This window comes from Pseudescherichia vulneris NBRC 102420, from assembly GCF_000759795.1.
Taxonomy (GTDB): Bacteria; Pseudomonadota; Gammaproteobacteria; order Enterobacterales; family Enterobacteriaceae; genus Pseudescherichia; species Pseudescherichia vulneris.
Genome location: NZ_BBMZ01000030.1, coordinates 1 through 55,687 on the forward strand (window position 1 = coordinate 1; position 55,687 = coordinate 55,687).

The following is a 55,687-nucleotide window of genomic DNA, read 5'->3' on the forward strand; positions in this document are numbered from 1 at the left end:
ATTTTACAGAGGAGGTAATAATATGCATCTGCAACGTCTTATTTTCCCGGAAACTCCGGTACATATCCCTGTTTACGGGGACACAATATCCGCCGGGTTCCCCAGCCCTGCGGCCGATTATATAGAATCGGGCATAGACCTGATTTGCCAACTAATCCCGCACCCCTCCTCGACATACACGCTCCGCGTGTCGGGCGATTCAATGATAAATGCCGGGATCACCGATGGCTCTTATCTCCTCGTTGATTTCAGCATTCACCCTCAGCATGGCGATATTGTTGTCGCGAACATCGCCGGGGAGTTCACCGTTAAGCGACTGGTGACTCACCCGGTGGCCCAGCTGGTGGCTGAAAATCCCGCTTACCCACCCATAAAAATTTATGACGCCGACGGTTTAGAAATTGTCGGCGTTGTCATTTCTGTCATCACTACGCTGCGCCGAAACCATGTTTGCCCTCGTTGATATGAACAGCTTCTATGCGAGCTGCGAGACCGCGTTCCGGCCGGATCTGGTTGGGCGGCCGATTGTCGTGCTCTCGAATAATGACGGCTGCGTTATAGCCCGCAGCGCCGAGGCCAAACACCTGGGCATTAAAATGGGCGTGCCGTGGTTTCAGCTTAAGGCTGCACGGTTTCCGGAACCGGTGATCGCGTTCTCCAGCAACTATGAGCTGTACGGCGACATGTCGCACCGCGTCATGACCACGCTTGAGGAAATGTGTCCGCGTGTGGAGGTGTACTCCATAGATGAGGCGTTTTGCGATCTGACAGGCGTGCGTAACTGCCGGGACCTGGCCGATTTTGGACGGGAGATCCGCAACAACATCCGGCGCTATACGCGTATCTGGTGCGGCGTCGGCATTGCGCAGACCAAAACGCTGGCAAAACTGGCGAACCGGGCGGCGAAGCAGTGGCCACAAACAGGCGGTGTGGTCGACCTGTCGAACGTCGAGCGGCAGCGCAGGTTAATGGCCCTGATGCCCGTCGACGAGGTCTGGGGCGTTGGCGGGCGCATCGCCAAAAAGCTCCAGGCGATGGGGATCGAAAATTCTCTACAGCTGGCGGATACCGACATCCGGTTTATCCGGAAACACTTCAGCGTCGTGCTGGAGCGAACCGTGCGCGAGCTGCGCGGCGAGTCCTGCCTTGAATTGGAGGAATTCGCGCCGGTGAAGCAGGAGATCGTCTGCAGCCGCAGTTTTGGCGAACGCATCACGGACTACGAAGAAATGCGCCAGGCGATCTGCAGCTATGCCGCCAGGGCGGCGGAAAAATTACGCGGGGAGCACCAGTTCTGCCGTTACATCTCCACGTTCGTAAAAACGTCGCCTCACTCCGGCGAACCGTATTACGGGAACAGCGCCGCCACGCGACTGATGACGCCTACCCAGGACACGCGCGACATTATCGCGGCGGCCACGCGTTGCCTCGATACAGTATGGCGGGACGGCCACCGTTATCAGAAGGCGGGTATTATGCTCGGGGATTTTTACAGCCTGGGCGTGGCGCAGCTCAACCTCTTTGACGATAACGCGCCCCGGGCAGACAGCGATGCGCTGATGGCTTTAATGGACCAGCTAAACCGACAGGGTAGGGGTACGTTATATTTTGCCGGGCAGGGGATCCAGCAGGCCTGGCAGATGAAGCGCGAGATGCTCTCGCCACGCTATACCACGCGGTGGTCAGATCTGCCGATCGTAAAAGCAAACTAAAGGAGTCCAAGATCCCGACAGTACAACATTCTTCGTCATCAAAGCAGCGGCGATAGTGATGACTATTTTGATCAAAATTCGAGCTGCTTTGGGTGTCATCGGGGTATTCTTGAGCAAAATTCTTCTCCAAAACGATTGCCAACTTATTGAATATTATATGGTTCTATTAAGGGTGTACAAAGGGCAAATCAGCGCTCCGATTCTCATTCAACCTATTGTTTAGTATAAATAAATTTGTCATTTGGGAAGTATGTTTTGCGCATATTTTCGGTGGCGGTTACGCTGCGGGCTACTATGCCTACATCTGGACGCAAATGCTGGCCGATGATGGCTACCAGTGGTTTGTGGAGCAGGGCGGACTGACCCGCGAGAACGGTCAGCGGTTCCGGGAGGCGATTTTGTCACGCGGCAATAGTGCTAATTTAGCTGAACTTTATCGGATATGGCGCGGGCACGATCCGAAGATTGAGCCGATGCTGGTGAATCGGGGGTTAAGCGCGTAGGGCGTATTCAGGTTTGAAACAGAACCGGGCGCGATGCCCGGTTTTTTGTTCGTTTTTTTGCTTCCCCAAAACCTCTCCAATTAATCAACGTTCAGTTTAGCAATGCTGTTAATAAAATCATGTTTTTAAAAACAGTGTTGACTCTGATTTCTAAATGAGTAAATTAGAACTTACCAGCACAGTGAGGGTGTTTAGAAGTATCAGGGTAAGCCATTTGCTATAAAGGCCACGAAGTTTGTAGTTTGGGATGTAGTGTAATTTCAAGCCGCGTAGTTATTGTGCTGGTTGGCAAAATGGCAGTGTTAGCGCGACGATGTAAGGCCTTGTTTTTATAGTTTAGCTGGCGGTTTTTTATGACCGTGTCGGCAAAAGGCAACGCATTAAAGAGTCTATGTCGCGATGGGGATGTGCTTGTTTAAGTTGCCACGTTTATGTTTTGAGAGCGTTGGCTGGTATGTAACAGAATAAATAGCGGGAGGTTTTTTAGTCTTAATGCCCAATATTATCTGTAGTAAACGGGTGCATTTAAAAGCAGTACAAATTGCAGTAACAATTCCGTAAGTGGATTAATGTTAACTCTTCACTCCGTAGTACCTTAAAAGCTCTGGCTGCAATGGTCAGGGCTTTTAAGATTACTCAAGCGGCCTCTGAATTGTAAATTTCCCACGCCAGTCCTTGACAAAACTAATCTTGCTTATCAAATCATAAGAGTCCACTATGCGTCATCGGTTTGGCATACAGACCTTATGAAAGCAGTTTTAGTAAAGCAGTCCTCATTTCAAGCGTTATCTATAGATACTCTTCTGCATGAGCCTCCTCCTAAGTGCCCAATAAGTCCTCATCTGCAAGCAGGCCATGTTCGCCACAATATGTGGCTCAAGAAAATTAAAGGAAGTATCTATGTCTAATAAAATGACTGGTTTAGTAAAATGGTTTAACTCTGAAAAAGGCTTCGGCTTCATTACGCCAACAGACGGCAGCAAAGATGTCTTTGTACATTTTTCCGCTATCCAGAGCAATGATTACAAAACGCTGGACGAAGGGCAGAAGGTTGAGTTCTCGATGGAGAATGGCGCCAAAGGCCCGGCTGCCGGAAACGTTGTCGCGCTTTAAGCGCCGATAATGACACGAACGCTTACGACAGCGATGACGGTCTGAGCCTGAGCAGATAAGTGAACGTGATAAGAAACCCGCCATGAGCGGGTTTTTGCGTTTCAGGCCTTCCGTGGGAGTCAATTAAGCGATTGTGACATGTTTATTGCCCGGCGGCGCTACGCTTGCACGGGCCTACGGTCTGGCATGATGTGTAGGTTGGGCAAGCGTAGCGCCGCCCGGTTATTTCTTCCCCAAATGGTTTATTTCCATTCAAATCTTGTAGTTTGAGGATTGAAAATGATTGCTGCATATTTCCATTTTTTACCAGTGAGAATCTGTTCTATGCAGTTGGTTGCATACAGATCGTCTGGCGGGGAAAAACGTGCGTACTCAGATTCTGCAGTAAGCTTGAATTCGTGAGAGACACTTACTGTCTGGTGACCTTCATCATTCACACTGCATTCACACGTAACCCTTGCTTCATAAAACGCATCCGGAAGTCCCTCTAGCATGCAGCCAGTGGCCCATTGCAAAAGCTGTTCATTTGAATATTTCGGCTGAGTGGTCGGTGCTTCTTGCTGATTTTTTATCAGCCGCTGAAGCGTGTTGAGAAAGGAAAACATGTCACCTCCTTGTTTGTTCCAAGGATAGCATAGTCCGGTAAATGAACCGATGCCGAAAACCGTGACGTGGAAGGTGCAGAACAGCGAAAGGTGACCCTGTAACTTCTAATGCCCTTGAGAGTCGTTCAGGGCCCACGCCTTGCCGCTTCGCTGGTGGTATTGATAAAGCTTACCTATACTCCAGGAGCAGCAAAAGCTGCCATCTTACCTGGAGTTACCCATGAAAAGCGTTAATCTGAACGTTTCAAAAGATCAGCAAAAAAATTCTGACAAGAAGTCTGGGTCTGACACCAAAAAGCCAAAACAGGATAAAAAATAGCGCTTCGCTAACATCCTTTTACTGCCGTTTATCGTGCTGGAGGTCCTATGTCCGAACGCCCCGATATTCTTGACCCGCTACCTTCTGACAGACCGGACCGGGACGATCCCGACCGTTATCCGCCAGATGATATCGACCCTATTGACCCTGACGATCCCGATTTTGACGATCCTGATATTGATGACCCAGATATCGACGATCCCGATCGTACAAGGCCTCTCTAAGAATAGCCGCCTACGGGCGGCTTTTTGTTAACACAGCGTTCATTCTTTTGTCACAAAGACGCTCTATTAGTAGACCTGATGGAATCAGATAGGGACTAAACCGCTAATAAAGGTAGTTACATTTTCCTTTTTTAGGAATAATACTAGTCGTGGTGGTTTCTGTTAGAAAATTAGGTCGTCAAAATGAAAAGAAAAATGCTGTTATCGTTACCGCTCCTCATCGTAGCAGGGGCGGTGTGTACCGGTTTTATGTACAACAATAAACCCGCTTACATTACGAAGGCTGAATCTCGCGTCGACTCCTATCTCTCAAACAGCTACGGTCCGGGAAAATGCGGCATCTCGCCAGCAGAACAGGGACATTGGGATATGGAGTGTCAGCGTCATAGCGGCAAACTGGTGTTGAAGTACGCGGTTTATCCAGCGGATAAAGCCCCTTACGCAGTCGCGACGGATTACTATCTGGTCGCAGTGAACGACGAAGCGAAAAAGAGCGCGACCATGGGTCTGATGCGCTATCTGAAGATCGATACCGGCGTACAAAAAGGTTAACTACGTCGTTTAACCTTCGTTAAGAAATGCTGTGCGATGATAGTGCCGATCCGCTATTCCGAATAATGAACCCCGGAATAACGTACAGAACAAAATAGATCTATCCATGCAAGCATTTGCCGCCAGTATCACTGGCGGTTTTTTTATGCCTGATTTTTACGGTAGTCTCGTGGTGAGAGGGCGAAACGCTGGCGAAAGTGATGGCGCAGCGAGGCGGCGGTGGCAAATCCTGCCTGGGCTGCGACCTCCTCCATACTGAGATCGGCGTTAGCCAGCAGCGTCCGGGCACGCGCCAGACGCTCCTGCAAGATCCAACGTGCCGGGGTGGTTCCGGTTGCCTCATCAAAACGACGTAAAAAGGTTCGGGGGCTCATGCCAGCCAGCTTCGCAAGGGAGGCTACCGAATGCGTGGCGGCAAGCTGACGATGAAGGTAGTCGAACACCTGTCCGAGCCGCTGGCTCTCTCGCGATCTGGCGACCGGTCGAGCAATCTGCTGGCTTTGCGAGCCGTCACGATGGGGCTGAACGACCAGTCGCCGGGCCACGTTATTGGCAACGTCAGTGCCGTAGTCGAGGCGCACCAGATGCAAACAGAGATCGATCCCCGCCGCGCTGCCTGCCGAGGTCAGCACGCTCCCCTCATGATAATAGAGCGCATCATCAAGCACCTCGATGGCGGGATAGCGCTCCCGCAGCAGCGGCGTATAGCGCCAGTGGGTCGTGGCACGCTTGCCGTTAAGTAGCCCGGCGGCGGCCAGCGCAAAAACCCCGGAACAGATAGACATAATTCGACAGCCCCGCGCATTGGCTTCGCGCAGCGCCTGACATAATGCCTCCGGGACCGGGCACTCCGCGCCGCGCCAGCCAGGGATAATAATGGTATCGGCCTGTGCCAGCAGCCCCAGGCCGCCATCGGCCACCAGCCGAATACCTCCGGTGGCACGCAGTTCACCTTCCTCTACCGACGCCACGGCAAAACGGTACCAGTTCTCCCCTAGCTCTGGGCGCGGCAGGCCAAATACCTCCACGGCGATGCCAAATTCAAACGTGCAGAGGCCGTCATAGGCAACGGCCACGACTAGCGGTTGGGGGGAAGGTAAGGTTGTCATTATCCTGGCGTTTTCTGGCATAGCGGTAGGCGGTGGGTCGATCAAGTTTACGTTAGCTTAGTGTTAACACAACCAAGGAGAAACTACCATGAGCTACGTAAGCGAATTTCCCGCCGCCTCCGCACAGCAGGCCGCTGGGCATTTTCTACAGCGCCTCAGCGTTGAAACCGACTGCGCCGATGTCCACCATGCGTTAACCCACCATGAGCAGGATTTCGCCTTGCTGCACGTGGTTGGCAGCGCTGAGGCCTTTGCTAAACGCCACCTGCCCGGTGCGGTGCACCTCCCGCATAGCCAGATGACCGAGGAGAAGATGCGTGAGTGGCCCACCGGGACGCTGTTTGTTGTCTACTGCGCCGGGCCACACTGCAACGGTGCCGATCGCGCTGCGCTGAAACTGGCGCAGCTGGGCCTGCCGGTAAAGATCATGATCGGCGGTATCACCGGCTGGGAAGATGAGGGCTATGCCTTCGCCAGTGGTGATTAGCGTTAGCACATGAGTATTTTTCATGTCCCGTGAATTATTCTCGGTTGCATCGCGGCGAGGAGTGTGACATATTTTTAGACATATAGCCGTCCAGAAGGCTAAATCGTTTAAATCATGAACTATCACGTCGGGTTATCATTGCCCGACGGCAAGGAGATCACCATGCAGCGTCACCACTCCCCGTTCCGCGCCGATGTTGTCGGCAGTTTCCTGCGCCCGGATGCTATCAAGCAGGCGCGAATCCAGTTTGCCGCGGGTGAAATCGATGCGGGCCAGCTGCGCGCGGTGGAAGACAGTGCGATCCGCGAGGTGGTTGAGCAGCAGTGTGCCTGCGGTCTGCACGTGGTCACCGACGGCGAATTCCGTCGCGCCTGGTGGCACTTTGACTTCTTTGACGGCCTGCAGGGCGTAGAGCGTTACGATTCTGACGCGGGTATTCAATTCAACGGTGTCCAGACGAAAGCCCACGGCGTGCGCGTGACCGGCAAGCTGGGCTTCGGCGATCATCCGATGCTGGAAGACTTCCGCTTCCTACAGAGCATTAGCGGCAGCGCCCAGCCGAAGATGACGATCCCCAGCCCGAGCGTACTGCACTTCCGCGGTGGCCGGAAAGATATCGACAGCACGGTCTACCCGGAGCTGGACGCCTACTTTGACGATCTGGCAATCACCTGGCGCGACGCCATTCACGCATTCTATGAAGCAGGCTGCCGTTACCTGCAGCTTGACGATACGGTCTGGGCTTATCTCTGCTCAGACGATCAGCGCCGTCAGGTCCGCGAGCGCGGCGAGGATCCTGATGAGCTGGCACGCATCTACGCTCGGGTACTGAACAAGGCGCTGGAGGGCAAGCCGGAGGATTTGACCATCGGTCTGCATGTTTGCCGCGGCAATTTCCGCTCAACCTGGATCTCCGAAGGCGGCTACGAGCCGGTGGCTGAAGTGCTCTTCGGCCAGGTCAACGTCGATGCCTTCTTCCTGGAGTATGACAACGATCGCTCCGGCGACTTCGCCCCGCTGCGCTTTATCCGTCCGGGTAAGCAGCAGGTGGTGCTGGGTCTGATTACCACGAAAAACGGCGAGCTGGAAAACCCTGAAGGGATCGAGGCGCGTATCAAGGAAGCGGCGCAGTATGTCGATATCAATCAGATCTGCCTTAGCCCGCAGTGCGGCTTCGCCTCGACGGAAGAGGGCAACAGCCTGACCGAAGCCCAGCAGTGGGACAAGGTCCGCTTGGTGACGCGCATTGCCGAACAGGTCTGGTAAGTATTAAGAGGGGCAGATTTTCTGCCCCTTTTTTTATGCTTTTGCCGCACTGAGTCCGCTGTCCCACGGCCTGATCTGCATTCCGCGCAGCATCATCAGCCAGGCTAAAACAATCGTCGCCGCCAGGATGGCAAACAGCGTCCAGCCCGGCAGGGTGGTTAGAATAATGCCGGTGGCCAGCGGGTTCATTGCCGCACCAAGCCAGCCGAGGGCCTGGGCTGAGAAATAGCTCGCCTTCATGCCCGGCGGGGCAATATGGTCGATCAGCATATATTCGCCCGGAGCATAAATGATCTCCCCAACAGTGAACACGGCGGCTGACAGCCCCCACAGCCAGAGCTGGCTGCCAGAGATCATAAAGCCCAGCAGACCAAGGACAAAGCAGAGCGTGCCGACGGCCATCATCGGGCGGATATTGTCGGCCCGCAGCGTGCGGCCAATCACGTACTGGAACATAACCACGATAACCGCATTCACCGGCAGGACCAGCGCCACCACTTTCTGCGCAAAGGCATTATCGGCTACGGCCATGACGTACTGCGAAATACAGGAGGCAAAGGAGCCGCTGGCGAATGAGGCCAGCATGCCGGAGAGGGTAAACCACAGCAGGGCTTTATCATGCAGCAAAAGCGACGGTGACCAGGGCTGGAGGGTCTCCTCCTCGTGCTTAACCATGACGCGCTGGACCCAGATCTGGATAAACACCAGCGGGAAGGCAGCGCAGGCCGCAGCCAGCCAGAAGGGCAGCTGGCTGCTCTGCATCACCAGCAGGGTGCCCAGCGGCGGGCCAATCGTCCAGCCGATGTTGAGAAACGAGTAGTTAAGCGAGAACACTTTTGACTTCGCCGCCGGAGCCAGCGTATCGGAGAAGTAGGCTTTAACCACGGTGGCGAAGACCGAGTAGGCGCAGTTGATAATGGAGAATAAGATCACCACCAGAACTGCGTTATGGCTAAGGGGAATGCCGATAAAGCTAACCACGAAAATGGTGATGGCAATCAGCATGTAGCGCTTCTTATCAAACTTATCGGCAAGAATGCCAAAGCCGAGGCTGAAGACGACGCCGACGGTCATGGCCACGGTCATGGCAAATCCGACCTGGTCAACCGCCATACCGTACTGGCTGTTGAGGTAGATGGTCATAAACGGCAGCGTCGCGCCGCGTCCGATGGTTAACAGCAGTGATGAGGCGAGCAGTGCGATGATGGAGCGTTGCTGAGATGTGATCATGTTATATCCGACAGTGCAGTGTTTTTTATTTTTTGCGTTCACTATCAGCAATACCATGCCAAACGCGCACTGTATAGCGACCACATTTATCTCATCGCACAGCGTGACCTACTGAAAATTGTGATCTGTCTCTCGGCGGATTTTTACGATAATGTAACATTTTTACAAAAACTGAAACTTCAGGGGCAGGTATGACGCGGAAAGACGGACTACTGGCATTGCTGGTGGTGGTAGTTTGGGGACTTAATTTTGTTGTAATTAAGGTCGGGCTGCACAATATGCCCCCCCTAATGTTGGCAGGTCTGCGTTTTGTACTGGTGGCCTTTCCGGCGCTGCTATTTGTTGCCCGGCCGAAGGTGCCGCTGCGTCTGCTGCTGGGTTACGGCCTGACCATCAGCTTTGGCCAGTTTGCCTTTCTGTTTAGCGCGATTAAGTTTGGCATGCCCGCCGGGCTGGCCTCGCTGGTTTTGCAGGCGCAGGCATTCTTCACCATCGTCCTTGGGGCGGTAACCTTCGGCGAGCGGCTTCAGCTTAAGCAGGTGCTGGGGATTACCCTGGCGATCTTTGGCGTGCTGGTGCTAGCGGAATCCAGCCTCAACGGTCAGGACGTGACCGTGCTGGGCTTTATGCTGACTCTGGCGGCCGCCTTCAGCTGGGCCTGCGGCAATATCTTCAACAAAAAGATCATGCAGCATTCGTCACGCCCGGCGGTGATGTCGCTGGTGGTCTGGAGCGCGCTGATCCCGGTGGTACCCTTTATGGTCGCCTCGCTGATTTTCGATGGCCCGGCGCAGATGTTGCAAAGCCTGGTGCAAATTGATATCACCACCGTGCTGTCGCTGATCTATCTGGCGTTTGTCGCCACCATCATTGGCTACGGGATCTGGGGAACGCTGCTTGGGCGTTACGAAACCTGGCGCGTTGCGCCGCTCTCGCTGCTGGTGCCGGTGGTCGGCATGGCCAGCGCCGCGCTGTTATTGGGTGAGACGCTGAATGGTCTGCAACTGCTCGGCGCTGCGCTGATCATGGCTGGCCTGTACATCAATATCTTTGGCTTCCGTCTGTGGCCGTCAGTTGCCGCACGCTAAAAAAAGCCCCGCACAGGGCGGGGCAAGAACGTATTAGCCGTGCTTAGTTGTAATAGGGCACGCCTAACTCGTCGGATTTATCACTTTCGGAACCCATGTGATTTAAGTCAAACGGTGACTGGTCATGGGCCGAAGGCATAATCATCGCGTCGCGCTGGTTTTGTTCACTAGGGCGCGGCTGCTCCGCAAAGCTATTGCCAGAAAACAGCGCCAGCAGGGTAAGGGCGGCGGAGACGGTAAACTTCATGATTTCCTCGATACGTCTAAATACAGGCGGTTAACAGTTGTAATGGTTTAGCGGCAGCAGATAACGGGCCTCACCGTGCATACTGGTCATGCGATACTTATGCGGCGGCACGTCGAAATAGTTTTTAAACGTTCGGGTCAACGTCTGCTGTGACTCAAAGCCGTAGCGCTCTGCCAGGTAGAGAATCGGCTCGTTGCTCTGCTTAAGCTTCTGTGCGATTTCAGTAAGCTTGCGGCTGCGGATATAGTGACCTAATGAGTGCCCGGTCTCTTTCTTAAACATCCGTTGCAGGTGCCATTTTGAATAACCCGAACGCTCGGAGACTTTCTCCAGCGACAGCGGTGACTCCAGGTTATCCTCGATCCAGTCCAATATGCTATGAATAGTAATGGCGTCATTATTGCGTCTGGACATCATTATACCTCTTCTGTTTACGGCAGTATTTTCTTGAGCAAGTACTCAAGGGTTGCCACTTCATCTGCCGTTAAGTTTTTTGTTAGTTCCTGATGCAGGTCTTGCCCCACTAATTTATGGCCTTGCTCACAAAGCGCTGCGCCGTCAGCGGTAAGCTGGATCAGCACGCCGCGCTTGTCATGCGGATTAGGCTGACGCTCAATCCAGCCTTTGCATACCAGTCGATCCAGCATGCGGGTGAGTGCCCCGAGATCGACAGACAGCACTTTTTTTAGCTCTACCGGCGTGATGCAGGTCGCGCAGCGGATAGAGCAGAGCACCTTAAACTGCGTCGCTGTGATATCCAGCGGCGAAAGGTAATCGTTTAATAGGCGATCTTTTTTCTGGTTGACCATGTGGATCAAGCGGCCCAGTGGGATGATTTCGTTGAACAAGTCACTGGTGCTTTTCACGATGGTTGCCCCGGCAAGTAGATTAGTCACGGCAGATACTATTGCCGGGGCAACTATAAGTCAACTGAATGCATTAACTTATGCCACAATTTGCTAAAACGTTTCATGCACCAATTTTTTAGCAATAACTAATAAATTAATAACTGTAATTTATACATTGGCTTAGCGGATTGTCCGCTGCACATGCAGGGGCTTTGCGCATATAATAGGCATCAACGTATCCGCTTCATGGAGTGCACCTTATGCAGGATCTGTTCAGGGCAATTGGATTAGGGCTGGTGGTATTGCTGCCCCTGGCGAACCCGTTGACTACCGTCGCGCTGTTTCTTGGCCTGGCGGGCAATATGAATGCCGCCGAACGTAACCGTCAGTCGCTGATGGCGTCGGTTTATGTATTTGCCATTATGATGGTTGCCTGGTATGCCGGGCAGGTGGTGATGAATACCTTTGGTATCTCGATTCCGGGGCTGCGCATCGCCGGGGGACTGATCGTCGCCTTTATCGGTTTCCGCATGCTCTTTCCCCAGCAGAAAGCACATGAGTCCCCGGAGGCCAGGAGCAAAACGGCCGAACTGGTAGACGAGCCGGACGCCAATATCGCCTTTGTCCCGCTGGCGATGCCCAGCACCGCCGGGCCGGGAACCATCGCGATGATCATCAGCTCGGCTTCCACCCTACGTCACAGCTCTACCTTTCCGGATTGGGTGATCCTGGTTGCGCCGCCGCTGATTTTCCTGCTTGTGTCGGTGATCCTTTGGGGCTGTCTGCGTAGTTCGGGTGCGGTGATGCGGCTGGTGGGAAAAAGCGGTATTGAGGCCATCTCCCGGCTGATGGGCTTTCTGCTGGTCTGCATGGGGGTGCAGTTTATCATTAACGGCGTGCTGGAGATTATCTCCAGCTATCCACTCTCATAATAACGAAAACGTAGGCCGGGTAAGCGCAGCGCCACCCGGCGTAAACGTTATTGAGTCTGCTCTTGAAGCTCAGCGTGTTCTTCCAGTACCGTGGGCCAGCGGCGGAATATCACCACAGACCACACTAGCGCCGCCAGCGCAGGGACTGCGCCCACGTAACCCACGTTAGCCATTGACCAGTGCAGGCTCACCTGGTTACCCACCAGCGCGCCCGCGCCGATGCCGAGGTTAAAGATCCCTGAGAAGAGCGCCATCGCCACATCGGTGGCGTCCGGGGCCAGCGACAGTACCTTCACCTGCATACCGAGGCCGATGATCATAATCGCAACGCCCCAGAATACGCCGAGCACGGCAAGGTACGTTGTGCTGTGCGAGGCGGGCAGCATCAGCACCAGCGACATTGTCAGAACGGCAATTGCGCCGCTGACCAGCGTGGAGGCGTGCAGGTTGCCCAGCTTGCCAAACAGAATGCTGCCGATGATCCCTGCGCCGCCCAGGATCAGCAGCAGCACGGTAGCGAAGCTGGCGCTCAGTCCTGCCACGTGCTGCACAAACGGCTCAATGTAGCTATAGGCGGTGTAGTGCGCAGTGACCACCACGACCGTCAGCAGATAGATACTCATCAGCGCCGGGCGACGAACCAGCAGCGGCAGGCTTTTCAGCGAGCCGGAGTGTTCGCTCGGCAGCCTCGGCAGCAGCTTCGCCAGGCAGAGCAGGGTGATCAGCGCCCCAATGCCAATAATAAAGAAGGTGGTGCGCCAGCCGAAGTATTGCCCGACGATCCGGCCTATCGGCAGCCCCAGCACCATCGCCAGTGCCGTACCGGTAGCCAGCAGGCTCAGCGCCTGGGCACGCTTGCCCGGCGGTGCCACGCGAATAGCGAGCGAGGCGGTGATCGACCAGAAGATAGCATGCGCGAAGGCAATGCCAATCCGGCTCACCACCAGCACGGTGAAGTTCCACGCCAGGAAGGAGAGCACGTGGCTGGCAATAAACAGCACAAACAGCACGATCAGCAGCTTGCGCCGCTCTACCTGGCTGGTGAGCAGCATAAACGGCAGCGACAGCAGCGCCACCACCCAGGCATAGATGGTGAGCATAATGCCCACTTCCGGGGTTTGCATCCCGAAGCTATCAGCGATGTCAGAGAGCAGCCCGACAGGCACAAATTCCGTGGTATTGAAGATGAAAGCCGCAATGGCCAACGTCACGACGCGCAGCCACGCAACTTTGCGTGAAACAGTGTTCGTTGTCATAAGGTTATAGTAGTGTTGATGAGGGGAAAAGATGGGGCGATCTTAAAACTTTCACTGGCGAAAAGACAACCATTTTGTGATTTAGATCTCATTTTAAACCCGTAATAAAAACGCTCTTTTCCCTAACGTTGATGGAAGCCATGAAAAAACGGGAATTTATCACTCAGGATCTGCTCAGCAAGATCTTTCAGACGGCCAGCGAGCCGTTACATAAATTACCCGCCGAGCGCGAACTCGCCGAAGAGTATGGCGTGTCGCGCTACACCGTGCGGGAAGCCTTAAAAAAGCTGGTCAGCATCGGCATTATTCGTATCGTGCAGGGCTCGGGGATTTACGTCAGCGAAAACGCGCGCAGCAATCCGCTGGTCTACAACTCCATCACCGAAAAACGCTTTGATCAAATGCGCTATCGGCTGCTCAGCCTGCATAAACGGCTGCCCAGCAAGGAGCAGCAGCAGGTATTTGGCATCGGGGAAAATGAGTGGCTGTGGCACTTCTGTCGCCTGCGCTACGTGGACGAGCGCTGTACGCAGATTGAAACCTCCAGCCTGCCGCTGGCGCGCTTTCCCGATCTCAATCAGCAGGCGATCGAAAGCTCACTGCAACGCTATGCCATCGGCAAAGGCCTGACGCTGTCCCACTTTCTTACCCACTATCAGGCGGTAGCGGTGGATAAAGCCCAGGCCGCGCTGCTCGGCTGCAAACGCGGCACGCCCGCCATGAAAATCACCAATCGCGGCATACTTTCCGGCAGCGAGGTGTGGATCTTAAGCGAAGTGATCGACATTCACTACGAATGTACCTACGTTACGCCGTTCAACGCCGACAACCTGCGCTTTCGCAGCGGCAGTTAAGGCGTGTGCATCGCCCCGTTCGGCAGGCGGCTTTGCGTCCATTCATGTGGACGATAGACCACCGGGAAACGCGCCAGCGCCTCTTCATCCACCTGCATGCCAATCCCCGGACGATCGAGCGGATACATATACCCGCCCTCCGCCTGCGGCGCGTTGGGGAACACTGCCAGGGTATTCGCCTGCGGCGGGATAAACTCCTGAATCGCCGCGTTGTGCAGGTGAATATTAAGATGGGTATTTACCGCCACGCCGACGGGGGTCATATCCGGCGGCCCGTGCCACGCCAGCCGCACGCCAAACGCCTGGCACAGTACCGCCAGCTTGAGCGCCGGGGTAATGCCGCCGATCTGCGATACATGGCAGCGGATAAAATCGATCTGCCGGTTGACGATCAAATCGTGCCACTCGGCCGGGTTGTTAAACAGCTCGCCCATTGCCAGCGGCACGCTGCTGTGTGCCCGAATCTGCGTTAACCAACCGCTCTGCTGTGGCGACACGATATCTTCCAAAAACCAGGGCTGATAAGGCTCCAGCGCCTTCGCCAGCTGAATTGCCTGCTGCGGAAACAGCCGCTCATGCACGTCGTGCAGAATATGAAAACGGTGGCCGTACTTCTCGCGCAGGGCTTTAAACATAGCGATAGTATTCGCCATGTATTCGTCCTGATCGTAGTAGGCACCCGCCGTCGGTTCGCGAGTGGCATGGAGATCCTGCGGCGTACCGCCGTAAAAACCGAGCTGGCAGCGAATGTAGCGATAACCTTGTGAGAGCAGGTCATCTACCTGGGTATAGAGTTCATCCATGCTTTCACCGGCAGCATGACTGTAAACCGCAATCGCGTCTTTCGATTTACCGCCGAACAGTTGATAGAGCGGCATTCCCGCCAGCTGGCCTTTGATATCCCACAGTGCCATATCCACGCCTGCGATGGCGTTATTCATCACCGGACCATTTCGCCAGTAGGCGTTCACCTGCATCATCTGCCACAGATCTTCGATGTGGTTGCCATCGCGCCCCATCAAAAGTGGTTTCAGGTATTCATCCACCATGGTTTTTACCGCCAGCGGCCGCTGCTGAAACGTGGCGCAGCCATAGCCGACAAGATTTTTATCGGTGGTGACTTTGACCAGCACCAGGTTGTGGCGATCCGGGCGGGTGATGAAACATTCAACGTTGGTGATTAAAGTGGGTGTCATGGTCGCTCCTGACGGCTGACTGAAAGCAGGTTACGGAGACTATTATTCCTGCTCTTATTTATCGATTTCCAGCACTTTATTTTGGTCCGTGCAGGGAGGGTAAATGATAAAAAAAGCAGACCAATTTGACCTTATTGTTATTTGTATCGCCTTTCTGTACGGGTTATGTGAGCGTTATCACTTTTTATTGGTCTGTTTATCGCTGCCGCCTTCCCGTAGACTTCTTCAGCATTGAACATGCCGTCATCGTGGCAGATAAGGAGCCAGCAAATGAGTAATCCAGCCATCATCAACGCGCTAATTCAAGGCGTTGGCGGTCGAGAAAATATCAATAAAGTCTGGCACTGCATGACGCGTCTGCGCTTCGATCTGGTGGATGAGGCGAAGATCAACCAGCAGGCCGTGACCCAGCTACCTGGCGTACTGGGCGCACAGCTGCAAAGCGAGCAGTATCAGGTCATTATCGGCCCGCAGGTGAATCAATGGTATCAACAGATCGGCGGTGACGTGACCGCTGAGCCAACCGGTGAGGCACCTGCCAAAGCCAAGAAAGGCCTAATTTCGCTGTTTATGGATACGGTGTCCGGCGTGTTTGGCCCCATCGTACCGGCTATCGCGGGGGCGGGGATGATCAAAGGCTTGCTGGCCGGTTTTATTGCCATGAATCTGCTGTCAGCGAAAAGTGACACTGTAATGGTAATCGATATGATCGCCAGCGGCGTGTTCTGGTTCCTGCCGTTTTTCCTGGCGGTATCCGCCGCCAAGATGTTTAAAACCAACGAATATTTAGCGGCGGCCGTGGTTGCCTGCTTGATGTATCCTTCCCTGATTGAGGCGGCCAAGCAGCTGTCGAGCGGTGCGCCGGGGGCGGTGCAGGCCTACTGGTTTGCCGGTGTGCTACCGGTGTCGATATTTAACTACGCCTCCAGCGTCATTCCGGTCATCTTCTCGGTGCTGGCGCTGAGCTATATCCATCGCGCAGTGGATCGGGTCATGCCGGAGGTGCTGAGAACCGTGTTTACGCCGACCCTGACGCTGTTTATCACTGCGCTGGTGGCGTTGGTGGTGATTGGTCCGGTGGGTATCTGGCTGGGCAAAGGGCTGGCGTGGTGCATTCAGGGGCTGTTTGATACTTCATCGGTGCTGGCGGGGTTGATCGTGGGCGCGATCCGTCCGGTGGCGATCCTCACCGGCATGCATCATGCGATGACGCCCATTGCCCTGCAAAACTTCAGCGAACACGGCTACGACATGCTGATGCCGATGATGTGCATGGCCAACATGGCCATTGCAGGCGCCACCTTCGCTATCTGGTTCCAGAATCGTCATCGCGACGATCGCACCGTGACGCTCTCTGCGGCCATCTCTGCGCTGCTGGGCATCACCGAACCGGCGCTGTTTGGCGTACTGACCAAAGAGAAACGCGCGTTTATTGCCGCGACCATTGCCAGCAGCGTGGCGTCGGCGTTTATCGCTTTCTTTGGCGTACGGCTGTTTGGCTACATTCTGTCCAGCATCTTCAGCCTGCCAGCCTATATCGGGCCGTGGTTCCCGTATGCCATCTCCGGCGTGCTGATCTCGCTGGTGATGTCGTTTAGCCTGACGCTGCTGTTAGTGCGTCGCGGTGCGGCAAGCTAACGACAATCGACAACTATCAGGGCAGGCGGGCGATGTTAGCGGCAATGACGCTTGCCGAGTGTTGGAACTTCGCCTGCTCATCCTCGGCCAGCTGCAGTTCGATGATCTGCTGAACGCCGTTCTGGGCCAGCACCGCCGGTACGCCGATGGCGATATCTTTCGCGCCATACTCTCCATCGAGCACGCAGGAGATGGCTAACGCCCGATGGCTACCGGTGAAGATATTGCGGCAGATCTCGACGATAGTCCCGGCAATGCCGTACTCAGTGCAGCCTTTACGGGCGTAGATATCAAAACCCTGACGGCGAACCTGTTCCGCCAGACGCTCACGATCCAACTCTTGACCGGTCTTGCGCCGATAAACCTCGGCGATGGGTGAACCGTACACCGAGGAGTGGGACCAGACCGGGAACTGGGTATCGCCATGCTCGCCAAGGATAAAGGCATCAATGCTCTGTGCGCCAATATCCAGCGACTGGGCGAGAGAGCGGCGCAGACGGGTGGTATCCAGCCATACGCCAGTGCCAATCACCTGGTTACGCGGCAGGCCAGAGAGCTTCCACACCTGCCAGGTGATAATGTCACACGGGTTGGTGGCGATCAGAAAGATGCCGTTGAAGCCGTTCTCCATCATCTGTGGCACGATCTTTTTGACGATTTTGGCCGTATTGGTCAGCTCGTCCAGCCGAGTCTGGCCGGGCAGGAGCGGCCCACCGGAGACGGTGATCACTGCGATATCGACATCCGCGCACTCGCTGACGTCACGGGTTGAGATAGTCATCATCCCTGGCATATAGGCTGCGGCATCTGCCAGATCCTGGGCGTGCCCCTCGACGCGATCGCGGTTGAGATCGACCAGAATCAGCTCTTCGGCAATGTTCTGATTTAGCAGGGCGTAGGCAGCCGATGCACCGACATTGCCGGTACCAATAATCATGACCTTACGGGCTTTGGTATTCATTCTTTTTCCGTTAACCGTTAATGGCGACCGTTTAAAAATATCCCTTGCCGCGCATCAGCGCAATATGTTGAAACATCTATACTATTATCCTATGGCGTCTGCGGCCGCTCTTGCAGCAGGGCGATGAACGCCTCCAGCGGACGGCTCTTTGCGTCTCTACGCCATACCAGCCAGGTGGTCAGCCAGCGCCACTCCTCCGCCAGCGGCCAGGCGGAAACCTGATGATGTCCAGGCATGCTCTCCAGCATGCTGCGCGGCATCAGCGCCAGCCCAGCCCCGGCAACCACGCAGGCTAGCATGCCGTGGTAGGACTCCATTTCATGAATTTTGCCCGGCGTGGCACCGGCTGCTTTAAACCAGCTCTCAAAATGGCGGCGGTAGGAGCAGTTGGGGCGAAACGCGTAGATGCTCGCACCATTAACCTGCGTGGCGTCGCTGATGGCGGCATGTCCACCAGGGGCGACGATCATCATCTCCTCCCGGTAGACCGGGATCCCTTCTAAGCCAGGATGCATCAGCGGCCCATCAACGAACGCCGCGCTGAGCCGACCCTCGACCACGCCGTCGATCATGGTCCCGGACGGGCCGGTGGCGAGATCAAACTGGATGCGGGGATAGCGCTGGTTGAAGTCGGCCAGGGTAGGGGGAATACGTACGGCAGCCGTGCTCTCTAGCGAACCGAGCGAAAACAGCCCCTGCGGCTCATCCCCGGCGACCACGCTGCGCGCCTCCTCCACCAGATCGAGGATCTGCTGGCTGTAGCGTAAAAAGCTATGCCCGGCGGGAGAGAGACGCAGCCGCTGGTTTTCGCGGATAAAGAGATCCACGCCCAAGTCCGCCTCCAGCTGCCGGATGCGCGTTGTCAGGTTCGACGGCACCCGGTGCACTCGCTGGGCGGCCTGGGTAATGCTGCCGGTCTGCGCCACGGCGTTAAACATCTCAAGCTGGGTTAAATCCATTCTGTTCTCGATTTGTGAATGGTTAGGTTAATATTATTCAGTTTTCAGAAATAGCAGAGTAGGCCAGGATAAAGCAAGTTCCCTGTTTAGAAGAGAGATAAATAATGTCCATTTCCGCAAAAACGCATGCCTTGTCGATCAATCCGGCAACCGGAGAGCAGCTCTCGGCGCGTCCGTGGGCCACCTCGGCAGAGGTCGAGTCCTCTCTGGCCGCTGCGCAGCAGGGTTTCCGCCAGTGGCGGGAGCAGAGCGTAGCGCAGCGCGCCCAGGGACTGCGTAACGTGGGGGCGGTTCTGCGTCAGCACGGCGAGAAGATGGCCCAGCTGATTAGCGCCGAGATGGGTAAACCCATTCTGCAAGCCCGAGCTGAGGTAGCGAAGTCTGCCAACCTCTGCGACTGGTATGCCGAACACGGCCCGGCGATGCTGGCGAGCGAGCCGACCCAGGTAGAGAATAACCAGGCGGTGATTGAGTACCGTCCGCTGGGGGCTATCCTGGCGGTGATGCCGTGGAACTTCCCGGTCTGGCAGGTGCTGCGTGGTGCGGTGCCGATCCTGCTGGCGGGCAACAGCTATCTGCTCAAGCACGCCCCTAACGTGCTGGGCTGCGCCGAGCTGCTGGGCGATATTTTTCGCGAGGCGGGTATTCCAGCGGGGGTCTTTGGCTGGGTGAACGCCACCAATGAAGGCGTAAGCCAGGCGATTAACGATCCGCGCATTGCCGCCGTGACCGTTACCGGTAGCGTGCGTGCCGGGGCGGCCATCGGGGCTCAGGCGGGTGCGGCGCTGAAAAAATGCGTGCTGGAGCTGGGCGGATCCGATCCCTTCATCGTGCTCAACGATGCCTCGCTCGATCTGGCCGTGAAAGCGGCGGTTGCCGGTCGTTATCAGAATACCGGGCAGGTCTGCGCGGCGGCGAAACGCTTTATCGTTGAGGCTGGGGTGGCAGACGCCTTTACCGAAAAATTTGTAGCTGCCGCGGCGGCGCTGAAGCTGGGCGCACCGGACGTTGAAGAGAACTACCTTGGGCCAATGGCGCGTTACGATCTGCGCGACGAGCTGCATGCCCAGGTTGAGGCGACCCTGAACGAAGGCGCGACGCTGCGCCTTGGCGGGGAGAAAATCAGCGGGGAGGGCAACTACTATCCGGCAACGGTGCTGACCGGCGTTACCTCTGAGATGACCGGGTTCCGTCAGGAGCTGTTTGGCCCGGTAGCGACCATCACCGTCGCGGATGACGCAGAGCACGCTTTACAGCTTGCCAACGACAGTGACTTCGGTCTCTCCGCAACGATTTTCAGCGCTGACGAAGCGCGGGCAAACGCCCTGGCGGCGCGTCTGGAGTGCGGCGGGGTGTTTATCAACGGCTACAGCGCCAGCGATGCCCGCGTGGCGTTCGGCGGCGTGAAGAAGAGCGGCTTCGGTCGGGAGCTGTCACACTTCGGCCTGCGGGAGTTCTGCAACGTGCAGACGGTGTGGAAAGATCGCCTGTAATCATCATTGTTAACCTGCGCGGCACCGGTGCTTATTCAGCGGTGCCGCGCTGTCATGGTTCTGTCATTTTTGTTTCGTAGACTCACGCGCAGTGTGTGGCTACAGCAGAATGGTTACAGAAGAATATCATGAACTTAACTAAAATTTTCCCCTCTCTATTTCGCCGGGCTACGCCACGGCAGTTTGGCCTGCTGGCAGGGATATTGTGCATTATCGGCTTGTTCTCCGCGCTTCAGATCTCCTCATCTTTTCTCCTCTCCCGTTCCCTCCACGACGCCCAACATCATGAGCGGCTCAATCAGCAGGCGCTTCTTCAACAGTCAAAGGTTGATGAAGCACGCGTGGCGCTGCTGGCGGCCAGCGATCTGCTTAACCGCGCAGGGGTCTATTTTATGCAGGATCAGGCCACAGGCTCTGAGGGCAGCTGGCATAGCCTGATGGACGAGGCCCAGCAGGCGCTGGCAACGTCGCAAAAGAGCTGGCAGGCGTGGCGGGCGCTCAATCCACCCGAAGACGAGGGGCTGATAAACAGCTACCAGCTCTTCTACGGCGCGATTAAAGAGCAGGCGGATGCCTTGACCCGCACGCAGTCCATCGATGCCTTTTTTGCCGTCCCGGCCCAGGCCTTCCAGGCCGACTTCAACGATAACTTTGCCCGCTTCCGCGCCGCCAGCGATGCGCGTGCAGAGGAGGGAAGGCAGACGCTGATGTCCCGCCTGGCCGATCTGCAATACCTCTTTATTCTCGGGCCAGCTCTGTTGCTGATCATCGCCATCGCCGTCTGGTTTGGCATGTCGCGCTGGGTGATCGCCCCGCTCAAGCGGCTGATTACCCATATCAATCTTCTGGCCGCAGGGGATCTCTCTGTGGCACCGCCGCCGGTCACCTGTTTCAACCGGGAGATCGGCCAGCTCAGCGTCAGCATTGAGGCCATGCAGCGGGGGCTACAGCAGCTGGTGACTCAGGTCAGCGATGCCACCGCTTCGATGGTGAGCAATATCGATAGCCTGGCGCAGGGAAACCAGAAGCTCTATCAGCAGTCGGCTCGCCAGGCAAAAGAGCTGGACGAGGTGACGGCCAACATTGCCGAGCTGGAATCCCACGTTGAGGGCAATACCGGCTATGCGAAACTCGCCAGCCAGCGCGCCGACGAGGCCCGTCAGGCCGCTGCCGGGGGGGACAGAATGATGGATACCGTCAATGAATCTATGCAGGCGATTGTGGCCCGCTCGGATGAGATGCGCGGCATCGTGGCGCTGATCGATAACGTGGCGTTCCAGACCAACATCCTGGCCCTTAACGCGGCCATCGAGGCCGCCCACGCGGGTAATCATGGCCGTGGCTTTGCCGTGGTGGCAAAAGAGGTTGGGCTGCTGGCGCGCAAAAGCAGCCACTCGACGCAGACAATTCAGACCCTGATCCAGCACTCGTTGCAGGGGATAGAAGCGGGCTCGCAGGCGGTGAATCGGCTGGAGAATAACCTCCAGCAGGTCACGGGCCTGGTGGGGCATCTCAGTGGCCTGCTGAATGATATCTCTCAGGCGACGCTAAACCAGGGAGAGAACATTCATCAGATGACGCGCCAGCTGCACGGTCTCAACCAGGTCGCCCGCCGCACTGGCGAACTGGTGAGCACCGCCGCCGAGGCGTCACAGCAGCTGCACGATGATTCCCGACAGCTTATGCAGGCGGTAACGCGTTTTCGACTTCCAGCCTGACGCTCGCCGCGTGGCTCTGAAAGGGGGCCACGTGGAAAAACATGTGGCTACGATGCGTTTTGAGTTACCTATCTCCGATCTTCTTTTGATGAAATCAGCCATGCTAACCAGTAAACAACCAGGCCAGCGATAACGACAAGAACGGGGGCGATAACGCGCATAATCCCTTCATTCGCAAATATTGCGATGAAAACTCCTATAATTACGGCGCTGATAACAACCGCCCCGGATATCTCAGAAATGACTTTTCTGATTAGTCTAAAGATTCTCGATTGCACCCAGAAATTGCTCCATTTTAGAAGGGTTTTTACGAAGAAATTATCAGGCAGAGCCAATTTTAGTAAACGAAAAATTCACGGATGTTCGCTGTTATGCTTCGCTGGTTTGTACCATATCGAAAGCCAGAGCCATCCTGACTGACAAAGTTATTGATCTGCACGAGCGTATTTTGGGCAGCATTTTCCAGGTAGGCCCCTGATTTCCATGCGGACCCCTGATATACTCGCAGGCCTTTTTTAGCCGGTGAGGAGTGTAGTGTGGCGACGGTCATGAATAATGACATGCTGGAGTCTATTTTGACTCAGGTCCGGCCTCTTATCGGTCAGGGGAAGGTAGCCGATTACATTCCAGCGCTGGCATCGGTCGAGGCCAACAAGCTGGCGATAGCGGTCAGTACCATCGATGGCCGCCACTTTCAGGCCGGCGACGCCGACGAGCGCTTCTCTATTCAGTCTATCTCGAAGGTACTGAGCCTGGTGGTGGCGATGGATCACTATCAGGAGGAGGAGATTTGGCAGCGGGTAGGCAAAGATCCCTCCGGTCACCCCTTTAATTCGCTGTTACAGCTCGAAATTGAGCAGGGCAAGCCGCGAAACCCTTTTATCAACGCCGGTGCGCTGGTGGTGTGCGATATGCTGCAAAGCCGTCTCAGCGCCCCGCGCCAGCGGATGCTGGAGGTGGTTCGTCAGCTGAGCGACGTCAGCGATATCACCTACGACAGCCATGTGGCGCGGTCTGAGTTCGACCACTCGGCGCGTAACGCGGCCATCGCCTGGCTGATGAAATCCTTTGGTAACTTCCACAATGACGTGGCAACGGTACTGCAAAACTATTTCCACTACTGCGCCCTGAAGATGAGCTGCGTCGAGCTGGCGAAGACGTTCCTGTTTCTCGCGGACGAGGGGCGTGCGCCGCATCTCACCCGGTCGGTCATCTCCCCATTGCAGTCGCGGCAGGTTAATGCTCTGATGGCAACCAGCGGCATGTATCAGAGCGCGGGGGAGTTTGCCTGGCGCGTGGGACTGCCGGCGAAGTCCGGGGTCGGTGGGGGGATTGTGGCGATCGTGCCCCATGAGATGGCAATCTGCGTCTGGAGCCCGGAGCTTGATGAGGCAGGCAACTCGCTGGCGGGTATTGCTATGCTTGAGGCACTCAGCCGTCAGCTGGGGCGTTCGGTTTACTGATGCACTGCCGCGTCGTTACCCTTATCTACAGGGACAGAATTCTATGCTTGCATCACTGAACATCGCGTTTCATCCGTTCCATAAAGAGAGGCCCTGGCGTAACGCGGTCATGATCTTTCTGCTGACCACGCTGTTCTACTCTATTGGCGCGATGCTCAGGCTGGTGGAGGAGCTCTCCCTGTTCTGGCCATTGAACGCGGTGATGGCCGGTGTCTTTGCACGCTACACCTGGCTAAATCGACTGCACAACTACGCCATCTGCTACGTGGCGATGCTGGTTTACGATGCCATGACCACCACGTGGGGAGCCACCTCGCTGCTGATCAACCTGTCGAACATGGTGTTTATTCTTACCGTGGCGCTGCTGATTGTGCGCGACAAACGACGGCCTGAGAGGCGCGCGCTGCCGATTAACGCCCTGCGGATCTTTAACTACTGTCTGCTGGGGGCGTTGGGCTGCGCGCTGGTGGGGGCGTTTGCGTCGGTAGGGATGGACGATCTCACCTTCTGGCCGCTCTATGCCGACTGGTTTAGCGAGCAGTTTTCTACTGGCGTGCTGATCCTGCCCTGTGTACTCACCCTGACGTGGCCTCGCTGGGCCGTGCCGTTTCGCATTGAGCACCTGCTGCCGATCGCCGCCCTGGTAACGTCCCTCATTGCCTCGGTAGCAATCGGCGGGGCGGGCAGCCTTCTTTTCCCGCTCCCGGCGCTGATCTGGTGCGCGGTTCGCTATTCGCTGCTGACCACCGCGCTGCTGACCTTTTTAACCGGTGCGCTGGAAATTATTCTGGTCGCCAACGGCACGATTAACATCTTCGTTGCCAGCCCGCTGGAGATGCCGCGCATGTTCTCGGCGAGGCTGGGGATCGCCACTATGGCCATCTGTCCCATCATTGTCTGCGTCAGCGTTAACGCCATTAATACGCTGATGAAGCAGGTGTCGCTGCGCGCTGACTTTGATTTTCTGACCCGGGTCTACTCCCGCTCCGGTCTCTATGAAGCGCTGGGCCGCGAAAGAAAGACCGAGGCGCGACATTTAACGGTTATGCTGCTGGATATCGACTACTTCAAAAACATTAATGACAGCTATGGTCATGAGTGCGGCGACAGGGTGCTGACCGCGTTTGCGCAGAAGATACAGCAGACGGTCGGCGACAGCGGTATCGTGGCACGAATGGGAGGTGAAGAGTTTGCCGTCGTCGCCACGACGCAGGATCCCCAGCAGGGATTTATGCTGGCAGAGCGTATTCGACGCGCTGTAGAAGCCCACCCGTTCCGCTGGCAGCAGCAGACGCTATTCCTGACGGTCAGTATTGGTCTGAGCAGCGGCACCACCCAGTCATGGGAACTGACGGAGCGGTTCAATAAGCTGCTGGCTGAGGCGGATGAGTATCTCTACCAGGCGAAAAAAGCAGGGCGTAATCGCATCAGCGCGCGGGAAGGTCAGGGGCCTATGGAATCTCTCCCAAAAGAGACGGAACAACAGAGCGTGTGACAGTGTCACTTTGGCGTCACATTTTCAGCGAATTCATTGAAATAACGTATAAAATTGCTTGCTACCTATTTTTAACATCAATACTATAACCGAGTATACGTAGCGGACAACATTGCGCGATGACTGGATCCATTAAGCTCAAACGAAGTGAACAGATCACCGGCAAGCGTTTTGTAAGACGGATGTATCTGATGCGTATGCTCGGGACGCTGCTCTGCTTTTTCCCGATCCTTTCCGTGCTGCTGGAGCAGCATCAGCCGCGCTGGCTTATCGTGCTGTTGGCCGTTAATGCCTTTGTCTGGCCCACCTGCGCTTTTCTGCGCGCGCGGCGGGCGCAAAAGCCGCTCACCTGTGAACACCACAACCTGATCGTAGACGGGGCGGCAGGCGGTTTCTGGATCGCCATGATGGCGGTGAATCCGCTTCCTTCCGTGGTGATTGCCACTATTCTTCTTGCCGATCGCCTTGCGGCGGGCGGTATTGCGCTGATGCGCAAGGCTGGCGCGACCATGCTAGCGGTATTCGCCGCCGCCTGGCTGGCGCAGGGCATGGCCTTTGAGCCTGTTGTCACCCAGCGTACGCTGCTTGCCACGCTACCGCTTATTGCTATCTACGTGCTGGCCCTGAGCGTGCTGACGGATAACATCGCTATCAAGTTGCGGCACAAGAGCCGTGAGCTGGAACGCATCGCGATGATGGATCCGCTGCTGGACATTGCCAACCGTCGTCTGTTGGAAAAGCGCATCCAGCATGAGCTAGAGAAGCTACGTGACGCCGTCCACGCTTCATCTTTAATGTTTATTGATATCGATAACTTCAAAGAGGTGAACGATCGGTTCGGTCATAAGGTGGGGGATACGCTGTTGGTGACGGTCTCTAAAATTTTGCACGTCGCCAGTCGAAATACCGACACCCCGGCGCGGTTGGGGGGCGACGAGTTTGTGATCCTGCTTCCGAATACGTCACCGGAAGAGGCGTTGGTTGTCGCCACGCGTATCATGGATGCCACTGCCGTGATGATGGTAGCCCAGGACGCGACGTTCCGCTGTACGCTCAGCATCGGCATTGCCAACGCCACCGAGGATATGGAAACCACCACCGACTGGCTAAAAGCCGCTGACGACGCGCTCTATCGCGCCAAACGCGCGGGTAAGAACCGGATCTACGCCCACTGACCAAATGGGCTAGATGCGCTAAGCTTAGGTTTTGATTAGTGAAAAAGGCCCGTTATGAAGACTCCTCAACTTCCTGAAAACGAGCAACAGCGCTTGGCATCGCTTAATGAGTCCGGGCTGTTGGACTCCGGTACGCATGAACGTTTTGACAGGCTCACCCGGCTGGCAAAACGCATGTTCGATGTCCCCATTGCGTTGATTAGCCTCGTTAACAGCAATACGCTGCATTTTAAGTCCTGCAACGGCATTCCCAACGGACAGGTGCTGCGTGACATCTCCTTTTGCGGCCATGCGATCCTGAGCCCTCAGCCGCTGGTGGTGCTGGATGCTCATCAGGACGAACGCTTCTTTGATAACCCGCTCGTGGTCGGCCCGCCGCACATACGCTTCTACGCTGGCTATCCGCTGCAACTGCCTGACGGCTTAAGAGTGGGATCGTTTTGTCTTGTTGCGCCCGAGCCGCGTGGCTTTACCCCTGACGAGATCGCGGTGCTGAAGGACTTTGCCGCCATCGTAGAAGATGAGTTCGCTGCCATTAGTGCTGCTACTACCGACGAGCTTACCGGCCTGTTTAACCGCCGCGGTTTCAATAACCTTGGCAAATACGCTATCACCAGCGCCCGCCGTCGCGCCGAGCCGCTCACCCTCGCCTGGCTGGATCTCGATAAGTTTAAATACATTAATGACACCTTCGGTCATGAAGAGGGTGACAACGCGCTGCAGGCTATGGCTAATCTGCTGCGCGACAGCTTTCGCGAAGCCGATCTGCTGATCCGCTACGGCGGCGACGAGTTTGCCGTTCTTTTCTCGGATACCGATGAGAAAGGTGCGTGGATCGCGATGCAACACCTTGTTGAGCAGGCCGAGGTATTCAATCTGACAAGTGGTAAACCGTGGCAGCTGAACTTCTCCTGGGGTGTGAGCGAATACGATCATGACAGCGATCCAGACCTGTCCAGCTGGATCACCTCTGCGGATGAAAAGATGTATGCCATGAAAGAGAAAAACGCGCACAAAAACAGCTAGCCGCTTACCGTTCAAGCCGACAAAATGTGATGACGCCCACAAATTTATATTCGTTTTAATAATTGACGCGAATAGGGCGTCTCATTTTGATCAAAACAGGGTTTCATGGTCGTAAAGTCTGGTAAGTTATTGGACCAATCTTCCCAGGTTGTATGACTAATCAAAAAGGAACTCATTGTGAACACGATAAACCGTCGCGATTTTCCCGGAGCCACCTATCCGGAACGTATCATTCAGTTTGGCGAAGGGAACTTCCTGCGCGCATTTGTCGACTGGCAGATCGATCTGCTTAATGAGCACACCGATCTCAACGCCGGTGTGGTTATCGTTCGCCCGATTAAGAGTGATTTCCCGCCGTCACTGAGCACGCAGGATGGCCTCTATACCACCATCATTCGTGGCCTGAACGAGCAGGGCGAAGCGGTGAGCGATGCGCGTCTGATCCGTTCGGTAAACCGTGAAATCAGCGTCTACGATCACTACGATGAGTTCCTCAAGCTGGCGCAGAACCCTGAGATCCGTTTTGTGTTCTCAAATACCACTGAAGCGGGCATCAGCTACCACGCGGGCGATAAATTTGATGACGCGCCTGCCGTTAGCTACCCGGCGAAGCTGACCCGTCTGCTGTTCGAACGCTTCACTCACTTTAACGGCGCGGCGGATAAAGGCTGGATCATCATTCCGTGCGAGCTGATTGACTATAACGGCGACGCGCTGCGTGAGCTGGTGCTGCGCTACGCTAGCGAGTGGGAACTGCCAGCCGCGTTTGTTCAGTGGCTGAACGAAGCCAACGCCTTCTGCTCAACCCTGGTTGACCGCATCGTAACCGGTTATCCGCGTGATGAAGTGGCGAAAATCGAAGCCGAGCTGGGCTACCGCGATGGCTTCCTCGATACCGCAGAGCACTTCTATCTGTTCGTTATTCAGGGGCCGAAATCGCTGGCTTCCGAGCTGCGCCTCGACAAATACCCGCTGAACGTACTGATCGTAGATGACATCAAGCCGTATAAAGAGCGCAAGGTGGCCATTCTTAACGGGGCGCACACGGCGTTAGTCCCGGTGGCATTCCAGGCAGGTCTGGACACCGTGGGCGAGGCAATGAACGACAGTGAAATCTGCGCCTTCGTTGAAAAAGCGATCTACGAAGAGATCATTCCGGTGCTGGATCTGCCTCGCGATGAGCTGGAGTCCTTCGCCAGCGCCGTAACGGGTCGTTTCCGCAACCCGTACATCAAGCATCAGCTGCTCTCCATCGCCCTGAACGGCATGACCAAGTTCCGCACGCGTATTCTGCCGCAGCTGCTGGCAGGGCAGAAGGCGACCGGTAAGCTGCCGGCGCGCCTGACCTTTGCTCTTGCGGCTCTGATTGCGTTTTATCGCGGCGAGCGTAACGGCGAAAGCTTCCCGGTACAGGATGATGCCCACTGGATCGAACGCTTCCAGCAGCTGTGGAGCCAGCACCGCGATCGCCAGATTAGCACCAGTGAACTGGTCAAAGCCGTGCTTTCCGTTAGCGATCACTGGGAGCAGGACCTGACCCAGGTCAGCGGTCTGGTAGAGCAGGTCTCTCTGGATCTGGATGCCATTCTGCTGCGTGGCATGCGCGAGGCCGTGAAGCCGCTCTGCTAATTGATGTGTCTTTGTAAACGCCGGGCGGCGCGCTGCTTGCACCGGCCTACGGTCTAATGCGATCTGTAGGCTGGGCAAGCGCAGCGCCGCCCGGTATTTATTTGCTACATCAATAGTTACAACATACATATATTCTTTTTATTTATGTAACTTCAGCATCAACACAGCCAATCGTCTAGCAGCAAACAATTCCCACTACATTTTTGCAGCAAACTTGCAACCGTGATGGCGATCACGTTTAATAACCGCGTCTCCCTCATATGCCTGAATATAACCATGATTGTTCGTCCTCATCAGCACTGGCTTGCGCGTATCTTCGTCTGGCATGGTTCGGTGCTACCCAAAATCTACTCCCGTCTGCTGCTTAACTTTATGCTCTCCGTGGCGGTGATTCTTATGCTGCCCTGGTATAGCTCGCTGGGGTTCAGGCTTACCGTGGCACCGTTTAGCATCCTCGGTATCGCCGTGGCTATCTTCCTGGGTTTTCGTAATAACGCCTGCTACAGCCGCTATACGGAAGCGCGGGTGCTCTGGGGACAACTGATGATCGCCTCCCGCTCGCTGCTGCGCGAGGTCAAAACCACGCTGCCAGCGGGGGAAGGGCGTCACCACTTTGTGCTACTGCTGATTGCCTTCGCGCACTGCCTGCGCCTGACTCTGCGGCGCAAACCGCTGGAGGGAACGCTGGCTAACTATCTCTCGCCCAGCGAACTGGCGCGGGTGATGAAAGCCCACTCGCCAGCTAACCAGCTTCTGTTAATGATGGGGGAGTGGCTGGCCGCGCAGCGCGGGCCGAACGGGCTGTCTGACATTCTCTATCACAGCATGAACAACCGACTGAACGATATCTCGGCGGTACTCTCCGGCTGTGAACGCATCGCCTTTACGCCGGTGCCGTTTGCCTATTCGCTCATTTTGCACCGCACCGTCTACCTGTTTTGTATTATGCTGCCCTTTGCGCTGGTTGTAGATTTGCACTACATGACGCCTTTCGTCTCGGTACTTATCTCCTATACTTTTATATCGCTGGATACCTTAGCCGAAGAGCTGGAAGATCCGTTTGGCGTGGAAGATAACGATTTACCGCTGGATGCCATCTGCAATGCGATTGAGATAGATCTGCTGCAGATGAATGATGAAAACGTTGTGCCCGCGAAGATACTGCCTGATAAGTATTACCAGCTTACGTAGCGAAAGCCGGACGCGCCCGTTGCAGGCTGGTTAAACCGCCAGGAGGGAAACACGATGGAAAGAGTAATTCAGATGGTTGTTGTGCTGATTGCCTGCGTTGCGTTGTTTGCAACCGCCTACGATCTCTCGTTTGTGAGCGAGATCCCGTAACCCCTATTTGTAATGATGGCCTGTCGCAAACCAGAGCGTTCTCAGGGGCAGTTTTGCCCCTGAGGGTTCGCGCCTTACGCAGCTAGCTCATCCGCAGCTGAAAGAAACGCACCGAATCACGCAGGTGCTCGCTCTGCTCGGTCATCGAGGTCGCGGCCACCGCCGCCTGTTCTACCAGCGCCGCGTTCTGCTGGGTCACCTGATCCATCTGCTCAATGGCAACGCCAATCTCGCGGATCCCCTGGTGCTGTTCGTTCGATGCGGAGGAGATCTCTGCCACAATCCCGGTCACTTCATTTACCGAGCTCACAATCTCTTCCATTGCCCGGCTAGCGGTATCGGCATAGCGGGAGCCTTCGGTAATTTTACTCACCGTGCCGTCAATCAGCGTTTTAATCTCTTTTGCCGCATCGGCGCTTTTCTGCGCCAGGTTGCGCACTTCACCTGCTACGACGGCGAAGCCTTTACCTTGTTCACCCGCACGGGCTGCCTCAACCGCCGCGTTCAGCGCCAGAATATTGGTCTGGAAGGCGATACCTTCAATGACGGCAATGATGTCGACGATTTTTTGTGAGCTGTCGGAAATTTCATGCATCCGCATGAGCATATCGTGAACCTCTTTACCGCCTTTCACCGCCGTTTGCGAGGTCTGACGCGCCAGCTCGCTGGCCTTATGCGCATTCTCGGCGTTGCTCTTCACGTTTTCGGTGATCTGCTGCATGTTGGCCGAGGTCTGCACCAGCGAGGCAGCCTGCTCTTCGGTGCGCTGGGAAAGGTCGCTGTTGCCCATCGCAATTTCACTGGCCGCCAGCGAGATAGACTCGCTGCCATGAATGATACCGTTGATAATCTCTGCCAGCCTGCCGTTCATAAATTTGATGGTGGCCAGCAGGCTGCTGTGATCGTTGGCGTTAAGCGTAATATCCGTATTCAGCTTGCCAGCGGCAATCTGCTGCATAATATCCACCGCATAGGCCGGTTCGCCCCCCAGCTGGCGGGAGAGGTTGCGCGAAATAAACAGCGCAATAAACCCTGTCGCCACCAGGGCCAGCAGCAGCAGGCCCGAGAGCAGATACAGCGCACGCTGATAGCCCTGCGCGGAGGCTTCACCCGCCTTGTTGCCGATAGCGATCTCCATATCCACCAGCGTAGCGAGATCCTTCATCAACTGCGTGCGGTATTTTGCAGAGACGGCACCGCTAATTTTAGCGGCTTCGTCGAGTCGCTCGGCGTTTACCGCCTCAACTACCTTGCCGTTGACGTCGACAAAGTGCGTGAAGTTCTCAACCACCTGGCCGAACAGCGCCCGCATCTCGTCCGGCAGAGCATCGGCAATCGCGGCGTAGTGTTTCTGCGCATTGAGGAAAATATCCTGGTTCTGCAGCAGCTCCAGCCGGTGCTTTTCACGCTCCTGAGCGGTAGGGGAATTGATGTACTGGATCTGCTGCAACCGCATCTCCGACAGCACGCCGCGCATCTCCAGCGAGTAGCGCACGCCGGGCAGGCGATTTTCACGGTATTTATCGATGTGCTGGTTGCTGACGTTGAGCTGATAGATAGCGACAACGCCCAGCAGCAGCATCATGGCGATCAGAATTGAGAAACCGGTTAAGAGTTTGGTTAAAACCGTAGACTGCGCAAATTTTTTCATAGTGAAGTCTTAGAAGAGATAGGTATGACTAATAACGGCAGATATCGGAAAAGCATTGATCTAAATAGTTGATCTGTATCACATAGATTGATGTTTTTTATTATCCGAAACGCAATTTTGATTTTGTTTTACATTTTTATGAACAGGGTGTTGAATAAGAGTAAACAGTTTGCAATAGGGCATCTGTCTTAATCCGCTCTTAAGTCGCAAAATTATGTGCTTTACTGAAGTGAAGGAATCGTAGAGGAGTGACAATGACAGTCGGGAACCGAATTTCAAACGCGCTGGCGTTAAACTCCTCTCTTGGGCGTAGCCTCTCCCTTTTTATGGCGGGCCTGCTGATAGCGGGTGTGGCCACCAGCGCCTGGACGCTCAACCGTTCCTGGGAGCGCACCGTTGAGGAGAGCGAACGCAACGCCATTAACCTGTCTGTTTCCCAGGCGCGACAGGCGGAAGATACCTTTCTGCAATCAGAACTGGCGCTAAGAGATATCCGCCGGAACGTGCCGCAAGAAGGCGTATCGGCCATCGATGTGACGAAATTCAACCTGTACCTTACAGAGATCAAAGAGCGCCTGCCGCAGCTGCATGGCCTGTTTATCTACGACGCACAGGGAAACATGAAATCTACGTCGTTTGGCCGCCAGCCCGCGATCACTAATAACGTTGACCGGGAATATTTTATCTATCATCGTAAAAATGGTCACGGCAGCGTCCATATTGGGCACGTTATCCGCAGCCGCTCTACCGGCGACCTGATTATCCCCGTGTCGCTGCGGCTGAATGATGCCGCCGGCGGCTTTGATGGCGTAGCGCTGGCAACGGTGAAAATTGACTACTTTCGCCATTTCTATAACTACTTTGAGCTAGGCGAACGCGATCTGCTGGCGATCCTAAGCACCGATGCGACGGTACTCTATGCCCGCCCGTTTAACGATGATGTCATCAACCGTAACCTCTCGCGAAGCCCGCTCTTTACCCAGGAGCTAATCCGCCAGGATCGCGGCAATGCGACGTGGCGATCGGGTATCGATCACGTTGAGCGCATCTTTGGTTTCGCTCGCCTGGAGCGCTACCCGCTGGTTGTGGCTGCGGGTTATGATAAGCCCGCGCTGTGGCGTACCTGGCTGCATGAGAGCCTGCCGGATATTGTTCTTAACGCCATGCTGCTGTTAGGCACCCTGATTATGGGCGCGCTCATTTTTCGCGTCGTGAGGGTCAACGTCAGGGACCAGACGGAGTTGACCACCCTGCGGGATGAGCTGACCAGTATCAACCATACGCTGCAAACGATGGCGCTGGCTGATGGCCTGACGGGGCTGGCAAATCGACGACAGTTCGATCTTTTTCTCGCCCAGTCGCTGAGAGCTGCTTTGCTGACCGGCAAGCCCGTCTCGCTGATCATGCTGGATATTGACTACTTCAAACGCTACAACGATGCCTACGGCCATGTGGCCGGTGATAACTGCCTGCGTCAGGTGGGTGAGGTGTTGCAGAAGCTTAACCTGCGTCAGTCCGATCTTATTGCCCGCTACGGCGGAGAGGAGTTCGCGATTATTCTGTCGAATACCGACCGTGAAGCGGCATTTACCATTGCCGAGCTTGCGGTCGCCGCCGTGCGCGCCATTCAGCTGCCGCATAATGAGTCGCTGACCGGGACAAAAGTGGTGACGCTCAGCGCAGGTTGCTACAGCCTGATCCCGCGTGGCAGCGATGAGGATGCGCGCATGTTGAAAGAAGGGGCCGATGCCGCACTTTATAGTGCGAAAATGGCGGGGCGTGACCGCGCGGTTATTTCGGATATTCACAAATAATTAACCTTACTGGTGAAAGTGCACGAAATTATTTTACTTTTTTAATATGAAACGCTATTTCTATTTTGATAAAATAGTATTTCCTTTTGTGATCGGCGCGACAGATTGGTCGTAACGCAGGGTGATAGTATCTCCTGCGTTTTTCATAGCTGAAAAATATCAACCTGTATAAATAGCCGTGCCTTATGGGATCACAATGATGGATATACTTTTAGGGTTAGTGAAAACGCCCGCGGTGATTATCGCGATCGTGGCATTCTTGGGTTTGTTATTTCAAAAAGCATCAATCTCTCGCTTAATTACCGGTACGTTCTTATCGTTTATCGGTTTTACAATGATTAAAGTAGGCGGCAGCATTTTAATGAAGGTGCTGACGGCCTTTAGCTCGCTGTTTTCCAAAGCATTTAATATTGTTGGGGTCGTGCCAAGTAACGAAGCAATTATGGCGGCTACCATTGATAAGCTAGGCTCTATCGCGGCGCTTATCCTGCTGTTTGCTATGATTTTAAATATTGTTTTAGCTCGCTTTACCCGCTTCAAGTTTATCTACCTCTCATTACACTTGGTTTTGTTTATGGCCTTTGCCATCACCGCCGTGCTGCTACAGTTTGGTTTCAGCCACACGATGATGATTGTTATCGCCTCGCTGCTGATCGGTACCTATATGGCCGTGTCGCCGTTTATTCTCAGCCGTTTTAGCCGGGAAATCATTGGCTCAAATGAGTATGCTATTTCTCACGCGGCGATCTCCTCCTATGTGATGGGTTCCTATATGGGGAAATGGTTTGGTAATAAGCAGAACGATACAGAACATCTTAATATCAGCAGTAAGTTTGATTTTATTCGTGAACCCAACATTGCCACGCTGTTAACCATGCTGGTTCTGCTGCTTATCTCCTGTATTTTTGCCACCCAGCCGCAAATTAAAGACGCGATGACCGTGGTCTATGGTGCGGGTGCCGGTGATAAGAACGTGGTGATCTTTATTCTTGAACAGTCGGCCACCTTTGCCTGCGGTCTCTATCTGGCGAAGGCGGGGGTAAACCTGTTTACCGCCGAGATTGTTCCGGCGTTCAAAGGTTTTGCCCGCGTGTTTGCCCCGGGCTCGGTACCGGCAGTCGACGTGATGGTCCTGTTTACCAAAGCACCCAACGCAACGCTGATTGGCTTTTTAATCAGCTTCTCCATTGAGCTGGTCTGTATTTTTCTTTTCCCATTCATTGGGCTACCGATTATCGTTCCGGGGATTATGGCGAGCTTTATCACCGGCGGCGCGGCGGCGATCTTCGGTAATGCAACCGGCGGCTTCCGTGGCGCGGTGATCGCCAGCAGCATCAATGGCTTACTGTTGTGCGTGCTGCCAGCGCTGACGCTACCGATCTTTTCACAGCTGGGCGCGCAGGGCGTGACCTTTGCCGATCCCGACTTTACGCTGCCATCGCTGATCCTGGATTATCTGCTGCGTATCGTGAGTTAAGTTGTGGGGAAAGGCAGCTAATTAAGGGAAGAGAGGCTGCCTTTTAAACCTGAGTCGATAACGTTAACGCTTTAGTTTTGAGATAAAAGGGATATTGCGGAATCTGTTCTCCCACGGCAGGCCATAGCCGATAAGCAGATCGTCACTCTCCATCTCATAGGCATAAAACTGCTTAAAGGGAATATCGATTCTGCCGGGCTTAACGAACAGCGTGGCAATGGCTAACGACTTCGGTGCATAGGTTGTGCTGAGATACTCTACCAGCCGCTTCATGGTGCCGCCGGACTCGATGGCATCATCGATAACAATCACATCTCTGCCGTTAATATCGATAGTGGGATGAAACATAATCGCCGACTGATTGCTGCGGTCGCCCGGCGTATGCGGGCAGGATATCGTCTCCATCGCCACCGTAAACTCCAGCTTTCTGACTAGATCGGCAGTAAACAGAATGCCGCCTGGCACCACGGTAATCACCACGGCATCATGATAATTATCGTTGAGCAACGCCGCGACGCGCGCTACGCCTGCGGCAATGGCCATTTCATCTAAAACCAGTTCACCCATGTAACGGTTATCCATTGTGCTTCCTCCGTCTTGTATGTTATTGATACACTCTATCGCAAAGTTCAAACTATCTGATTAATAATTAAGGACAAAATGTGACGTCAGTCGAAAGCTTACAAGCAAAATATCCCAATGCACTCGCGTGGTCCATTGGCGACAGCGTCAAGCTGGCAAACCAGTTGGCCGACCTGGTTGTGAAGGGAAAAAAGACAGCATCGTGCGGCTCGTTAGCGTCATACCAGGCGGACAGCGCGTCACCGGCAGTAGGCAGCTACCATATTATTCTCAATGGTAACCAGGAACCCGTATGCGTTATTCGCATGACGTCGCTGCGGCTGGTGAGATTCTGCGACGTTGACGACGCCTTTGCCCGTAAAGAGGGGGAAGGTGACCTGAGCCTTGAATACTGGCGCACGGAGCATCAGCGCTTCTTTACGCAGACGGGGAGCTTCTCGGAAGAGATGGAACTGGTTGCCGAAGAGTTTGAAGTGGTTGAGGTGGTCTAGGCAGATTTTGTAGGCTGGGCAAGCGTAGCGCCGCCCAGCATTCCAGTTTGGTTAGGGATTATTTATTCGCTGAGTCCGGCTCCGATATCAGGCGATGACGCTGGGCTTTCTGCGCTTCGCCTTGCATACGGTTAAGAATATCCCCTTCAAATTCTGCCTGTTCATCGCCGTAGACATACTCATGGCCGCTGCGCAATGCATACCATGCGCGCTCAGCGACTTCCTGCGGTTCCGCTTTTTTACCTGCACCCACAGTCGTATTGGCCTGGCCTGCGTTTTTAAAGAAGTTCGTCTCCGTTGCGCCTGGCATAAGCAGTGTCATGTTCAGGCCGCTGCCTTTAAGCTCGTTCCGGATGGCCCAAAAGAAAGAGTTAACAAACGCTTTTGTCGCTCCGTAGATAGCTTCAAAAGGAATTGGGGCCGTACCTGAAACCGATGAAGTCATTAGCACGTCGCCGCTGCCGCGTTTAATCAGGTCAGGAATAAAAAGTTTAGAGAGATGCACATAGGAATCGACGTTGAGTCGGATCAGCGATAGCTCTTTCTCAAGCGCTGTGCCGCCGATAAACCTACCGCCCAGACCCTGTCCGGCATTAATTACCAGTGCGCTGATATCAAAACCTTTCTCATCCGTCTGTTTTTTCAGCTGTTCAATCTGCGCATAATCGCTTAAGTCTACGGAGTAGGGGTAGATTTTTGCGCCCAGCTTTTGCAGCTCTTCACCCGCTCTGGAAAGCTTATTTTCATCTCGGGCGACAACGATCAGATCGTAATCGTTTTTGGCAAAAACCTTTGCCAGTTCAAATCCGATACCGTTTGATGCGCCTGTAATAAGGGCAATGGGTTTAGCTGCCATGACTGTCTCCTGTTATCGTTTGCAACGAGTTGATAGCCTGGCACAGGAGTAACGCTATTTCGTTGAATCGCTTTCAATGGTGTGATGAGCCGTGTTCAATCAAGGCTCATCACTGTGAGCGACCGGATCTTCCAGCATACCTTCGCGGAATACGTCGCAAAGCTCACGAAGACCCTGAGGAACCGTCCGATAGCCGGGATAGTAGAGATACATTGCCGGTTCTATCGGTGACCATTCTGATAATACGACCCGAAGTTCACCGCTGCGTAAATAGCGCTCGACTCTTTTTTCCGGACAGTAGGTTATGCCGACATCCGCAAGCGCTAGCTCAATGCCCATTACGGTATCGCCAACGCATACCTGACCTGGTACATCTATCGCGTGGTACTCGTCCCCCTTGCGGAACTCCCATTTGTAGATCGTTCCTTGCCCCGTGCGGATCTGAATACAGGAGTGCGATAGCAAATCCTTAGGGAGCACAGGTGCCTGATGATGGTACAGGTAACGTGGAGAGGCGACCGCGACCCACTTAATGTCGGTACCAAGCTTAACCGCAACAAAATCCTCAGGGATTGTACCGCCATAGCGGATACCCGCATCAAAGCCCTCGCCAACAATATCAACCATGCGATCGTCAATGGTGATATCTACCTGAACATCCGGATAGCGCTTAAGGAAACGGGGGAGAAGTGGAGCCACAACAAGACGCGCGCCGTCTTTGAGCACATTCAGACGAATGCGGCCCACGGGGCGTTCACGGAAAGCATTGAGTTCATCCAGCGCTTCGCTAATCTCTGCGAAGCCAATGTTAAGTCTTCGCGCCAGGGTGGTTCCTGCATCCGTTGGCGCTACCGTTCTGCTTGTACGGTTAAGCAGCCTAACACCAAGGCGTGCTTCGAGGTTTCGCACCGCATGGCTAAGGGCTGAGGTGGTTATCCCTAACTCAACAGCTGCCTGAGTAAAGCTGCGCAGGCGCTCAACGGTACGGAAAGCATTCAGATCGGCCAGATCGGCGCGAGAGAGGCGAGTAGTTGGACGTACTGGCATATCAACCCGCAAATTCCTTGAGGTCGTTAAACACCTCATCCCAGAACGCGGATCCACTCTCAAAGCCGACCATGTTCCGCATCATGAAAGCGCCCTCGGTGGCCAGATAGAGTATTCGCCGTTTTCTGGACGCCTCGTCGGTGGCCTCAAGGTTGCCAAATCTCTCTTTATACCAGTTAACCATGCTTTCGCTTTGCGTCCCGGCCTGGGCTGCCAGCAGGGTTAAGGTTCTGATCCCGGCCTCTGACGTCTCTTGCTGGGTCGCGCTGATGTGGGTCAGCAGTCGCGCTTTGGCATCGGCATTTTCGGGAAGCAGCGTGCGGTAGCGCTCCTGCTCTTTATTAAGCCAGCGATCCAGCAGGGCATCCAGCACCTTTTCCCGTGAGCCAAAAACCGACTGCACGCTGGCCTTCGAGATGCCAGCCTCCGTGGCGATAGCGCCAAAGGAGAGGGCGGCGGCACCTTCGCGGCCCAGCACGTTCTCCGCTGCATCCAGCAGGCTATCCCGATCTATCGTTTTTGGTCGTGCCACGGGTATCTCCCTAATATTGATTTAAATACGGTCGTATGTTAATTTGCCAGCCAGTTAATTACAGGGTCTGAAATCAACGACATTTCGGCCATATCATCGCACATGAGGTTTGCCATGTTCTATCTCAAACCGGTCCCCCGCAGGATCGCCTACGTCACCACCTTTGAGGTGATTGCTATCTTCTTCTCATCCTTGCTGCTTTCGGGCATGAGCCACGGCGACGCGGCCAGCTCGCTGCCGGTGGCCGTGACCACCTCCGTTGTGGCCGTTGTCTGGAACTACATCTACAACACCCTTTTTGAACGCTGGGAAAAGCGGAACAACATTCAGAAACGCACGCTTCTTATCAGGATTGTGCATACTCTGCTTTTCGAAACGATGTTTATTATTCTGATCGTGCCGTTCTTTATGTGGTACTACGATGTCGGTCTGGTGAAGGCGTTCATGATGGAGATCGGCCTCATCACCTTCTTCTTTGTTTACGCTTTTGTCTTTACCTGGCTTTTCGATCGCCTCTTTGTGCGCGAACCGATCCCTGCCACCTAAATACCCTCAAGCAGGCAGTAGCGGCACATGCGGCGCGGCGTCCAGCGGCAGATGACCGCTGAGGCGCGGATCGGCCTGCACCTCTACCCGCCGGGCGTAGGGGGTAAACCCTGAGCGGATATAGAACCCAAGCGCGGAAGGGTGATCGAAGGTGCAGGTATGTACCCAAAAACGCTGGACAGGTTTAGCCCATGCGAGCGCTATGGCCGCGCTCATCACCGCCCGGCCTATGCCCTTACCGGTCACGTCCTGCGTTAAGCCAAGAAAGGCCAGCTCGGCCTCGCCGGGTTCGCTGAAGTCCAGCTCCACCAGCCCAACATCCTGGCCGTTATGGTGAACGCAGTAAATCTCCCGGCTGGAACTGTGCAGCACGCTAATCAGCATCTCATCGCTCATGACGAGACGTGAAAACCAGAGCCAGTTTGCGCCCACCCTGCGGAAAAGGCTGCGGTAAAGGTCAGGATCGCGCTCGCTAAACGGCCGTAGTGAAAACCCCTCCGGCAGAGGAATCGGAGCCTCGGTTGGCTTCTCGCGCATTTCAAGGCAGGTGACGACCGAGGCGATGCAGCCGGGGGTAACGTCTGAGTAGCCGACGGGAACGGTTTGCGTGCTGTTATTCATCCTTTCTCCTGAGCGTAGTCGAACAATTGTCAACGCCATCATCCCAGACCAGCGTGTCACTTTCAAAGTGATTATTCGCTTTATTTTCAAGAAGGAGGAGTGTTATAAGTTTATGAACCGTAAAGAAAAAGAGGGTCATAAGAAAAATGTTTGATGTGGTCGAAATTAACAAGGATTCAGAAGAATTAGCGATATTAGTCGGCGAGCTGGACGCATTTCAGAGTACGCTCTATCCCGCCGAGAGTAATCACTGCCTCGATTTCTCCACGGTTAACGAAGAGGATATTCGTTGCATTATTGTGCGTGACGATAAAGGTGAAGCGATCGGCTGCGGGGCCATTTTTCTCCAGGGCGATAGCGCCGCGGAGATCAAGCGCGTATATATTCGCCCTCAATACCGCGGCAACAAAATCGGTGAGCGGATCGTCTCCAGCCTGGAGCAGCTTGCGGTTCAATCCGCTTGCCGTGTACTTCGGTTGGAAACGGGCATTCGTCAGCAGCCAGCTATTACGCTTTATCAACGCTGCGGCTATCAGCTATGCGATCCGTTTCCTCCCTATCAAGAAGATCCCCTGAGCGTATTTATGTATAAGGCGCTATAGGTAAGCCCTATAAAATACCCTTCAAGGCGACGTGATAGAGCAGCATAATAGTTTTGGCATCCACAATCAGGCCGCTTTCAACTGCGGCTAATGCCTCATCCAGCGGCATCTCCAGCACTTCGATATCTTCACCTTCCGATTCTAAACCACCACCAGAGCTGGTTCGATCTGCGGCCTGGTACTCTGCGATATAGAAATAGAGCTTCTCCGTTACCGAGCCTGGACTCATATAGGCCTCAAACACCTTTTCAACGTGCGAAATACGAAACCCGGTCTCTTCTTCCGCCTCCGCTTTAATGCGGTTTTCCGGATCCATATTATCCAGCAGGCCAGCCGCCGCTTCGATCAGCATGCCGTCGTGCCCATTCACATACACGGGAAAGCGGAACTGACGCGTGAGGATCACGGTTCGTCGTTGACGGTTATAGAGCAGGATAGTCGCGCCGTTGCCCCGGTCATACACTTCTCGGTTTTGCTGCTGCCACTCGCCGTTCTGCCGCTGTAGCGCAAAGGTGTACTTTTTTAACGTGTACCAGTCGTCAGAAAGGATTTGCGTGTTGATGATACGTACTTCTGCATGTTTTGATTGCATGATAGCGCTCCAATACGTAGAGTAACCATCATAAGCAGCGGTTTCGTGCAATATCAAGATAATTCGTGCAAATGGAAAAAAGATGCTAACCAGTCAACGCAAACAGCTGATACGTGAAAAGCTGGCCGCCGAGGGCCAGGTTCATTCAAAGGATCTCAGCGCGTATTTCAAGGTATCGGAAGATACCATCCGCCGAGACCTACGTGAGCTAGCGGCAGAAGGGCACCTGCAACGGGTGCACGGCGGCGCGCTGCCTGCGTCATCGGCTACCGGCACCTTCTCAGAGCGCAAGTCACTAAAAATTGACGCCAAACAGCGCGTAGCCCGCAAGGGCGTTGAGCTGATTTCAGACGGGCAGGTGGTGATTATCGATGGCGGAACCACAACTTCGGAGCTTATTAAGCAGCTGCCTACCGATCTGCGCATTACGGTGGTGACCCATAGCCCAGGCATTGCCCTCGGCCTGATCGATCATCCCGCTGTTGAGGTTATCCTCATCGGCGGCCGCCTCTATAAACACTCCATTGTCACCGTCGGCGCGGCGGCCATAGAGGGCATCGGCAGCATCCATGCCGATCTCTTCTTTATGGGCGTAACCGGGGTACATCCGGATGCGGGTTTAACCACCGGCGATTACGAAGAAGCGTGTATCAAACGTGCATTTTCCGGCAGAGCCGCTGAGACGGTGGTGCTGGCGTCACCGGAGAAGATTAACGCCGCATCACCCTTTGCGATCGGTAGCCTGTCGCTTATCAATATGCTGGTCGTAGAAGATGGGACTGATGAAGAGTGGATCCGGTCGGTAGAAGCGCAGGGCGTATCGGTAGTGAAAGCCTGATCCCGACGTTCCTGGAGGCAAGCCCGCAGCCTCGCCATTTATAAGCTAACCTTACTCCTTAACGAAGAGGAGATAACGATGGCTGATTCAACCCTGATCGATACGCTGCAGTTTGGCCCTGAAGAGGCACCAACGCAAAAATACGAGATCTATGGCGATGACGAAAAGACGCCAACCTATGCGTTGATATATCAACAGCGCGATGGCAGCTGGCAAAAGCAGGATGAGACCCTGAGCTTCGCCGCGAAAGAGGAGCAGGAAGAAGCCACCAGTACGCTGGACTATGGCTCTGGCGATCCCCTTCCAGACCTGCGTGATTTGGTCACCGAGGCGAAAGAGCGGTGCGAGCAGCACTGGCACAATACCCCTCGCAATTAACCCTCATCGTGCCGGGGTCATCCCGGCACTCCCCCTCACGATGGATTACGCAGCTGGCTAGCGTGCCGGGCAGGGGACATGCCGAAGATGCGCACATAGTCACGACTAAACTGGGACGGACTCTCATACCCGACATGAAAGCCCGCGCTGGCGGCGTCTATCGCATCGCTCACCATCAGCCGTCGCGCCTCCTGCATGCGCAGATGCGTGCGGAACTCAATAGGGCTCATGGTAGTAACGGCTTTGAAATGGTGATGGAACGCCGAGCGGCTCATCCCGGCAACGCTGGCCGCCTGTTCAATACGGCATGCTTCCCGAAAGTGGGTTCTGATCCAGATAATAGACCGGGCAATCTGATTAAGCCGGCTCTCGCCCTGCGCCATATGGCGGATAATGTCGCCCTGCGGCCCCGAGAGCAGGCGATACAGGATCTCGCGAAGCGTCAGCGGGGCCAGCGCATCAATATCCTGCGGCGTATCCAGCAGGCTGGCCAGACGTATAGCTGCATCGAGCAGTTCCGGGGTGGTCTTATTTAACATAATCCCTGAGGGGGCGACCTGCGCATCGGCTGACGGAGAGGGATAGCGAATGGCCAGCTCTGACAGCGCGGTCATATCGAAATCAAGCTGCAGACAGAGGTATGGCCGTTCCGCTGTAGCCTCAATAACCGACCCCATGACAGGGAGCTCAACGGAGGCAATCAGGTAGTTGGCTGCATCATAACGGTAGGTTGTCTCCCCGAGGCGCGCCTCCTTGGTTCCCTGTGCCACAAGACAGAGCGTTGGGGTATAGATCACTGGCATCGGCATAGTTGGCGACGACGCACGGATCAGCGTCACCCCAGGCAGAGCGCAGCGATATGTCCCATCCTCTGGGGCATGGCGTCCAATAATATCCACGAGAGCATTCAGTCTGTTCATAGGCAGGTAGAGTATCCCTGAAAAAAGTCCTCGCATAGAGAGCATCGTTCAGCCAGGACAATCGTGCAATCATTGCGGATCTCATGTCTATCCGCTGATCCGCGTTCTGATAGAGGATGATAGTCGAACTCAACGCTTTTAGGAGATTGGACATCATGACTACATCATCTGCTCTTAACCAGTATCGCCTGCTGGGCCGTTCCGGATTACGTGTTTCACCTCTTTCACTGGGCACCATGACCTTTGGCTCTGACTGGGGATGGGGCGCGGATGACGCGGAAGCGCAGCGCATTTTTGATGCCTACGTCGAACGCGGCGGCAACTTTATCGATACCGCCGTTAACTATACCAACGGCAGCGCGGAGAAAATTCTCGGCCGGATGATCAAGGCGAAACGCGACCGCATCGTGCTGGCTACCAAGTTTACCATGTCGCGTGAAGCGGGTAACCCCAACGCGGGCGGGAATCACCGCTACAACCTCGTCCGCTCCGTTGAGACCAGCCTGCGACAGCTCGATACCGACCGCATCGATCTGCTCTATCTGCACGCGTGGGATTTCACTACCTCGCCGGATGAAGTAATGCGCGCCCTCGACGATCTCGTTCGTGATGGCAAAATTCTCTACCTGGGTATCTGTAATACGCCCGCATGGCGTATCGCCCAGATGCAGACGCTGGCCGACCTGCGCGGCTGGTCGCCGTTCGTGGCGTTGCAAATTGAATACAGCCTGGTTGAGCGTACGGTAGAGCACGAGCTGATCCCGATGGCGCAGGCGATGGGGCTCGGCGTCCTGCCGTGGTCGCCTCTTGGCGGCGGGATCCTGACCGGGAAATACAGCCGGGCCGATCTCTCGGATGAAAACGAAGCAGACGTGGCAGCGACGCGTAAGGGGATCATCGCCTCGACTGGCCACCTTAACGAACGTGCACTGGCCATTGCCGAGGTGGTGAGCAGCATCGCCAACGAGAGCGGGGCGTCATCGTCACAGATTGCGCTGGCGTGGACATTACGTAACGCCGCTGTGGCGTCCACCATTATTGGGGCACGCACCGTCGCTCAGGCTGAGGACAATTTTGCTGCACTTGAGATCGTGCTCACCGATGAGCAGCTTCAGCGTCTGGATCAGGCCAGCGCGATTGGTCCTATCTTCCCGGCGCGCTTTATCTCCCGGCCAATGGCGCAGCAGCTGATCACCGGTGGCACGGCCGTCAAGGGGCGTGAGTAGGATCAACGGCGAGGCTTACCCGGCATGTGTCACCCAGTTTTGTAGAAAGTCGATGAACATTCGCACTTTTTCCGGAACGTGGCGCGTATTGGGATACAGCGCATAGATCCCCTGACGAGGAAAGCGGTGATCGGGAAGCAAATGGACGAGCTGACCGGTATCCACATCGTCCTGCACCAGCCAGCCCGGCAGCAGCGCAACACCGGCCCCGCACCTGGCAAACGCCAGAAGTGAGGCCGCGCTGTCTGCCATGATTACCGGGGGAAGATGCGCACGAAAGAGTACACTTTCGCCTTCTGGGGTCAGAACCTGCCAGTTAAGCGGAGTAGCAAGCCGGGTGTGGGCCAGCCAGCTCACCTCGGCAAGCTGTTCCAGACTGAGGGATGGCGACCCTCCGTAGCGTTTCAGGTAAGCAGGTGACGCGACGGGGAGGATCTCGAACCGATCGATTAATTTGGCATGATGGCTTGAGTCCGTGAGCTGACCAAGCCGGATAGCAACGTCAAATCGCCCGGCAATCAGATCGTCGTTTTTCGAAGAGGAGACATGCTGAATTCTCAGCTGGGGATGTTCAGCTGAGAAAGCCGCGAGCGCGGGAACAACAACACGTGCGCCGTACTCCGGCGTGGTCGTGATACGAAGCAAGCCGCTTAAGCCAGCATGATCGCTGCGCACGTCGTTGAACACGCTTTCAGCCTCCTGCAGAAGCCGCTGGCACCGATGATAGAAGCGTTCTCCGGAGTCGGTGACGGCGACCCGCCGGGTGCTGCGGGTGAGTAACGATACGCCAAGCTTTTCTTCCAGCTTTTTGATGTTAAAGCTGACTACTGCTTTGGTCAGCCCCAGCGTTTGCGCTGCTCCCGTAAAGCTACCGGCTTCCACTACCGCAACAAAAATCTCAAGCCGCTGCATGTTGAGCATTCAACGCTCCTCAACCCACTTATTGTCAAAATGTATTTGACAGTATAACGCCGTGCGTAGCGTTTATCCCACCTCATTCCCTGCCTATACTGCGCGTACCCTGTTGTTTTAAGAAATAATTTAAGAGAAGTAGCGTTAATGAACTATCGAATGCGCGTAGCCAGTATCTATCTGCTGGGGTTCTTTATCGATCTGGTTAACATGTTTATCGCTAACGTAGCGTATCCCGATATTGGCCGACGCTTTGATGCCTCTGTAAGCCTGTTAGCCTGGGTGAGCAACGGGTATATCCTTGGCCTCACTCTGGTGATACCGCTAAGCCGCTGGTTATCCCAGCGTATCGGCGCTAAGCGCCTGCTGATGTTGTCTCTGATTGTTTTTATGGCAGGCGCGACCGGCGCGGGCCTTGCCTCTTCGCTATCTCAGCTCATCGCCTGGCGATGGCTACAGGGGGTAGGCGGAGGATTATTAATTCCCGTCGGGCAGACGATGACCTATGCGCTCTATCGCAGTCACGAGCGTGCGAAGCTCTCTTCAGCGATTATGCTGGTGGCGTTACTGGCTCCGGCATTATCTCCCACCCTTGGCGGGTTGATTGTTGATCACATCAGCTGGCGCTATGTCTTTTTAGCAAGCTTGCCGCTAGCGGGCGTAACGCTGATCCTCTCTGCGCTTTGGCTTAAGCCAGACGCGCGCGCGACATCGCCGGAACCACTTGATCTTTCAGGGCTAATTATAGCCTGCTCGGGGCTCACGTTGATTCTGCTGGGGTTGACGTATCTGGGAGAGGCGGGGCATATCGGGCAAGGTGGGCTATTGCTGATGGTCGGCATTTTGCTGATGGTTTTGTTCGTCCGGCACGCTCTGAGAAAAACGTCGCCCTTGCTCAACCTGCGACTGCTGAACGCGCCGCTGCTGCAAACCGCCATGCTGGTATATCACTTTATTCCCGGCGTATTTACCGGCGTGAGTCTTATTGCCATGATCTATCTGCAGGTTCAGCTGGGTATGAGTGCAACGCTGGTAGGATCAATGATGATCCCTTGGGCGCTGGCTTCCTGCGTCGCTATCACGCTCACCGGGAAAATGTTCAATCACGTCGGCCCACGTCCGCTGTTTATTATCGGCTGCCTGGGGCAGGGAGCAGGCATTGCGTTGCTGACGCTTATTGGCCATGCCGAAGACATTTCCCTTACCGGACTGGCTTACCTCTTGATGGGGTTCGGCAGCAGCCTGTGTAGCAGCACGGCGCAAAGCGCGGCATTTATTGACATCGCGGAGCACGACTTAGCTGATGCCAGCGCGCTATGGAACATTAACCGCCAGCTGAGCTTTTGCTTAGGCGTCACCGTGATGGGTTTGCTGTTAAACCTCATGCTCAGCGCAGGGGTGCCAACGAGCCAGGCCTTCCCTCTCTGTTTTTTATTGGCTGCAGGCAGCGTGATTATTCCTGTGCTGTACTGCCTCCGGCTGCCGAACCGCAGCCTTGTCTTCACTCTCAATAAGGAGAAAAAATGAATCGCTATTTTCAGGAAGTCGTTGATGCCCACGAGCTGATCGGTCACTGGCTGGGTGACGAAACCGCTGCAATCGAGGTATGCGAAACGCTGTTAGCGCGTTTTAGCCCGGCGTACTCAATGGTCACGCCTGGGGGAGCCATGCTTGATTTTACGGCATTGAACGCGTTCTTCCGTGGCCAGCGCGGCGCGAAGAAGGGGCTGCAGATCGCCATTGAGAATATGCAGCTTGTTGCAGAGAGCGCCGAGGGCGCAACCGTTACTTATCAGGAGCGCCAGCAGCTGCCCGGTCAAAACGCGACGCTACGTTTCTCAACCGTAGTATTTGAGTCCGAGCCGGACGGCATGCTCCGCTGGCGGCATCTCCACGAAACCGCTCTCCCTACGCCTTAACGACTTTTCAGTTATCTCACAACGATGCCGCCGCCCTGGCGGCTGTGTCATACAGGGACGATATCGTGCGGAGCAGCTGCGCGGTATCACCAATCGACGCCCCTGAAATGCCGCTTTCCGCATGAATATTGATAAGACAGGCTTCACGCACGTCACGGTATTTCATGCATAGCGCTTTACCTTCCTCTGTGGTGGAGAAATAGAGCTCTTTGCCCACTTTCTCACTCGTCACGTAGCCCGCCTTGACCAGCTTTTTCAAGGCGTAGGTCACCACATGGGTATCTTCAACGTTAAGAACAAAACAGATGTCGGCCAGCTTCTTCTTACGGTTGCGATGATTCACATGATGCAGAAGCGAGACGTCAAAGGCCCCCATGTCGGGTTCACCGGCGGCGGTCATGCAGCGCACCATCCATTTATTGAATGCATTACTGGTCATGATCAGCGCGTATTCCAGCTCCGATAACTCTGCACAGCGCTCGGACACCAGATGTCGGGAAGAGACGATCCGGCCATCGTTGATATCGTCGTGGTTCGATGAAACTTGTGTTTTTAAGGTCATAACGTTCCTTACGGGAGTGTGACTCTTAGCCAAAAATGTAAACTCAAATCGATAAAATAAGAACATTTTATTGATAAATTGTTTACATGTTTTTGTGGTTCGGATATAGCTTTTTAGTGCTGGTTCTGTGGAGCCGGGCGCAAAACACAACATCGCTCGCCGTAATGCATCACGCTTCGTCCAGACACGAAGTATTAAAAAAATAGCCGTCGGCGCGCAACACTCACTTTGGATAGGGTAAACGTTTATGGACGGTTCGACATTATTGCCGCTGATTGGGATACCCATCGTGGTTATCGGCTTTGCACTACGCTTCAACCCGCTGCTGGTAGTCGTGGTGGCAGGGCTGGCGACGGGCCTGCTGGTGGGCATGGATTTTGGTATGTTGCTGGAGACGTTTGGCGAAAAGTTCGTCAATAGCCGTTCGCTGGCAACCTTTATCCTGATCCTGCCTGTTATTGGCCTGCTGGAGTATTACGGGCTTAAAGAGCGGGCTCAGGCCTGGGTAGCGAAGATAGCCAGCGCCACCTCGGCACGTATTTTGATGCTCTACTTTGTGGCGCGTGAAGGCACGGCGGCACTGGGACTGATGTCGCTTGGCGGTCATGCTCAGACGGTGCGTCCGCTGCTTGCGCCGATGGCTGAAGGGGCGGCGCTGAATGAGTATGGCGAGCTGCCGCAGCATATCCGCGACAAAATCAAAGCGCATGCCGCCGCGTGCGACAACATTGCGGTTTTCTTCGGGGAGGATATCTTCATCGCCTTTGGCGCGGTGCTGTTGATTGACGCCTTCCTGAAAGAGAGCGGCATTGAGGGAATTGAACCGCTACATATCGGCCTGTGGGCCATTCCAACCGCTATCGCGGCATTGGTTATTCATATGACGCGCCTGCTGCGCCTCGATGCAAGCATTCGTCGCGACGTGATGGCCTGGCGAGCAGAGCAGGGTACACAGGAGATCGCACCATGATGACGTTAATCACTATTAACCGCGTGTACTATCTGATTGGTTTTGTCGTGATGCTGCTGGTTGTGATGACCCTGCGCGACCGCGCCAACCCTAAACGCTTTACCACCGCGCTGTTCTGGTTCCTTTTTGGCGGCATCTTCCTGTTTGGCGATCTCATGGTGCAGGAGCTGGGCAAGTCTCTGGCGTATCGGATCATTGGCGGCTGCGTCATTCTCATTGCCCTGCTGGCCGGTTTTGGGCTGGTGGGTAAGGGGCACTATAAGATGTCCACCGAGTCCGAACGCGTCGCCTCAGCAAACCGACTGAAAAACTGGCTGTTCCTGCCGGCGCTGATGATCCCGGTGGTTACCGTGATCGGTACCTTGTTCCTGAAGGGCGTGTCGGTGGGTGGGGTCTACCTGCTTGACCAAAAACAGCTCACGCTCGCAGCGCTGTGCGTGGCGTGCGTGGCCGCGATCCTCACCGGCTGGTGGCTGACGAAGGGGACGCCGCTGCATGCGGTCCGCCAGTCTCGTCGCCTTGTTGATACCATCGGCTGGGCGGTGATCCTGCCGCAGATGCTTGCCATGCTGGGCGGCGTGTTTGTGGTGGCGAATACCGGCGAATCGGTGCAAAAGGTGGTCAGCCTGTTTGTGAACCCGGATAGCCGTTTCATGCTGGTGGTGATCTACTGCGTGGGTATGGCGCTCTTCACCATGATCATGGGCAACGCCTTCGCCGCTTTCCCGGTACTGAGTGCGGGTATCGCCTTGCCCTTCCTGATCAACGTACACCACGGTAACCCGGCACCGCTGCTGGCGATTGGCATGTACGCGGGCTATTGCGGCACCCTGATGACGCCGATGGCCGCCAATTTCAATATCGTTCCTGCGGCTCTGCTAGAGCTTAAAGATAAGTACCAGGTGATCAAAATCCAGATCCCGACCGCGCTAACCCTGCTGGTGGTTAACGTGTTCTTAATGTATTTCCTCGTATTTCGCTAAGCGTAGCAATGACTTAAGGAGCTGTTATGGAACTTACTCAACATCAGGCTGACGCGTTTGCCAGAATGCCATTGACCTATTTGCGTCAGGAATACCCTAACCACATTATGCATCTGCTTAATGACGATGGAGACGTATTGCCGCCGCGCGAACTGCATCCTATTTTCTACGGCTGTTTTGACTGGCACTCGGCGGTGCATGGCTACTGGCTGCTGCTGCGTTGCGTGCGCCTCTATCCAGAGCTGCCGTGCCGGGACGAGATCGTCGCGCTATTTGATGAACATCTGAAGGAAGAGAAGGTTGCGCAGGAGCTGGCCTATTTTAACGCGCCGTTTCGCGCCTCTTTCGAGCGGCCATACGGATACGGCTGGTTGCTGGCATTGGCTCAGGAGCTGAAACAATCCGCGTTGCCCGAGGCTGCGGGCTGGTATCAGACGCTGCAGCCATTAACGCAGGATATTCGCGGCAGGCTGATGGATTATCTCAGTAAGTTAACCTACCCGATCCGCGTCGGCACCCATTACAACACCGCTTTTGCGCTGGCGCTGGGCCTGGACTATGCCCGCGCCGTGGAGGATGACGCGCTTGAGCAATCCATTGTCGCGGCGGCTAACCGCTTCTATCTCGCTGACACGCGCTATCCGGCTCACTATGAGCCAGGCGGAGACGAGTATATTTCCGGGGCGCTCACGGAAGCACTGCTGATGAGCAAGGTGACGGATCGTTTCCCAGCCTGGTTCGATACGTTTCTTCCTGACGTGGGCGCGGTGTCGGCGCTGATGGATCCGGCAGAGGTAAGCGACCGTACCGATCCCAAAATTGCGCATCTTGATGGTTTAAACCTCAGCCGCGCCTGGTGCATGAAGCATATTGCCAAAGCGTTGCCAGCACAGCACGCGGGGCAGCAGGCGCTGAGCGAGGCGGTGGAGCGTCATCTTGCGGCCAGCGTAGAGCATGTGGTGGGAAGCCACTACAGCGGCGGGCACTGGCTGGCCAGTTTCGCACTGCTGGCGCTGGAGTAAGCTTGAGAAGGGTATAGTCGCAGGTGACGCTATACCCGATCCTCATGTTCACAACCCTGAGTTAACCTGACCAGCGCTACTCGTCAGGATCGCCGCCTCTTTTTTTCAACCTGGCTGACAGATAGGGCGCGGTGAGGCTGTCCTGCGAGCGGCTTACCTCATCCGGCGTACCGGCCGCAACGAGTTGTCCGCCGTTTTCGCCCGACCCAGGCCCGAGATCGAGGATCCAGTCGGCTTCGGCAGCGATGCGCATATCGTGCTCAGCCATGACTACCGTGTCACCGCGCTGAACCAGCCTGTCCAGAACCTGCATCAGCTTATCCATATCCGCCGCATGCAGCCCGGTCGAGGGCTCATCCAGCAGATAGAGCGTTTTACCCCGCTGCACCCGCTGTAACTCCCAGGCAAGCTTAATGCGCTGACATTCGCCGCCGGACAGTTCGGTCGCAGGCTGGCCCAGCGTCAGGTAGCCGAGACCAAGCGCGGCAAGCGCGGCGAGAGAGCGCTGGATAGCGTCATTGTCCTTGAACGTCGAAATGGCTTCGTCGACGGTGAGATCCAGCACGTCCGCTATCGTTTTGTTATGCCACCGCACCTCAAGGGTTTCATCATTGTAGCGACGCCCCCCGCAGGCGGAGCACGGCGCGCTTGCCTCGGGCATGAACAGTAGCTCTATGGTGATCTGCCCCTGACCCTCGCAGGCGGGGCAGCGCCCGGCGGGCAGGTTAAAGGAAAATCGGCTGGCGTTAAAGCCGTGCTTTTTCGCCTCGTCCGTTTCGGCAAAGAGCTTGCGTACGGTGTCAAAAAAGCCGGTATAGGTCGCCAGGTTAGATCGCGGCGTCCGCCCGATGGGCCGCTGATCGATGCGAACCAGACGATTAAGAGTGTTCCCGCCCGCCGTGATCTTACCCTGTACATCCGGAACCACGCCGTCTTCCTCAGCGGCGTCCTCTTCCGGCGTTTTGTCGAGTCGTTGAAGCAGCGCGGGGAGCACGCGGGCCAGAAGCGTAGACTTGCCTGAGCCAGACACGCCGGTAATGGCGGTCATCCGTTCCAGGGGGATGCGGACATCCAGGCAGTGAATGTTATTGCAGGTTATCTGCTCTAGCGTCAGCCAGCGTTCGGGAAGACGACGCCGACGCAGGCCCGGACGATGCCTGTCGAACAGGTAGCCTGCGGTAGGCGAACCGGATACCTGCTTGAGACCCGATGGAATGCCGTTATAGACGATCTCACCCCCCAAGCGCCCTGGGCCCGGTCCCACTTCCGTCAGCCAGTCGGCTTCGGCAATAACATCCAAATTGTGTTCGACGATGACCAGCGAGTTGCCCGCCTCAAGCAGCAAGCGCAGGGACTGGAGCAGGGCGCGTACGTCTTCAGGATGCAGGCCAGCCGCAGGCTCATCGAGCACGTAAATCACGCCAAAGAGCCGGGAGATAAGCTGCGTGGCCAGACGGATCCGCTGTAGTTCACCGGACGAGAGCATGGTGGTCCGGCGGCTGAGAGACAGGTGCCCAAGGCCCAGTTTTTCGAGCTGGTCGAGGCGGCTACAGATATCGGTCGCCATCCTGATAACGGCCTCGCGCAGCGCGGCCTCGCCAGGCAGCTGTTGAGAACGGCCTTCGGCAAAGGGTATAAGCAGCGCCTTCAGCTGCGAAATCGTCAGGTCGGCCATCTCGGCAATATCGAGGCCCGCAAAAGTGTAGGCCAGAGCATTCCGGTTGAGCCGCTTGCCGTGACATTCGGTGCAGGGTGCCACGGTAATGAAGCGGGAGATGCGTTTTTTCACCGAGTCCTTACTGCCTGAGTAGCTCTGCAGCAGGTATCTTCTGACGCTGGTGTAGGTGCCGGTATAGGCGGGCTCGGTGCCTGCCGCGATGGCCTCCTGGCGCTGCTCCGCATTCAATCCCAAAAAGATGGGTACCGACGGTTGTTCGTCGGTGAAGATGATCCACTCTCTCTCTTTTTTAGACAGCGTCTTCCACGGCGCATCGATGTCGTAGCCCAGCGTTTCCAGAATTGAACGCAGGTTTTTTGCCTGCCAGCCGGCGGGCCAGGCGGCTATTGCCCCTTCGCGAATGCTCAGCGAATCGTCCGGGACAAGCGCGTCGGCTTTCACTTCATGTACCATGCCCATCCCCTGGCATGCCGGGCAGGCACCCTGGGGGTTATTGGGCGAGAAAGATTCAGCGGCAAGGAACGGGACGTCGGCGGGATGGCTACCGGCGCGGGAAAACAGCAGCCTCAGAATAACGGAGATCCGTGTCAGGCTGCCAACTGTTGAACGCTCTTGTGCGCCAGCACGGCTCTGCTGCAGGGCAACGGCGGGCGGCAGACCGTCTATACTGTCCACGTCCGGCGCAGATGCCTGCTCAATCAGGCGTCGCGCGTGCGGGGCGACGGACTCCATAAAGCGTTGCTGCGCCTCGGCATAGATCGTGTCAAATGCCAGGGAGGATTTACCCGAGCCGGATATGCCGGTAAACACCACCATGGCATCACGAGGAAAGGTAAAGGAAACGTCCTTGAGGTTATGCGTTCTGGCCCCGTGTACGCTTACCCCAGAGCTGATATTCTGAGACCGAGCGCGTAGGCTTTTTGACGATCTTTCTGCTGACATGGTTTTCCCTGATAATAAAAGAACTTCAAGGGTAGACCTGGAAAGGGCATCGAACAACTTGCTACAGGGTACTTGCGTGCGTTGCAATACATTCTCTGAACCATACCTGAGCGGGCGAGTTGCCGCTGCGTCGATGCCATATCAGATGAAACACGATCTCCGGCAGCGCCAGGGGTGGCGAAAACAGTTTCAGCTCATGGCTGGTCTGCGAATGAAGTGCCACACGTTTGAGGATCGTGGCGGCCATATGGGTGCGCGCGATGACCGCAGGCACGGCAAAAATGTGTGGCACGGTTAATGCGAGCTTACGCTGCTTGCCCTGCTTGCCCTGCTGGGCGAGGGTCCGATCGACGAGGCCGTGCAACTCTCCTTCCGGTGATACGAGCACATGCTGCAGGTCCAGATAGGTCTTCAAATCCATCGGCTCCCTTGCAGCCCGATGTTCACTTGATACGATGGTAACAAATTCATCACGCAGCAGCGGACGGGTCAGAATACGCGCATCCATATTCGTCGGCGGCACGCCGATGGCCACATCGATCGCACCGGCATCGAGCAGATCGACAGCAGCATTGCGGTCATTAAATGAAACCACATTCAAAGAGACGCCGGGGCAGGTCTGCTCCAGCGCTTGCATCAGTGTCGGAAGCAAGACCAGGGTAGGATAATCCTGCAGGCCCAGTTTGAACGTGACCTGCGCCGTTTCAGGCTTAAAGCCAGGCTGGGTAATCATAGCCTGCTCGATCTGCTGCAGGGCAGCAGCGATGGGGGATGCCAGGTCCCGCGCGCGTGACGTGGGAATTAACCCTGCATTGCTGCGCTGAAAGAGGGGGTCGCCCAGCAGAATACGCAGCCGGGACAGGGCTGCGCTCATCGCCGGCTGGCTTACGCCTGTCTGGATTGCGGCGCGCGTGACATTGCGTTCGTTCATGAGCGCATTGAAGGCCACCAGCAGGTTTAGATCGATACCATGAAAATCCATATTTCGAATAATGGGTTATATCGGTTATTTGTTGGATTGATTATAACCCACGTTTTATTCTGCCACCTCCTTAACTGCGGAGTAGAATTTTCATGAACATCCCATCGACAGAGTTGACCCAGCAATTACGTACCGAACTGGCCGCTGTAGAAACACTGTATCGCGCATTTAGCGAACAGGATCCCGATCTTGTGGATACCGTACTTGCCCCTGAGTGGGATGACATTCCGCTGGCGCCAGGCCAGGCTCCCGGTCCGGCAGGTATCAAGACCATCATTAACATGGTCGTCGCCGCCTTTCCGGATGTGCACATCACCATCCATGACACGGTTCAGGAACCGGGCAAGGTCGCCGTGCGCGCCGAGATCGGCGGGACCCATTTGGGTGAACTGTTCGGCATCGCGCCAACCGGTAAAAAGGTGAGTTTCAGACTGCATGAGTTTCACACGGTTGCCAACGGTCTGATCACCACCACCTGGCATCTGGAAGACTGGTTTGGCCTGTTCCTGCAGCTTGGCCAGTTTCCATCACAAAGCTGAACCCGGGATGCTTTAAAATTTCACTGCGGCGCTAGTGGCCTGAATGGTTTCCGCGACCGTTTGCGATTCTGTCCTCAAGGCATGCTCTCCCTGTTGTAGTAAGCAAAAACGTCGTCAAATGATGCTAAAGGGGCAGAGCGTTTCTTCTTGAACATATTAACCCTTCAATGAATACCGTGTCGGAAAGCTATTCTCATATTTTTTGGAAAAAATGAATACCTCATTATATTTCCAATTGTTTCAAATTCTAAATATTAGCGGTAAAAGTCTGTCTTTCTCGTTCCGTATACTCATCTCCGGTCAAATTCCTAATTTTTAATTTGAGAGAGCTTCAGGGGATTTGCATGTCAGGCCGTCATCCCACGCCAGCCGGACTGTCGCGGGAAATTGTATATTTTCTAAAAATTAATTTAAGAGCATTAGCGCTCCTAATTACATTTTTCCCTCTTTACGATGAGTGGAATAAGTAGTAGAAATAAAAACCCCCATTCCCCGGGATAACACTGTACCCCGCTAATGGATTAATTCATTCAGGAGATAAATGCATATGTCTGATTCATTTCAGA

The 55,687-nt window shown here is 55.2% G+C and carries 56 protein-coding genes and 1 pseudogene (1 of these 57 cut by a window edge); 35 read left to right on the forward strand and 22 right to left on the reverse strand.

Annotation, left to right across the window (positions count from 1 at the left end; all coding sequences use genetic code 11):
- Window positions 1-22 precede the first annotated feature (22 nt).
- From EV102420_RS18635 to cspE, 4 genes and pseudogenes are all read left to right on the forward strand, one after another.
- Window positions 23-463 carry a LexA family protein gene (locus EV102420_RS18635; protein WP_042395188.1) on the forward strand — a complete coding sequence of 147 codons (441 nt, stop codon included), beginning with the start codon at window positions 23-25 and terminating at the stop codon, window positions 461-463.
- The gene (locus EV102420_RS18640) at window positions 447-1,712 is read left to right on the forward strand and encodes a Y-family DNA polymerase (RefSeq protein ID WP_042395053.1); all 1,266 of its coding nucleotides are present in this window, start codon (window positions 447-449) and stop codon (window positions 1,710-1,712) included. The genes EV102420_RS18635 and EV102420_RS18640 overlap by 17 nt, the downstream gene beginning before the upstream one ends.
- A gap of 254 nt (window positions 1,713-1,966) precedes the next feature.
- A pseudogene (locus EV102420_RS18645) lies at window positions 1,967-2,215 on the forward strand (M3 family metallopeptidase); the annotation flags it as partial.
- Window positions 2,216-3,115: 900 nt separating this feature from the next.
- On the forward strand, window positions 3,116-3,328 hold the full coding sequence (gene cspE / locus EV102420_RS18650; protein WP_042395059.1) for a transcription antiterminator/RNA stability regulator CspE: 213 nt from the start codon (window positions 3,116-3,118) through the stop codon (window positions 3,326-3,328).
- Between the two features lie 242 nt (window positions 3,329-3,570).
- Here cspE and EV102420_RS18655 read toward each other — a convergent pair whose 3' ends face one another.
- The gene (locus EV102420_RS18655) at window positions 3,571-3,933 is read right to left on the reverse strand and encodes a hypothetical protein (RefSeq protein WP_255211697.1); all 363 of its coding nucleotides are present in this window, start codon (window positions 3,931-3,933) and stop codon (window positions 3,571-3,573) included.
- Window positions 3,934-4,299: 366 nt separating this feature from the next.
- Here EV102420_RS18655 and EV102420_RS22570 point away from each other — a divergent pair, with 366 nt between their 5' ends.
- Together EV102420_RS22570 and EV102420_RS22400 are read left to right on the forward strand one after the other, a co-directional pair.
- Complete coding sequence (locus tag EV102420_RS22570) at window positions 4,300-4,476, forward strand: hypothetical protein (RefSeq protein ID WP_165570675.1); 177 nt, start codon at window positions 4,300-4,302, stop codon at window positions 4,474-4,476.
- Window positions 4,477-4,671: 195 nt separating this feature from the next.
- The gene (locus EV102420_RS22400; protein WP_115084546.1) at window positions 4,672-5,028 is read left to right on the forward strand and encodes a hypothetical protein; all 357 of its coding nucleotides are present in this window, start codon (window positions 4,672-4,674) and stop codon (window positions 5,026-5,028) included.
- A gap of 143 nt (window positions 5,029-5,171) precedes the next feature.
- Here EV102420_RS22400 and ftrA read toward each other — a convergent pair whose 3' ends face one another.
- On the reverse strand, window positions 5,172-6,158 hold the full coding sequence (gene ftrA, locus EV102420_RS18665) for a transcriptional regulator FtrA (protein WP_042395067.1): 987 nt from the start codon (window positions 6,156-6,158) through the stop codon (window positions 5,172-5,174).
- Between the two features lie 67 nt (window positions 6,159-6,225).
- Here ftrA and EV102420_RS18670 point away from each other — a divergent pair, with 67 nt between their 5' ends.
- Together EV102420_RS18670 and EV102420_RS18675 are read left to right on the forward strand one after the other, a co-directional pair.
- Complete coding sequence (locus tag EV102420_RS18670) at window positions 6,226-6,624, forward strand: rhodanese-like domain-containing protein (protein ID WP_042395070.1); 399 nt, start codon at window positions 6,226-6,228, stop codon at window positions 6,622-6,624.
- 162 nt (window positions 6,625-6,786) lie between these two features.
- Window positions 6,787-7,890, forward strand: a complete 1,104-nt coding sequence (locus EV102420_RS18675) for a cobalamin-independent methionine synthase II family protein (RefSeq protein ID WP_042395074.1) — start codon at window positions 6,787-6,789, stop codon at window positions 7,888-7,890.
- A 33-nt stretch (window positions 7,891-7,923) separates the two neighbouring features.
- Here EV102420_RS18675 and ydeE read toward each other — a convergent pair whose 3' ends face one another.
- Entirely contained in the window at window positions 7,924-9,120 is a 1,197-nt protein-coding gene (ydeE, locus tag EV102420_RS18680; RefSeq protein ID WP_042395194.1) for an efflux MFS transporter YdeE, read from the reverse strand.
- A gap of 191 nt (window positions 9,121-9,311) precedes the next feature.
- On the opposite strand from ydeE, the gene eamA reads away from it, so the two are divergent.
- The gene (eamA, locus tag EV102420_RS18685; RefSeq protein WP_042395076.1) at window positions 9,312-10,208 is read left to right on the forward strand and encodes an O-acetylserine/cysteine exporter; all 897 of its coding nucleotides are present in this window, start codon (window positions 9,312-9,314) and stop codon (window positions 10,206-10,208) included.
- A gap of 43 nt (window positions 10,209-10,251) precedes the next feature.
- Here the strand turns inward: eamA and marB are convergent, their stop codons facing one another.
- The 3 genes from marB to marR are packed head-to-tail and all read right to left on the reverse strand — an operon-like array spanning window position 10,252 to window position 11,321.
- Window positions 10,252-10,455 (reverse strand): multiple antibiotic resistance protein MarB, encoded by a 204-nt coding sequence (marB, locus tag EV102420_RS18690; RefSeq protein WP_042395080.1) that lies wholly within the window; start codon window positions 10,453-10,455, stop codon window positions 10,252-10,254.
- Window positions 10,456-10,485: 30 nt separating this feature from the next.
- On the reverse strand, window positions 10,486-10,869 hold the full coding sequence (marA, locus tag EV102420_RS18695; RefSeq protein ID WP_042395197.1) for an MDR efflux pump AcrAB transcriptional activator MarA: 384 nt from the start codon (window positions 10,867-10,869) through the stop codon (window positions 10,486-10,488).
- Between the two features lie 17 nt (window positions 10,870-10,886).
- Window positions 10,887-11,321, reverse strand: coding sequence for a multiple antibiotic resistance transcriptional regulator MarR (gene marR / locus EV102420_RS18700; RefSeq protein ID WP_042395082.1), 435 nt, complete (start codon window positions 11,319-11,321; stop codon window positions 10,887-10,889).
- A 242-nt stretch (window positions 11,322-11,563) separates the two neighbouring features.
- Between marR and EV102420_RS18705 the strand changes: the two genes are divergently transcribed.
- The gene (locus tag EV102420_RS18705) at window positions 11,564-12,235 is read left to right on the forward strand and encodes a MarC family NAAT transporter (protein ID WP_042395085.1); all 672 of its coding nucleotides are present in this window, start codon (window positions 11,564-11,566) and stop codon (window positions 12,233-12,235) included.
- 47 nt (window positions 12,236-12,282) lie between these two features.
- Here the strand turns inward: EV102420_RS18705 and EV102420_RS18710 are convergent, their stop codons facing one another.
- Complete coding sequence (locus EV102420_RS18710; RefSeq protein WP_042395087.1) at window positions 12,283-13,491, reverse strand: sugar transporter; 1,209 nt, start codon at window positions 13,489-13,491, stop codon at window positions 12,283-12,285.
- A 140-nt stretch (window positions 13,492-13,631) separates the two neighbouring features.
- Between EV102420_RS18710 and EV102420_RS18715 the strand changes: the two genes are divergently transcribed.
- Window positions 13,632-14,345 carry a GntR family transcriptional regulator gene (locus EV102420_RS18715; protein WP_042395090.1) on the forward strand — a complete coding sequence of 238 codons (714 nt, stop codon included), beginning with the start codon at window positions 13,632-13,634 and terminating at the stop codon, window positions 14,343-14,345.
- On the opposite strand, the gene EV102420_RS18720 is transcribed toward EV102420_RS18715, so the two are convergent.
- Window positions 14,342-15,541, reverse strand: a complete 1,200-nt coding sequence (locus tag EV102420_RS18720; protein ID WP_042395093.1) for an enolase C-terminal domain-like protein — start codon at window positions 15,539-15,541, stop codon at window positions 14,342-14,344. The two genes, EV102420_RS18715 and EV102420_RS18720, sit on opposite strands and share 4 nt — an antisense overlap.
- 270 nt (window positions 15,542-15,811) lie before the next feature.
- Between EV102420_RS18720 and EV102420_RS18725 the strand changes: the two genes are divergently transcribed.
- Entirely contained in the window at window positions 15,812-17,179 is a 1,368-nt protein-coding gene (locus tag EV102420_RS18725; protein WP_042395096.1) for a PTS transporter subunit EIIC, read from the forward strand.
- 16 nt (window positions 17,180-17,195) lie between these two features.
- On the opposite strand, the gene EV102420_RS18730 is transcribed toward EV102420_RS18725, so the two are convergent.
- Together EV102420_RS18730 and ptrR are read right to left on the reverse strand one after the other, a co-directional pair.
- A complete protein-coding gene (locus tag EV102420_RS18730) occupies window positions 17,196-18,140 on the reverse strand; it encodes an L-lactate dehydrogenase (RefSeq protein ID WP_042395098.1) in 945 nt (314 codons plus the stop codon).
- A gap of 89 nt (window positions 18,141-18,229) precedes the next feature.
- Window positions 18,230-19,099: a putrescine utilization regulator PtrR gene (gene ptrR / locus EV102420_RS18735; RefSeq protein ID WP_042395102.1), complete on the reverse strand. Its 870-nt coding sequence runs from the start codon at window positions 19,097-19,099 to the stop codon at window positions 18,230-18,232.
- Window positions 19,100-19,203: 104 nt separating this feature from the next.
- Between ptrR and sad the strand changes: the two genes are divergently transcribed.
- The 8 genes from sad to EV102420_RS18780 all read left to right on the forward strand — a co-directional run bounded on the left by sad (window position 19,204) and on the right by EV102420_RS18780 (window position 30,289).
- Window positions 19,204-20,592 (forward strand): succinate-semialdehyde dehydrogenase, encoded by a 1,389-nt coding sequence (gene sad / locus EV102420_RS18740; protein WP_042395103.1) that lies wholly within the window; start codon window positions 19,204-19,206, stop codon window positions 20,590-20,592.
- 128 nt (window positions 20,593-20,720) lie between these two features.
- Window positions 20,721-22,310, forward strand: a complete 1,590-nt coding sequence (locus tag EV102420_RS18745; protein WP_042395106.1) for a methyl-accepting chemotaxis protein — start codon at window positions 20,721-20,723, stop codon at window positions 22,308-22,310.
- Between the two features lie 548 nt (window positions 22,311-22,858).
- Window positions 22,859-23,773, forward strand: coding sequence for a glutaminase B (gene glsB, locus EV102420_RS18755; RefSeq protein ID WP_370678345.1), 915 nt, complete (start codon window positions 22,859-22,861; stop codon window positions 23,771-23,773).
- Window positions 23,774-23,816: 43 nt separating this feature from the next.
- Entirely contained in the window at window positions 23,817-25,268 is a 1,452-nt protein-coding gene (locus EV102420_RS18760) for a GGDEF domain-containing protein (RefSeq protein ID WP_042395115.1), read from the forward strand.
- A 182-nt stretch (window positions 25,269-25,450) separates the two neighbouring features.
- Window positions 25,451-26,443, forward strand: coding sequence for a diguanylate cyclase (locus tag EV102420_RS18765; RefSeq protein WP_042395118.1), 993 nt, complete (start codon window positions 25,451-25,453; stop codon window positions 26,441-26,443).
- A gap of 54 nt (window positions 26,444-26,497) precedes the next feature.
- Window positions 26,498-27,469 carry a sensor domain-containing diguanylate cyclase gene (locus EV102420_RS18770; protein ID WP_042395121.1) on the forward strand — a complete coding sequence of 324 codons (972 nt, stop codon included), beginning with the start codon at window positions 26,498-26,500 and terminating at the stop codon, window positions 27,467-27,469.
- Window positions 27,470-27,646: 177 nt separating this feature from the next.
- Window positions 27,647-29,098, forward strand: a complete 1,452-nt coding sequence (locus tag EV102420_RS18775) for a tagaturonate reductase (protein ID WP_042395125.1) — start codon at window positions 27,647-27,649, stop codon at window positions 29,096-29,098.
- Between the two features lie 276 nt (window positions 29,099-29,374).
- Window positions 29,375-30,289, forward strand: coding sequence for a bestrophin family protein (locus tag EV102420_RS18780; protein WP_042395199.1), 915 nt, complete (start codon window positions 29,375-29,377; stop codon window positions 30,287-30,289).
- A 232-nt stretch (window positions 30,290-30,521) separates the two neighbouring features.
- On the opposite strand, the gene EV102420_RS18785 is transcribed toward EV102420_RS18780, so the two are convergent.
- Window positions 30,522-32,090, reverse strand: a complete 1,569-nt coding sequence (locus tag EV102420_RS18785) for a methyl-accepting chemotaxis protein (RefSeq protein ID WP_042395128.1) — start codon at window positions 32,088-32,090, stop codon at window positions 30,522-30,524.
- 254 nt (window positions 32,091-32,344) lie between these two features.
- Here EV102420_RS18785 and EV102420_RS18790 point away from each other — a divergent pair, with 254 nt between their 5' ends.
- A complete protein-coding gene (locus EV102420_RS18790; protein WP_042395131.1) occupies window positions 32,345-33,904 on the forward strand; it encodes a sensor domain-containing diguanylate cyclase in 1,560 nt (519 codons plus the stop codon).
- Between the two features lie 199 nt (window positions 33,905-34,103).
- A complete protein-coding gene (gene ulaA, locus EV102420_RS18795) occupies window positions 34,104-35,381 on the forward strand; it encodes a PTS ascorbate transporter subunit IIC (RefSeq protein ID WP_042395202.1) in 1,278 nt (425 codons plus the stop codon).
- A 63-nt stretch (window positions 35,382-35,444) separates the two neighbouring features.
- Here the strand turns inward: ulaA and EV102420_RS18800 are convergent, their stop codons facing one another.
- The gene (locus EV102420_RS18800) at window positions 35,445-35,963 is read right to left on the reverse strand and encodes a phosphoribosyltransferase (RefSeq protein WP_042395133.1); all 519 of its coding nucleotides are present in this window, start codon (window positions 35,961-35,963) and stop codon (window positions 35,445-35,447) included.
- 80 nt (window positions 35,964-36,043) lie between these two features.
- On the opposite strand from EV102420_RS18800, the gene EV102420_RS18805 reads away from it, so the two are divergent.
- Complete coding sequence (locus tag EV102420_RS18805; protein ID WP_042395135.1) at window positions 36,044-36,454, forward strand: ASCH domain-containing protein; 411 nt, start codon at window positions 36,044-36,046, stop codon at window positions 36,452-36,454.
- A gap of 58 nt (window positions 36,455-36,512) precedes the next feature.
- On the opposite strand, the gene EV102420_RS18810 is transcribed toward EV102420_RS18805, so the two are convergent.
- From EV102420_RS18810 to EV102420_RS18820, 3 genes are all read right to left on the reverse strand, one after another.
- Window positions 36,513-37,310 carry an SDR family NAD(P)-dependent oxidoreductase gene (locus EV102420_RS18810; protein WP_042395138.1) on the reverse strand — a complete coding sequence of 266 codons (798 nt, stop codon included), beginning with the start codon at window positions 37,308-37,310 and terminating at the stop codon, window positions 36,513-36,515.
- 99 nt (window positions 37,311-37,409) lie between these two features.
- The gene (locus tag EV102420_RS18815; RefSeq protein ID WP_042395142.1) at window positions 37,410-38,357 is read right to left on the reverse strand and encodes a LysR family transcriptional regulator; all 948 of its coding nucleotides are present in this window, start codon (window positions 38,355-38,357) and stop codon (window positions 37,410-37,412) included.
- Between the two features lies 1 nt (window position 38,358).
- The gene (locus EV102420_RS18820) at window positions 38,359-38,889 is read right to left on the reverse strand and encodes a TetR/AcrR family transcriptional regulator (RefSeq protein ID WP_042395145.1); all 531 of its coding nucleotides are present in this window, start codon (window positions 38,887-38,889) and stop codon (window positions 38,359-38,361) included.
- A 114-nt stretch (window positions 38,890-39,003) separates the two neighbouring features.
- Here EV102420_RS18820 and EV102420_RS18825 point away from each other — a divergent pair, with 114 nt between their 5' ends.
- Window positions 39,004-39,435, forward strand: coding sequence for a PACE efflux transporter (locus EV102420_RS18825; RefSeq protein WP_042395149.1), 432 nt, complete (start codon window positions 39,004-39,006; stop codon window positions 39,433-39,435).
- A gap of 6 nt (window positions 39,436-39,441) precedes the next feature.
- Here EV102420_RS18825 and EV102420_RS18830 read toward each other — a convergent pair whose 3' ends face one another.
- On the reverse strand, window positions 39,442-40,056 hold the full coding sequence (locus tag EV102420_RS18830) for a GNAT family N-acetyltransferase (protein ID WP_042395151.1): 615 nt from the start codon (window positions 40,054-40,056) through the stop codon (window positions 39,442-39,444).
- Between the two features lie 146 nt (window positions 40,057-40,202).
- Here EV102420_RS18830 and EV102420_RS18835 point away from each other — a divergent pair, with 146 nt between their 5' ends.
- Entirely contained in the window at window positions 40,203-40,658 is a 456-nt protein-coding gene (locus tag EV102420_RS18835) for a GNAT family N-acetyltransferase (protein ID WP_042395152.1), read from the forward strand.
- Window positions 40,659-40,665: 7 nt separating this feature from the next.
- Here EV102420_RS18835 and EV102420_RS18840 read toward each other — a convergent pair whose 3' ends face one another.
- Window positions 40,666-41,250 carry an NUDIX hydrolase gene (locus tag EV102420_RS18840; protein ID WP_042395154.1) on the reverse strand — a complete coding sequence of 195 codons (585 nt, stop codon included), beginning with the start codon at window positions 41,248-41,250 and terminating at the stop codon, window positions 40,666-40,668.
- Window positions 41,251-41,332: 82 nt separating this feature from the next.
- Between EV102420_RS18840 and EV102420_RS18845 the strand changes: the two genes are divergently transcribed.
- Both EV102420_RS18845 and EV102420_RS18850 read left to right on the forward strand, forming a co-directional pair.
- The gene (locus EV102420_RS18845) at window positions 41,333-42,088 is read left to right on the forward strand and encodes a DeoR/GlpR family DNA-binding transcription regulator (protein WP_042395156.1); all 756 of its coding nucleotides are present in this window, start codon (window positions 41,333-41,335) and stop codon (window positions 42,086-42,088) included.
- A 78-nt stretch (window positions 42,089-42,166) separates the two neighbouring features.
- On the forward strand, window positions 42,167-42,466 hold the full coding sequence (locus EV102420_RS18850; protein WP_042395158.1) for a hypothetical protein: 300 nt from the start codon (window positions 42,167-42,169) through the stop codon (window positions 42,464-42,466).
- A gap of 35 nt (window positions 42,467-42,501) precedes the next feature.
- On the opposite strand, the gene EV102420_RS18855 is transcribed toward EV102420_RS18850, so the two are convergent.
- Window positions 42,502-43,386 (reverse strand): AraC family transcriptional regulator, encoded by an 885-nt coding sequence (locus EV102420_RS18855; protein ID WP_042395160.1) that lies wholly within the window; start codon window positions 43,384-43,386, stop codon window positions 42,502-42,504.
- A gap of 155 nt (window positions 43,387-43,541) precedes the next feature.
- Between EV102420_RS18855 and EV102420_RS18860 the strand changes: the two genes are divergently transcribed.
- The gene (locus tag EV102420_RS18860; protein WP_042395162.1) at window positions 43,542-44,612 is read left to right on the forward strand and encodes an aldo/keto reductase; all 1,071 of its coding nucleotides are present in this window, start codon (window positions 43,542-43,544) and stop codon (window positions 44,610-44,612) included.
- A 15-nt stretch (window positions 44,613-44,627) separates the two neighbouring features.
- Here the strand turns inward: EV102420_RS18860 and EV102420_RS18865 are convergent, their stop codons facing one another.
- Entirely contained in the window at window positions 44,628-45,533 is a 906-nt protein-coding gene (locus EV102420_RS18865) for a LysR family transcriptional regulator (protein WP_042395165.1), read from the reverse strand.
- 138 nt (window positions 45,534-45,671) lie between these two features.
- Between EV102420_RS18865 and EV102420_RS18870 the strand changes: the two genes are divergently transcribed.
- The gene (locus EV102420_RS18870; protein WP_042395169.1) at window positions 45,672-47,051 is read left to right on the forward strand and encodes an MFS transporter; all 1,380 of its coding nucleotides are present in this window, start codon (window positions 45,672-45,674) and stop codon (window positions 47,049-47,051) included.
- Entirely contained in the window at window positions 47,048-47,443 is a 396-nt protein-coding gene (locus EV102420_RS18875) for a hypothetical protein (protein WP_042395172.1), read from the forward strand. Before EV102420_RS18870 ends, EV102420_RS18875 begins: the two co-directional genes overlap by 4 nt.
- A gap of 16 nt (window positions 47,444-47,459) precedes the next feature.
- On the opposite strand, the gene EV102420_RS18880 is transcribed toward EV102420_RS18875, so the two are convergent.
- Window positions 47,460-48,005 (reverse strand): winged helix DNA-binding protein, encoded by a 546-nt coding sequence (locus tag EV102420_RS18880; RefSeq protein WP_042395174.1) that lies wholly within the window; start codon window positions 48,003-48,005, stop codon window positions 47,460-47,462.
- Window positions 48,006-48,252: 247 nt separating this feature from the next.
- On the opposite strand from EV102420_RS18880, the gene EV102420_RS18885 reads away from it, so the two are divergent.
- From EV102420_RS18885 to EV102420_RS18895, 3 genes are read left to right on the forward strand one after another with little or no spacing between them, the layout of a single operon-like run.
- Window positions 48,253-48,975, forward strand: a complete 723-nt coding sequence (locus EV102420_RS18885) for a DUF969 domain-containing protein (RefSeq protein WP_042395176.1) — start codon at window positions 48,253-48,255, stop codon at window positions 48,973-48,975.
- A complete protein-coding gene (locus EV102420_RS18890) occupies window positions 48,972-49,958 on the forward strand; it encodes a DUF979 domain-containing protein (RefSeq protein WP_042395177.1) in 987 nt (328 codons plus the stop codon). The genes EV102420_RS18885 and EV102420_RS18890 overlap by 4 nt, the downstream gene beginning before the upstream one ends.
- Window positions 49,959-49,984: 26 nt before the next feature.
- Entirely contained in the window at window positions 49,985-50,980 is a 996-nt protein-coding gene (locus tag EV102420_RS18895) for a DUF2891 domain-containing protein (protein WP_042395179.1), read from the forward strand.
- Window positions 50,981-51,056: 76 nt separating this feature from the next.
- On the opposite strand, the gene EV102420_RS18900 is transcribed toward EV102420_RS18895, so the two are convergent.
- Both EV102420_RS18900 and EV102420_RS18905 read right to left on the reverse strand, forming a co-directional pair.
- A complete protein-coding gene (locus EV102420_RS18900) occupies window positions 51,057-53,600 on the reverse strand; it encodes an excinuclease ABC subunit UvrA (protein WP_042395181.1) in 2,544 nt (847 codons plus the stop codon).
- 61 nt (window positions 53,601-53,661) lie between these two features.
- Window positions 53,662-54,582: a LysR family transcriptional regulator gene (locus EV102420_RS18905; RefSeq protein ID WP_042395184.1), complete on the reverse strand. Its 921-nt coding sequence runs from the start codon at window positions 54,580-54,582 to the stop codon at window positions 53,662-53,664.
- Window positions 54,583-54,674: 92 nt separating this feature from the next.
- Here EV102420_RS18905 and EV102420_RS18910 point away from each other — a divergent pair, with 92 nt between their 5' ends.
- Together EV102420_RS18910 and tssB are read left to right on the forward strand one after the other, a co-directional pair.
- Window positions 54,675-55,121, forward strand: coding sequence for an ester cyclase (locus EV102420_RS18910; protein WP_042395185.1), 447 nt, complete (start codon window positions 54,675-54,677; stop codon window positions 55,119-55,121).
- A gap of 547 nt (window positions 55,122-55,668) precedes the next feature.
- Window positions 55,669-55,687, forward strand: partial view of a type VI secretion system contractile sheath small subunit gene (gene tssB / locus EV102420_RS18915; RefSeq protein ID WP_042395205.1) — the 5' end (the start) only. It continues 479 nt past the right edge of the window; the window shows 19 of its 498 coding nt (coding positions 1-19); the start codon lies at window positions 55,669-55,671; the stop codon falls past the right edge of the window.

Bases quoted from the DNA above. Each gene is read 5' to 3' on its own strand.
- EV102420_RS18635 (WP_042395188.1), top strand. From the start codon at position 23: ATGCATCTGCAACGTCTTATTTTCCCGGAAACTCCGGTACATATCCCT.
- EV102420_RS18640 (WP_042395053.1), top strand. From the start codon at position 447: ATGTTTGCCCTCGTTGATATGAACAGCTTCTATGCGAGCTGCGAGACC.
- cspE (WP_042395059.1), top strand. From the start codon at position 3,116: ATGTCTAATAAAATGACTGGTTTAGTAAAATGGTTTAACTCTGAAAAA.
- EV102420_RS18655 (WP_255211697.1), bottom strand. From the start codon at position 3,933: ATGTTTTCCTTTCTCAACACGCTTCAGCGGCTGATAAAAAATCAGCAA.
- EV102420_RS22570 (WP_165570675.1), top strand. From the start codon at position 4,300: ATGTCCGAACGCCCCGATATTCTTGACCCGCTACCTTCTGACAGACCG.
- EV102420_RS22400 (WP_115084546.1), top strand. From the start codon at position 4,672: ATGCTGTTATCGTTACCGCTCCTCATCGTAGCAGGGGCGGTGTGTACC.
- ftrA (WP_042395067.1), bottom strand. From the start codon at position 6,158: ATGCCAGAAAACGCCAGGATAATGACAACCTTACCTTCCCCCCAACCG.
- EV102420_RS18670 (WP_042395070.1), top strand. From the start codon at position 6,226: ATGAGCTACGTAAGCGAATTTCCCGCCGCCTCCGCACAGCAGGCCGCT.
- EV102420_RS18675 (WP_042395074.1), top strand. From the start codon at position 6,787: ATGCAGCGTCACCACTCCCCGTTCCGCGCCGATGTTGTCGGCAGTTTC.
- ydeE (WP_042395194.1), bottom strand. From the start codon at position 9,120: ATGATCACATCTCAGCAACGCTCCATCATCGCACTGCTCGCCTCATCA.
- eamA (WP_042395076.1), top strand. From the start codon at position 9,312: ATGACGCGGAAAGACGGACTACTGGCATTGCTGGTGGTGGTAGTTTGG.
- marB (WP_042395080.1), bottom strand. From the start codon at position 10,455: ATGAAGTTTACCGTCTCCGCCGCCCTTACCCTGCTGGCGCTGTTTTCT.
- marA (WP_042395197.1), bottom strand. From the start codon at position 10,869: ATGTCCAGACGCAATAATGACGCCATTACTATTCATAGCATATTGGAC.
- EV102420_RS18705 (WP_042395085.1), top strand. From the start codon at position 11,564: ATGCAGGATCTGTTCAGGGCAATTGGATTAGGGCTGGTGGTATTGCTG.
- EV102420_RS18710 (WP_042395087.1), bottom strand. From the start codon at position 13,491: ATGACAACGAACACTGTTTCACGCAAAGTTGCGTGGCTGCGCGTCGTG.
- EV102420_RS18715 (WP_042395090.1), top strand. From the start codon at position 13,632: ATGAAAAAACGGGAATTTATCACTCAGGATCTGCTCAGCAAGATCTTT.
- EV102420_RS18720 (WP_042395093.1), bottom strand. From the start codon at position 15,541: ATGACACCCACTTTAATCACCAACGTTGAATGTTTCATCACCCGCCCG.
- EV102420_RS18725 (WP_042395096.1), top strand. From the start codon at position 15,812: ATGAGTAATCCAGCCATCATCAACGCGCTAATTCAAGGCGTTGGCGGT.
- EV102420_RS18730 (WP_042395098.1), bottom strand. From the start codon at position 18,140: ATGAATACCAAAGCCCGTAAGGTCATGATTATTGGTACCGGCAATGTC.
- ptrR (WP_042395102.1), bottom strand. From the start codon at position 19,099: ATGGATTTAACCCAGCTTGAGATGTTTAACGCCGTGGCGCAGACCGGC.
- sad (WP_042395103.1), top strand. From the start codon at position 19,204: ATGTCCATTTCCGCAAAAACGCATGCCTTGTCGATCAATCCGGCAACC.
- EV102420_RS18745 (WP_042395106.1), top strand. From the start codon at position 20,721: ATGAACTTAACTAAAATTTTCCCCTCTCTATTTCGCCGGGCTACGCCA.
- glsB (WP_370678345.1), top strand. From the start codon at position 22,859: ATGAATAATGACATGCTGGAGTCTATTTTGACTCAGGTCCGGCCTCTT.
- EV102420_RS18760 (WP_042395115.1), top strand. From the start codon at position 23,817: ATGCTTGCATCACTGAACATCGCGTTTCATCCGTTCCATAAAGAGAGG.
- EV102420_RS18765 (WP_042395118.1), top strand. From the start codon at position 25,451: ATGTATCTGATGCGTATGCTCGGGACGCTGCTCTGCTTTTTCCCGATC.
- EV102420_RS18770 (WP_042395121.1), top strand. From the start codon at position 26,498: ATGAAGACTCCTCAACTTCCTGAAAACGAGCAACAGCGCTTGGCATCG.
- EV102420_RS18780 (WP_042395199.1), top strand. From the start codon at position 29,375: ATGATTGTTCGTCCTCATCAGCACTGGCTTGCGCGTATCTTCGTCTGG.
- EV102420_RS18785 (WP_042395128.1), bottom strand. From the start codon at position 32,090: ATGAAAAAATTTGCGCAGTCTACGGTTTTAACCAAACTCTTAACCGGT.
- EV102420_RS18790 (WP_042395131.1), top strand. From the start codon at position 32,345: ATGACAGTCGGGAACCGAATTTCAAACGCGCTGGCGTTAAACTCCTCT.
- ulaA (WP_042395202.1), top strand. From the start codon at position 34,104: ATGGATATACTTTTAGGGTTAGTGAAAACGCCCGCGGTGATTATCGCG.
- EV102420_RS18800 (WP_042395133.1), bottom strand. From the start codon at position 35,963: ATGGATAACCGTTACATGGGTGAACTGGTTTTAGATGAAATGGCCATT.
- EV102420_RS18810 (WP_042395138.1), bottom strand. From the start codon at position 37,310: ATGGCAGCTAAACCCATTGCCCTTATTACAGGCGCATCAAACGGTATC.
- EV102420_RS18815 (WP_042395142.1), bottom strand. From the start codon at position 38,357: ATGCCAGTACGTCCAACTACTCGCCTCTCTCGCGCCGATCTGGCCGAT.
- EV102420_RS18825 (WP_042395149.1), top strand. From the start codon at position 39,004: ATGTTCTATCTCAAACCGGTCCCCCGCAGGATCGCCTACGTCACCACC.
- EV102420_RS18830 (WP_042395151.1), bottom strand. From the start codon at position 40,056: ATGAATAACAGCACGCAAACCGTTCCCGTCGGCTACTCAGACGTTACC.
- EV102420_RS18835 (WP_042395152.1), top strand. From the start codon at position 40,203: ATGTTTGATGTGGTCGAAATTAACAAGGATTCAGAAGAATTAGCGATA.
- EV102420_RS18840 (WP_042395154.1), bottom strand. From the start codon at position 41,250: ATGCAATCAAAACATGCAGAAGTACGTATCATCAACACGCAAATCCTT.
- EV102420_RS18845 (WP_042395156.1), top strand. From the start codon at position 41,333: ATGCTAACCAGTCAACGCAAACAGCTGATACGTGAAAAGCTGGCCGCC.
- EV102420_RS18850 (WP_042395158.1), top strand. From the start codon at position 42,167: ATGGCTGATTCAACCCTGATCGATACGCTGCAGTTTGGCCCTGAAGAG.
- EV102420_RS18855 (WP_042395160.1), bottom strand. From the start codon at position 43,386: ATGAACAGACTGAATGCTCTCGTGGATATTATTGGACGCCATGCCCCA.
- EV102420_RS18860 (WP_042395162.1), top strand. From the start codon at position 43,542: ATGACTACATCATCTGCTCTTAACCAGTATCGCCTGCTGGGCCGTTCC.
- EV102420_RS18865 (WP_042395165.1), bottom strand. From the start codon at position 45,533: ATGCTCAACATGCAGCGGCTTGAGATTTTTGTTGCGGTAGTGGAAGCC.
- EV102420_RS18870 (WP_042395169.1), top strand. From the start codon at position 45,672: ATGAACTATCGAATGCGCGTAGCCAGTATCTATCTGCTGGGGTTCTTT.
- EV102420_RS18875 (WP_042395172.1), top strand. From the start codon at position 47,048: ATGAATCGCTATTTTCAGGAAGTCGTTGATGCCCACGAGCTGATCGGT.
- EV102420_RS18880 (WP_042395174.1), bottom strand. From the start codon at position 48,005: ATGACCTTAAAAACACAAGTTTCATCGAACCACGACGATATCAACGAT.
- EV102420_RS18885 (WP_042395176.1), top strand. From the start codon at position 48,253: ATGGACGGTTCGACATTATTGCCGCTGATTGGGATACCCATCGTGGTT.
- EV102420_RS18890 (WP_042395177.1), top strand. From the start codon at position 48,972: ATGATGACGTTAATCACTATTAACCGCGTGTACTATCTGATTGGTTTT.
- EV102420_RS18895 (WP_042395179.1), top strand. From the start codon at position 49,985: ATGGAACTTACTCAACATCAGGCTGACGCGTTTGCCAGAATGCCATTG.
- EV102420_RS18900 (WP_042395181.1), bottom strand. From the start codon at position 53,600: ATGTCAGCAGAAAGATCGTCAAAAAGCCTACGCGCTCGGTCTCAGAAT.
- EV102420_RS18905 (WP_042395184.1), bottom strand. From the start codon at position 54,582: ATGGATTTTCATGGTATCGATCTAAACCTGCTGGTGGCCTTCAATGCG.
- EV102420_RS18910 (WP_042395185.1), top strand. From the start codon at position 54,675: ATGAACATCCCATCGACAGAGTTGACCCAGCAATTACGTACCGAACTG.